Annotated in this window: 51 protein-coding genes and 1 pseudogene (1 of these 52 only partly in view); 24 read left to right on the top strand and 28 right to left on the bottom strand. The window is 71.7% G+C overall.

The window, feature by feature from the left end; translation table 11 throughout:
* From ACWER9_RS18415 to ACWER9_RS18385, 7 genes are all read right to left on the bottom strand, one after another.
* Positions 1-391 carry the 5' portion of an MBL fold metallo-hydrolase gene (locus tag ACWER9_RS18415; protein WP_452302972.1) on the bottom strand. 749 nt of this gene lie to the left of the window's left edge, so only the first 391 of its 1,140 coding nucleotides appear in the window; it begins with the start codon at positions 389-391; its stop codon lies beyond the left edge, outside the window.
* A gap of 124 nt (positions 392-515) precedes the next feature.
* On the bottom strand, positions 516-1,520 hold the full coding sequence (locus tag ACWER9_RS18410; RefSeq protein ID WP_452302971.1) for a serine hydrolase: 1,005 nt from the start codon (positions 1,518-1,520) through the stop codon (positions 516-518).
* Between the two features lie 112 nt (positions 1,521-1,632).
* Positions 1,633-2,562, bottom strand: coding sequence for an SDR family NAD(P)-dependent oxidoreductase (locus tag ACWER9_RS18405; protein ID WP_452302970.1), 930 nt, complete (start codon positions 2,560-2,562; stop codon positions 1,633-1,635).
* A 13-nt stretch (positions 2,563-2,575) separates the two neighbouring features.
* On the bottom strand, positions 2,576-3,760 hold the full coding sequence (locus tag ACWER9_RS18400; protein WP_452302969.1) for a zinc-dependent alcohol dehydrogenase: 1,185 nt from the start codon (positions 3,758-3,760) through the stop codon (positions 2,576-2,578).
* A 332-nt stretch (positions 3,761-4,092) separates the two neighbouring features.
* Entirely contained in the window at positions 4,093-4,857 is a 765-nt protein-coding gene (locus ACWER9_RS18395; RefSeq protein WP_452302968.1) for a succinate dehydrogenase/fumarate reductase iron-sulfur subunit, read from the bottom strand.
* Entirely contained in the window at positions 4,854-6,791 is a 1,938-nt protein-coding gene (locus ACWER9_RS18390; RefSeq protein WP_452302967.1) for a fumarate reductase/succinate dehydrogenase flavoprotein subunit, read from the bottom strand. The genes ACWER9_RS18395 and ACWER9_RS18390 overlap by 4 nt, the downstream gene beginning before the upstream one ends.
* Position 6,792: 1 nt before the next feature.
* The gene (locus ACWER9_RS18385; RefSeq protein ID WP_452302966.1) at positions 6,793-7,524 is read right to left on the bottom strand and encodes a succinate dehydrogenase cytochrome b subunit; all 732 of its coding nucleotides are present in this window, start codon (positions 7,522-7,524) and stop codon (positions 6,793-6,795) included.
* 35 nt (positions 7,525-7,559) lie between these two features.
* On the opposite strand from ACWER9_RS18385, the gene ACWER9_RS18380 reads away from it, so the two are divergent.
* Positions 7,560-8,492 (top strand): LysR family transcriptional regulator, encoded by a 933-nt coding sequence (locus ACWER9_RS18380; protein WP_452302965.1) that lies wholly within the window; start codon positions 7,560-7,562, stop codon positions 8,490-8,492.
* Positions 8,493-8,539: 47 nt separating this feature from the next.
* Here ACWER9_RS18380 and hrpA read toward each other — a convergent pair whose 3' ends face one another.
* A complete protein-coding gene (hrpA, locus tag ACWER9_RS18375; protein WP_452302964.1) occupies positions 8,540-12,610 on the bottom strand; it encodes an ATP-dependent RNA helicase HrpA in 4,071 nt (1,356 codons plus the stop codon).
* 89 nt (positions 12,611-12,699) lie between these two features.
* Here hrpA and ACWER9_RS18370 point away from each other — a divergent pair, with 89 nt between their 5' ends.
* A complete protein-coding gene (locus tag ACWER9_RS18370) occupies positions 12,700-13,086 on the top strand; it encodes a cytidine deaminase family protein (protein WP_452302963.1) in 387 nt (128 codons plus the stop codon).
* 12 nt (positions 13,087-13,098) lie between these two features.
* On the opposite strand, the gene ACWER9_RS18365 is transcribed toward ACWER9_RS18370, so the two are convergent.
* Positions 13,099-13,458, bottom strand: a complete 360-nt coding sequence (locus ACWER9_RS18365) for a YciI family protein (protein ID WP_452302962.1) — start codon at positions 13,456-13,458, stop codon at positions 13,099-13,101.
* A 1,005-nt stretch (positions 13,459-14,463) separates the two neighbouring features.
* On the opposite strand from ACWER9_RS18365, the gene ACWER9_RS18360 reads away from it, so the two are divergent.
* The 5 genes from ACWER9_RS18360 to ACWER9_RS18340 are packed head-to-tail and all read left to right on the top strand — an operon-like array spanning position 14,464 to position 19,652.
* The gene (locus ACWER9_RS18360; protein WP_452302961.1) at positions 14,464-15,546 is read left to right on the top strand and encodes a multicopper oxidase family protein; all 1,083 of its coding nucleotides are present in this window, start codon (positions 14,464-14,466) and stop codon (positions 15,544-15,546) included.
* 60 nt (positions 15,547-15,606) lie between these two features.
* On the top strand, positions 15,607-16,653 hold the full coding sequence (locus ACWER9_RS18355; protein WP_452302960.1) for a FecCD family ABC transporter permease: 1,047 nt from the start codon (positions 15,607-15,609) through the stop codon (positions 16,651-16,653).
* Entirely contained in the window at positions 16,650-17,777 is a 1,128-nt protein-coding gene (locus tag ACWER9_RS18350; RefSeq protein WP_452302959.1) for a FecCD family ABC transporter permease, read from the top strand. Before ACWER9_RS18355 ends, ACWER9_RS18350 begins: the two co-directional genes overlap by 4 nt.
* Positions 17,778-17,796: 19 nt before the next feature.
* On the top strand, positions 17,797-18,705 hold the full coding sequence (locus ACWER9_RS18345) for an ABC transporter ATP-binding protein (protein ID WP_452302958.1): 909 nt from the start codon (positions 17,797-17,799) through the stop codon (positions 18,703-18,705).
* A complete protein-coding gene (locus tag ACWER9_RS18340; RefSeq protein WP_452302957.1) occupies positions 18,705-19,652 on the top strand; it encodes an ABC transporter substrate-binding protein in 948 nt (315 codons plus the stop codon). The genes ACWER9_RS18345 and ACWER9_RS18340 overlap by 1 nt, the downstream gene beginning before the upstream one ends.
* Positions 19,653-19,826: 174 nt before the next feature.
* Here ACWER9_RS18340 and ACWER9_RS18335 read toward each other — a convergent pair whose 3' ends face one another.
* Both ACWER9_RS18335 and ACWER9_RS18330 read right to left on the bottom strand, forming a co-directional pair.
* Positions 19,827-20,720, bottom strand: a complete 894-nt coding sequence (locus ACWER9_RS18335) for a hypothetical protein (RefSeq protein WP_452302956.1) — start codon at positions 20,718-20,720, stop codon at positions 19,827-19,829.
* 199 nt (positions 20,721-20,919) lie between these two features.
* Positions 20,920-21,570 carry a hypothetical protein gene (locus ACWER9_RS18330; protein WP_452302955.1) on the bottom strand — a complete coding sequence of 217 codons (651 nt, stop codon included), beginning with the start codon at positions 21,568-21,570 and terminating at the stop codon, positions 20,920-20,922.
* Positions 21,571-21,810: 240 nt separating this feature from the next.
* Here ACWER9_RS18330 and ACWER9_RS18325 point away from each other — a divergent pair, with 240 nt between their 5' ends.
* Positions 21,811-22,899, top strand: coding sequence for an acyltransferase family protein (locus ACWER9_RS18325; RefSeq protein ID WP_452302954.1), 1,089 nt, complete (start codon positions 21,811-21,813; stop codon positions 22,897-22,899).
* Here ACWER9_RS18325 and ACWER9_RS18320 read toward each other — a convergent pair.
* Both ACWER9_RS18320 and trmB read right to left on the bottom strand, forming a co-directional pair.
* Positions 22,877-25,390, bottom strand: coding sequence for a DEAD/DEAH box helicase (locus ACWER9_RS18320; RefSeq protein WP_452302953.1), 2,514 nt, complete (start codon positions 25,388-25,390; stop codon positions 22,877-22,879). The two genes, ACWER9_RS18325 and ACWER9_RS18320, sit on opposite strands and share 23 nt — an antisense overlap.
* A gap of 102 nt (positions 25,391-25,492) precedes the next feature.
* Positions 25,493-26,200 carry a tRNA (guanosine(46)-N7)-methyltransferase TrmB gene (trmB, locus tag ACWER9_RS18315; protein WP_452302952.1) on the bottom strand — a complete coding sequence of 236 codons (708 nt, stop codon included), beginning with the start codon at positions 26,198-26,200 and terminating at the stop codon, positions 25,493-25,495.
* A gap of 130 nt (positions 26,201-26,330) precedes the next feature.
* Between trmB and ACWER9_RS18310 the strand changes: the two genes are divergently transcribed.
* Both ACWER9_RS18310 and ACWER9_RS18305 read left to right on the top strand, forming a co-directional pair.
* Positions 26,331-26,975, top strand: a complete 645-nt coding sequence (locus ACWER9_RS18310; protein ID WP_452302986.1) for a hypothetical protein — start codon at positions 26,331-26,333, stop codon at positions 26,973-26,975.
* Between the two features lie 232 nt (positions 26,976-27,207).
* Positions 27,208-27,831: pseudogene (locus ACWER9_RS18305) on the top strand (class F sortase); the annotation flags it as partial.
* Positions 27,832-27,870: 39 nt separating this feature from the next.
* Here ACWER9_RS18305 and ACWER9_RS18300 read toward each other — a convergent pair.
* The 4 genes from ACWER9_RS18300 to ACWER9_RS18285 all read right to left on the bottom strand — a co-directional run bounded on the left by ACWER9_RS18300 (position 27,871) and on the right by ACWER9_RS18285 (position 31,017).
* Positions 27,871-28,746: an alpha/beta fold hydrolase gene (locus ACWER9_RS18300; protein ID WP_452302951.1), complete on the bottom strand. Its 876-nt coding sequence runs from the start codon at positions 28,744-28,746 to the stop codon at positions 27,871-27,873.
* Between the two features lie 180 nt (positions 28,747-28,926).
* A complete protein-coding gene (locus ACWER9_RS18295) occupies positions 28,927-29,244 on the bottom strand; it encodes an antibiotic biosynthesis monooxygenase family protein (protein ID WP_452302950.1) in 318 nt (105 codons plus the stop codon).
* 17 nt (positions 29,245-29,261) lie between these two features.
* Entirely contained in the window at positions 29,262-30,059 is a 798-nt protein-coding gene (locus ACWER9_RS18290) for an exodeoxyribonuclease III (protein ID WP_452302949.1), read from the bottom strand.
* A 37-nt stretch (positions 30,060-30,096) separates the two neighbouring features.
* On the bottom strand, positions 30,097-31,017 hold the full coding sequence (locus tag ACWER9_RS18285) for a proteasome assembly chaperone family protein (RefSeq protein ID WP_452302948.1): 921 nt from the start codon (positions 31,015-31,017) through the stop codon (positions 30,097-30,099).
* A 419-nt stretch (positions 31,018-31,436) separates the two neighbouring features.
* Between ACWER9_RS18285 and ACWER9_RS18280 the strand changes: the two genes are divergently transcribed.
* The 3 genes from ACWER9_RS18280 to ACWER9_RS18270 all read left to right on the top strand — a co-directional run bounded on the left by ACWER9_RS18280 (position 31,437) and on the right by ACWER9_RS18270 (position 33,340).
* Entirely contained in the window at positions 31,437-32,282 is an 846-nt protein-coding gene (locus ACWER9_RS18280; protein WP_452302947.1) for a peptidase M23, read from the top strand.
* 106 nt (positions 32,283-32,388) lie between these two features.
* Entirely contained in the window at positions 32,389-32,535 is a 147-nt protein-coding gene (locus ACWER9_RS18275) for a hypothetical protein (protein WP_165435705.1), read from the top strand.
* Between the two features lie 49 nt (positions 32,536-32,584).
* Positions 32,585-33,340, top strand: a complete 756-nt coding sequence (locus tag ACWER9_RS18270; RefSeq protein ID WP_452302946.1) for an EcsC family protein — start codon at positions 32,585-32,587, stop codon at positions 33,338-33,340.
* 17 nt (positions 33,341-33,357) lie between these two features.
* Here ACWER9_RS18270 and ACWER9_RS18265 read toward each other — a convergent pair whose 3' ends face one another.
* Both ACWER9_RS18265 and ACWER9_RS18260 read right to left on the bottom strand, forming a co-directional pair.
* The gene (locus ACWER9_RS18265; RefSeq protein ID WP_452302945.1) at positions 33,358-34,209 is read right to left on the bottom strand and encodes a GDSL-type esterase/lipase family protein; all 852 of its coding nucleotides are present in this window, start codon (positions 34,207-34,209) and stop codon (positions 33,358-33,360) included.
* A 120-nt stretch (positions 34,210-34,329) separates the two neighbouring features.
* Positions 34,330-34,923, bottom strand: coding sequence for an antibiotic biosynthesis monooxygenase (locus ACWER9_RS18260; RefSeq protein ID WP_452302944.1), 594 nt, complete (start codon positions 34,921-34,923; stop codon positions 34,330-34,332).
* A gap of 123 nt (positions 34,924-35,046) precedes the next feature.
* Between ACWER9_RS18260 and ACWER9_RS18255 the strand changes: the two genes are divergently transcribed.
* The 5 genes from ACWER9_RS18255 to ACWER9_RS18235 are packed head-to-tail and all read left to right on the top strand — an operon-like array spanning position 35,047 to position 39,609.
* A complete protein-coding gene (locus ACWER9_RS18255) occupies positions 35,047-35,310 on the top strand; it encodes a DUF6343 family protein (protein ID WP_210816737.1) in 264 nt (87 codons plus the stop codon).
* Positions 35,311-35,322: 12 nt separating this feature from the next.
* Positions 35,323-36,738: an NADP-dependent succinic semialdehyde dehydrogenase gene (locus ACWER9_RS18250; protein WP_452302943.1), complete on the top strand. Its 1,416-nt coding sequence runs from the start codon at positions 35,323-35,325 to the stop codon at positions 36,736-36,738.
* 42 nt (positions 36,739-36,780) lie between these two features.
* A complete protein-coding gene (locus tag ACWER9_RS18245; protein WP_452302942.1) occupies positions 36,781-37,746 on the top strand; it encodes a TIGR03885 family FMN-dependent LLM class oxidoreductase in 966 nt (321 codons plus the stop codon).
* Positions 37,747-37,783: 37 nt separating this feature from the next.
* Positions 37,784-39,355, top strand: coding sequence for a Na+/H+ antiporter (locus ACWER9_RS18240; RefSeq protein ID WP_452302941.1), 1,572 nt, complete (start codon positions 37,784-37,786; stop codon positions 39,353-39,355).
* A complete protein-coding gene (locus ACWER9_RS18235) occupies positions 39,352-39,609 on the top strand; it encodes a UBP-type zinc finger domain-containing protein (RefSeq protein WP_452302940.1) in 258 nt (85 codons plus the stop codon). The genes ACWER9_RS18240 and ACWER9_RS18235 overlap by 4 nt, the downstream gene beginning before the upstream one ends.
* A 297-nt stretch (positions 39,610-39,906) precedes the next feature.
* Here the strand turns inward: ACWER9_RS18235 and ACWER9_RS18230 are convergent, their stop codons facing one another.
* From ACWER9_RS18230 to ACWER9_RS18215, 4 genes are all read right to left on the bottom strand, one after another.
* Positions 39,907-40,812 carry a JmjC domain-containing protein gene (locus ACWER9_RS18230; protein WP_452302939.1) on the bottom strand — a complete coding sequence of 302 codons (906 nt, stop codon included), beginning with the start codon at positions 40,810-40,812 and terminating at the stop codon, positions 39,907-39,909.
* A 21-nt stretch (positions 40,813-40,833) separates the two neighbouring features.
* Entirely contained in the window at positions 40,834-41,286 is a 453-nt protein-coding gene (locus ACWER9_RS18225) for a hypothetical protein (RefSeq protein ID WP_452302938.1), read from the bottom strand.
* A gap of 54 nt (positions 41,287-41,340) precedes the next feature.
* Entirely contained in the window at positions 41,341-41,586 is a 246-nt protein-coding gene (locus ACWER9_RS18220) for a DUF397 domain-containing protein (RefSeq protein WP_452302937.1), read from the bottom strand.
* 147 nt (positions 41,587-41,733) lie between these two features.
* Positions 41,734-42,087 (bottom strand): hypothetical protein, encoded by a 354-nt coding sequence (locus ACWER9_RS18215; RefSeq protein WP_452302936.1) that lies wholly within the window; start codon positions 42,085-42,087, stop codon positions 41,734-41,736.
* A 510-nt stretch (positions 42,088-42,597) separates the two neighbouring features.
* On the opposite strand from ACWER9_RS18215, the gene ACWER9_RS18210 reads away from it, so the two are divergent.
* On the top strand, positions 42,598-43,410 hold the full coding sequence (locus ACWER9_RS18210; protein ID WP_452302935.1) for a helix-turn-helix domain-containing protein: 813 nt from the start codon (positions 42,598-42,600) through the stop codon (positions 43,408-43,410).
* On the top strand, positions 43,401-43,592 hold the full coding sequence (locus ACWER9_RS18205; protein WP_452302934.1) for a DUF397 domain-containing protein: 192 nt from the start codon (positions 43,401-43,403) through the stop codon (positions 43,590-43,592). Before ACWER9_RS18210 ends, ACWER9_RS18205 begins: the two co-directional genes overlap by 10 nt.
* A gap of 121 nt (positions 43,593-43,713) precedes the next feature.
* Here ACWER9_RS18205 and ACWER9_RS18200 read toward each other — a convergent pair whose 3' ends face one another.
* Entirely contained in the window at positions 43,714-44,628 is a 915-nt protein-coding gene (locus ACWER9_RS18200; protein ID WP_452302933.1) for a hypothetical protein, read from the bottom strand.
* A 161-nt stretch (positions 44,629-44,789) separates the two neighbouring features.
* Here ACWER9_RS18200 and ACWER9_RS18195 point away from each other — a divergent pair, with 161 nt between their 5' ends.
* The gene (locus tag ACWER9_RS18195) at positions 44,790-45,446 is read left to right on the top strand and encodes an HAD family hydrolase (protein ID WP_452302932.1); all 657 of its coding nucleotides are present in this window, start codon (positions 44,790-44,792) and stop codon (positions 45,444-45,446) included.
* A gap of 65 nt (positions 45,447-45,511) precedes the next feature.
* Here the strand turns inward: ACWER9_RS18195 and ACWER9_RS18190 are convergent, their stop codons facing one another.
* Positions 45,512-48,121, bottom strand: a complete 2,610-nt coding sequence (locus ACWER9_RS18190) for a glycoside hydrolase family 9 protein (RefSeq protein WP_452302931.1) — start codon at positions 48,119-48,121, stop codon at positions 45,512-45,514.
* 259 nt (positions 48,122-48,380) lie between these two features.
* Here ACWER9_RS18190 and ACWER9_RS18185 point away from each other — a divergent pair, with 259 nt between their 5' ends.
* The gene (locus ACWER9_RS18185) at positions 48,381-49,106 is read left to right on the top strand and encodes a PP2C family protein-serine/threonine phosphatase (protein WP_452302930.1); all 726 of its coding nucleotides are present in this window, start codon (positions 48,381-48,383) and stop codon (positions 49,104-49,106) included.
* An 8-nt stretch (positions 49,107-49,114) separates the two neighbouring features.
* Here ACWER9_RS18185 and hrpB read toward each other — a convergent pair whose 3' ends face one another.
* Together hrpB and ACWER9_RS18175 are read right to left on the bottom strand one after the other, a co-directional pair.
* On the bottom strand, positions 49,115-51,655 hold the full coding sequence (gene hrpB, locus ACWER9_RS18180) for an ATP-dependent helicase HrpB (protein ID WP_452302985.1): 2,541 nt from the start codon (positions 51,653-51,655) through the stop codon (positions 49,115-49,117).
* A 155-nt stretch (positions 51,656-51,810) separates the two neighbouring features.
* Positions 51,811-52,635, bottom strand: coding sequence for a SigB/SigF/SigG family RNA polymerase sigma factor (locus ACWER9_RS18175; protein ID WP_452302929.1), 825 nt, complete (start codon positions 52,633-52,635; stop codon positions 51,811-51,813).
* A 376-nt stretch (positions 52,636-53,011) separates the two neighbouring features.
* Here ACWER9_RS18175 and ACWER9_RS18170 point away from each other — a divergent pair, with 376 nt between their 5' ends.
* Positions 53,012-53,761 carry a hypothetical protein gene (locus ACWER9_RS18170; protein WP_452302928.1) on the top strand — a complete coding sequence of 250 codons (750 nt, stop codon included), beginning with the start codon at positions 53,012-53,014 and terminating at the stop codon, positions 53,759-53,761.
* On the opposite strand, the gene ACWER9_RS18165 is transcribed toward ACWER9_RS18170, so the two are convergent.
* Positions 53,710-55,299: a phospholipase D family protein gene (locus ACWER9_RS18165; protein ID WP_452302927.1), complete on the bottom strand. Its 1,590-nt coding sequence runs from the start codon at positions 55,297-55,299 to the stop codon at positions 53,710-53,712. The two genes, ACWER9_RS18170 and ACWER9_RS18165, sit on opposite strands and share 52 nt — an antisense overlap.
* Positions 55,300-55,432: 133 nt before the next feature.
* Between ACWER9_RS18165 and ACWER9_RS18160 the strand changes: the two genes are divergently transcribed.
* Positions 55,433-55,561, top strand: a complete 129-nt coding sequence (locus ACWER9_RS18160; protein ID WP_452302926.1) for a hypothetical protein — start codon at positions 55,433-55,435, stop codon at positions 55,559-55,561.
* Positions 55,562-55,713 lie beyond the last annotated feature (152 nt).

Raw genomic sequence — 55,713 nt, 5'->3', positions numbered from 1 at the left:
GCCGGCCCTCGATCTCGATCAGCGTCGAGGCGTGCCCGTACCAGATGATGTTGAGTTCGTCGGCGGCCTGGGGCGCGTCGGCGTCGGGGCGCAGCAGCGGCACTGGCGCGGTGGGACGCCGCTTCTGCTTGCCGAAGATCAGCTCGCGCAGCAGGTTGCGCCCCGGCTCGGCGACCATCGTGCGGGTGCCCGCCCGGTTGTGGAAGGTGCCCGCGCGGAACTGCGGCGAGCGGGCCGCCCGTTCGGCCCGTGCCCCGCTGAGCCGGCCACCCAGCGCCGCCGGCACATCCCGGGCGACCCAGGCCAGGCCGGCAAGCGCGGCCAGCCCGGCCGCACCCCGCATCCGCCGCCCGAGTGACCGTTCGACGTCCGTGCTCTGCGCTCGTGCCATTGCCGTCCCTCCGACGTGTCCGCCCTACACGGTAGTCACCCGGACCGACCCGTGCCTCAGTGGTCGCCACGCCGGGTCGGTCGCCGGCAGCGACGACCGACCCGGGACGAGGTTCAGCGCGTGCTCAGCCGCCGTTGCTCGGGCGTCGGGCGGTGATCCGGAAGGTCTTGCCCACGCCCGCGATCCGGTCCACCGCGGCCAGGAACTTGGGGCCCATGGCCGCCCGGGCCTGCACCGCCGGGTGGGTCGCGCCGAAGTCGTCCGGGTTGGCCTGCCCGTCGGCGAAGAGGGCGTAGGTGAGCACCGCCGCGCCGGAGCGGTCGAAGATCACACCGGCCTCGTGCCGGGCGTCGGCGAACCAACCGGCCTTCGTGGCGATCCGGGCCCGCTCGTCGGAGGACATGGTGCGCCGGATGCCGTCGGTGAACGCCACCGGAGACCGTAGGAGGCCCAACAGGTACGTGGTCGAGGCGGGGGAGAGCAGCGTGCCGGCGACCAGGGCGCGCAGCAGGTCGTGCGTCTCCCGAGGGGTGCTGGTGCCGAGGAAGAAACGGTTCGGGTTGGCGACCGGCTGGACCTGGGTGTTCGGGAAGCCCTTGGCGACCAGGATGGAGTTGATCTCAGCGGCCGGGGCGACCAGCCCGCAGAGCCGCACCGCCGTGTCGTCCGAGACGGTCAGCAGGTTGGCCAGCACGTGCCCGATGGTCACCAGGCTCGGGTACGCGCCGTCCAGGCTGAAGATGCCGTCGCCACCCGGGACGACGATCGTGGAGCTGACCTCGACCTGCTGGTCCAGGGTGAGCAGGCCCCGGTCGACCTTGTCGAGCACCGCCGTGGCGACGGCGATCTTGTTGACGCTGTACGCCTCGATCCGCCGGTCCGCGTCGGCCTCGACCGCGACGACCGGCGCGCCGGCCGGGTCGGCGACGCTGACGTACGCCTGCCAGTTGCCGCCGGCCTCGACGCTGTGCTTGGCGAAGACGGAGGCGACCCGACGGGCGGCCCGCGCGGGGGTGGTCGGCGACACCTCGGTGGTCTCGGCGGCACTCGCCGGGGCGGCAGCGCCCAGCACCGTCCCGGCGGTGGCCACCGTGCCCAACCCGAGCGCGGTTCTGCGGTTCAGTCGCATGGTCAATCGTCTCCCCGATCGTGGTGTGCCAGAGCGCTTGCTGGCCCACCACCCTAGGCGAGTTGATCGACGCACGATGCCCCCGAACATGTCCCGAACAATCTCGAACAGGTCAGCCGAACCGTCGGCGCAGCGCGGCGCCCACCGCGCCGACCGGCCCGAACACGAGGTGCCGCAGGTCGGGCAGGTGGCCGCCGCGTACCGCCTCGCCGGCCGGGTTCGGCGCGAAGACCGAGCCGTCGTGCGCGTCGACCGACCGGCCACTCAGGCCCGCCGCGCGCATCAACGGCCCGACCAACACGTCGTAGACCGCCGGGAGGACGGTGAAGCCGACCCGCATCAGCACGTTGAGCCGGCCCACCGACACCTCCCGGCGCGGCCGGTCCACACAGTCCACGATGGCCCGGGCCACCCGTTGCGGGCCGGCGACCGGCGGCGGAGGACGTCCCACCCGGCCCAGATAGTTGGCCGCCTGCTGGTACACCGGAGTGTCCACGCTGCCCGGGTTGACCAGGCACAGCCGGATCTCCGGGCTGTCGCGCAACTCCTGCTGCACCGTCCGGACCAGACCCTGCAAGCCCCACTTGCTCGCCACGTACGCGCTCATGTACGGGGCGGTGATGTGGGCGAGCACCGAGCCGGTGAGGATCACCGTGCCGGCGCCGGCGGCCCGGAAGTGCCGCAGCGCCACCCGCACCGAGCCGGCCGCACCCAGCAGGTCGGTCCGTACCACCTGGTCGAAGACCCGTTCCGGCAGCTCGTCGAAGCGACCGTAGGCCATCACCGCCGCCGTGTGCACCCACACGTCGATGCGACCGAAGTGGTCGACGGCCGCGCCCGCGAGCGCGTCGAGCGCGTCCGGCTCGGTCACGTCGGTCGGCACGGTCAGCACGTCGACGTGGGCGCACTCCGCGCGTACCTCGGCCAGGGTCGTGCCGGCGCGGGCGGCGAGGACCAGGCGGTCACCGCGCTCGGCGAACGCCCGGGCCGTCGCCCGGCCGATCCCGCTGCTCGCGCCGACGATCACGACGACCCGGCTCACGGCACTCTCACCATCATGGTTCGAGCACGACCTTGATGCAGCCGTCCTCCTTCTTCTGGAACATCTCGTACGCCTGCGGCGCCCGGGCCAGCGGCACCCGGTGGGTACGCAGGTCCTCCACGCCCAGCGGGTCGTCGTCACCGGCGAGCAGCGGCAGGATCTCGTCGGTCCACCGACGTACGTGACACTGCCCCATCCGCAGCTGGACACCCCGGTCGAACATCTCCATCAGCGGCATCGGGTCCGCCTCGCCGCCGTACACCCCGGAGACCGACACGGTGCCGCCACGGCGAACCCCCTTGACCGCGGCGTGCAGCACGGACAAGCGGTCCATGCCGGCGCGGTCGGTCATCGTCTGGGCCAGCTTGTCCGGCAGCAGGCCGACGGCGGCGTGGGCGAGCTTGCCCACCGGCGAGCCGTGCGCCTCCATCCCGACCGCGTCGATCACCGCGTCCGGGCCGCGACCGTCGACCAGGTCGATCAACGCGCCCGGTACGTCCGTCAGCTGGCTCACGTCGAGCACCTCGATGCCCTGCCGGCGGGCCAACTCCAGCCGCTCCGGCACCAGGTCCAGCCCGATCACACGGCCCGCGCCGAGATGACGGCCGATCCGCGCGCAGAACTGCCCGACCGGGCCCAACCCGAAGACGGCAAGGGTGCCGCCGGGCGGGGTGTCCGCGTACGTCACCGCCTGCCAGGCGGTCGGCAGAATGTCGGACAGGTACAGGTAGCGCTCGTCGGCGCCGGTCTGGGGGATCTTGATCGGCCCGAAGTGGGCCTGCGGGACACGCAGGTACTCGGCCTGCCCGCCCGGCACCGAACCGTAGAGCGAGGTGTAGCCGAACAGGGCCGCGCCCTTGCCCTCGCTGGTGACCTGGGTCGTCTCGCACTGGGCGTAGAGCTGGCGCTCGCACATCCAGCAACTGCCACAGGAGATGTTGAACGGCACCACCACCCGGTCACCCGGGCTGAGGTCGGTCACCCCCGACCCGACCTCCTCGACGATCCCCATCGGCTCGTGACCCAGCACGTCACCCGGCTTCAGGTACGGCCCGAGCACCTCGTACAGGTGCAGGTCGGAACCGCAGATCGCGGTTGAGGTGATCTTCACGATCGCGTCGGTCGGCTCCTCGATCCGGGGGTCCGGGACCTCCTCGACGCGTACGTCTCGCTTGCCCTGCCAGGTGAGCGCCTTCATGTCCCTCGTCCCCTCTCACTGCCGTCTTCGTGGAGTGCTACCCGGGCTCGGGCACTTGAACCGGCCACCCGCCTCGGGCTTGCCTCGGGCTCATAGGCGGGTGGCGGTGGAGGGCTGGGGTGAGCGTCCCGGTGGGTCCGGGCGGTCAGGCTCGATGCCTCCGCCGGACGAGGTCGCCCCTCAGTCCTGTCGACGGGGTCCGCCCTCAGCCTTGTCCATCGGGATTGCCTCCAGCCTTGTCGGTGGGGATTGCCCTCAGCCCTACGGGCCGGGAGCTCAGACGGCAGACCGCCGTACCCGAGAGATGCGGGGGTACGGCGGTCTGGTGGATGTCAGGAACCGGGGGTGTTGTTGGCTCCCTTGGCGGTGGCCGCGAGGTAGTCGCGGTTGAGGCGGCCGATGGTGTTCAGCGGGATGCCCTTCGGGCAGGCCGGGGTGCACTCGCCGGCGTTGGTGCAGCCGCCGAAGCCGGCCTCGTCGTGTGCGTCGACCATGCCGATGACCCGGGTGTAGCGCTCGGGCTGGCCCTGCGGCAGGAGCGAGAGCTGGGTGAGCTTGGCGGCGGTGAAGAGCATGCCGGAGCCGTTCGGGCAGGCCGCCACGCAGGCGCCGCAGCCGATGCAGGCGGCCGACTCGAAGGCGGCGTCGGCGTTGGCCTTGGCCACCGGGGTGGAGTGGGCCTCGGGCGCGCTGCCGGTCGGCGCGGTGACGTACCCGCCAGCCGCGATGATCTTGTCGAAGGCGCTCCGGTTGACGACGAGGTCCTTGACGACCGGGAAGGCGCTGGCCCGCCACGGCTCGATGTCGATGGTCTCGCCGTCCTTGAACTGCCGCATGTGCAGTTGGCAGGCGGTGGTGCCGCGCTGCGGCCCGTGCGCGTCGCCGTTGATCATCAGGCCGCACATGCCGCAGATGCCTTCGCGGCAGTCGTGGTCGAACGCCACCGGGTCCTCGCCGGAGAGGATCAGCCGCTCGTTGAGCACGTCGAGCATCTCCAGGAACGACATGTCCGGGGACACGTCGTCGACCGGGTAGGTCACCATCCGGCCCTTGTCCTCGGGGCCCTTCTGGCGCCAGATGCGCAGGGTCAGGTTCACTTGTAGCTCCGCTGCGTGGGGTGGACGTACTCGAATGTCAGGTCTTCCTTGTGCAGCACCGAGGGTTCGCCGTCGGCGGTGAACTCCCAGGCCGCCACGTACGCGAACCGGTCGTCGTCGCGCTGCGCCTCACCGTCGGGGGTCTGGTGCTCGGCCCGGAAGTGGCCGCCGCAGGACTCCTCGCGGTGCAGGGCGTCGATGCACATCAGCTCGGCCAGTTCGAAGAAGTCGGCCACCCGGCCGGCCTTCTCCAGCGACTGGTTGAGTTCCTCGCCGGTGCCGGACACCTTGACCCGCTGCCAGAACGCCTCGCGCAGGTCGCGGATCTCGCCGATCGCCTTGCGCAGCCCGGCCTCGCTGCGCTCCATGCCGCAGTGTTCCCACATGATCTGGCCCAGTTCGCGGTGGAACGAGTCCACGGTCCGGTCGCCGTCGACCGCGAGGAGCCGCTGGACGCGGTCCTCCACGTCGGTGCGCGCCTCGACGGCCGCCGGGTGGCTGGCGTCGACCTTCTCCATGGGGCCGGAGGCCAGGTAGTTGGCGATGGTGGTGGGCAGCACGAAGTACCCGTCGGCGAGGCCCTGCATCAGCGCCGAGGCGCCGAGCCGGTTGGCGCCGTGGTCGGAGAAGTTCGCCTCACCGATCACGAACAGGCCGGGGATGTTCGACTGGAGGTCGTAGTCGACCCACAGGCCGCCCATCGTGTAGTGCACGGCGGGGTAGATCCGCATCGGCACCTCGTACGGGTCCTCGCCGGTGATCCGCTCGTACATCTCGAAGAGGTTGCCGTACTTGGCCTCGATGGCCTTGCGGCCCAGCCGGTTGATCGCGTCGGCGAAGTCGAGGTAGACGCCCAGCTTGGTCGGGCCGACGCCCCGGCCCTCGTCGCACACGTTCTTGGCGGCGCGGGAGGCGATGTCGCGGGGGACCAGGTTGCCGAAGGAGGGGTAGATCCGCTCCAGGTAGTAGTCCCGCTCGTCCTCGGGGATATCGCGAGGGCTGCGGTCGTCGCCCTTGGCCTTCGGCACCCAGACCCGGCCGTCGTTGCGCAGCGACTCGCTCATCAGGGTGAGCTTCGACTGGTGGTCACCGGAGACGGGGATGCAGGTCGGGTGGATCTGCGTGTAGCACGGATTGGCGAAGTACGCGCCCTTGCGGTGCGCGCGCCAGGTGGCGGTGACGTTGCAGCCCTTGGCGTTCGTGGAGAGGTAGAAGACGTTGCCGTAGCCGCCGGAGGCGAGCACCACGGCGTCGGCCATCTCGGTGCTGATCTCGCCCGTGACCATGTCCCGGACGACGATGCCGCGGGCCTTGCCGTCGACGAGGACCAGCTCCAGCATCTCGTGCCGGGTGTTCATCTCGACGTTGCCGAGGCCGATCTGCCGCTCCAGAGCCTGGTACGCGCCGAGCAGCAGCTGCTGGCCCGTCTGGCCCCGGGCGTAGAAGGTGCGCTGCACCTGGGCGCCACCGAAGGAGCGGGTGTCAAGCAGGCCGCCGTACTCGCGGGCGAACGGCACGCCCTGGGCCACACACTGGTCGATGATGTTGACGGACACCTCGGCGAGCCGGTGCACGTTCGACTCCCGGGAGCGGAAGTCGCCGCCCTTGACGGTGTCGTAGAAGAGCCGGTGTACGGAGTCGCCGTCGTTGCGGTAGTTCTTCGCCGCGTTGATGCCGCCCTGGGCCGCGATGGAGTGCGCGCGGCGCGGGCTGTCCTGGTAGCAGTAGGACTTGACGTGGTAGCCCTGCTCGGCGAGGGTCGCGGCGGCGGAGCCACCGGCCAGGCCGGTGCCGACGACGATCACCGTCATCTTGCGGCGGTTGGCGGGGTTGACCAGCTTGGCCTCGAAGCGCCGCGTCTCCCAGCGCTTCTCGACCGGGCCGGCGGGTGCCTTGGTGTCGGCGATCGGGTCGCCCTCGGTGAAGAGATCCATGTCAGGACACCAATCCGGTGAGTACGGCGAACGGGACCACCAGGTATCCGGCGCTGAGCAGCACGGCGAAGACCAGAGCCGCCGTCCGCGCCCGGCGCTCGCCGCGTGGCGTCTGCTGGCCGAGGCTGCGGAACGCGCTGAACGCGCCGTGGCGCAGGTGGAAGCCCACCGTGACGATGGCGAGCGTGTAGAAGAGCGTGACGTACCAGCGCTCCGGGGCGAAGTCGGCGACGACGTTGCCGTACGGCTTGCTCTCGTCGCCGACCGGGTTCAGCGTGCCGGTGGTCAGGTCCAGCAGGTGGTAGATCACGAAGAGCAGGATGATCACTCCACCCCAGCGCATCGTGCGGGCCGCGTAGCTGCCGTTGACCTTCTTGCGGTGGGCGTACTTGACCGGGCGGGCGGCGCGGGCACGCCGGGCCAGCACGGTGGCGGCCACGATGTGGGCGACGACGGCCACCACCAGCACGGTGCGCAGGATCCACAGGAACCAGACGCCGGGCAGCAGTGGCTTGCCGATGTCGCGCAGCCAGTGCGCGTAGTGGTCGAACGAGGTCTCCCCCGTGAACACCTTCAGGTTTCCGAGCATGTGCGCGATCAGGAACAGCACCAGCACAATGCCCGTCACCGCCATGACGGCCTTGAGGCCGACGTTCGAGCGGATGGGCGACCGAGTTTTCGTGATTACCACACGACCGACGCTAGGAGCACTTCGATCAGTCGTCCAATGCATCGAAGTCGCAGTGTTGATAGCCGTAAGCTATGTAGATGCAGCTCCATCAGCTCCGGTACTTCGTCGCGGTGGCCGAAGTACGACATTTCACCCAAGCCGCCGACATCGTGGGCATCACTCAGCCTTCTCTCAGTAAGCAAATTCACGCTCTGGAGGCCGACCTCGGGGCACCGCTGTTCGAGCGGGTAAGGGGCAACATCGCGCTCACCGCGGCGGGTGAGGTGCTGCTGCCGTTGGCCACCCGGATCCTCGCCGACGTGGAGACCGCGACCCGCGAGGTCCAGGAGTTGGTGGGGCTGCGCCGGGGCCGCGTCCGCCTCGGTGCCACCCCCAGTCTGGCCACCTCGCTCGCCCCGCCGGTGCTGCGCCGGTTCCGCGACGCGCACCCCACCATCGATCTGCGCGTCGAGGAGGGCGGCTCCCAGGACCTGGTCCGTGACCTGCTCCGCGGCGACCTCGACCTGGCCCTGATCATCATGCCGGCGCAGGGAGCCGACCCGGGGCTGCGGGTCGACCCGATCCTGCGGGAGAGCCTGGTGGTGGCGTCGGTGGGGGAGGTGCCGACCGCGTCCGCGACCGGCGAGCTGCACATCACCGACCTGCGGGACCAGCCGATGGTGATGTTCCGGGAGGGGTACGACCTGCGTGACGCGACCATCCAGGCGTGTCGGGAGGCGGGCTTCGAACCCACCTTCGCGGTGGACGGCGGCGAGATGGACGCGGTGCTCAGCTTCGTCGAGGCGGGGCTCGGCATCGCGCTGCTGCCGGGCATCGTGCTGGCCCGCCGGCCGGGCGTACGGATCACCCCGCTCGCCCCGCCCGGGGTGCGGCGGACCATCGCGGTGGCCCGCCGCCGCGACGTCGTACCCACCCATGCCGGTCGGGAGTTGCGGCGCATCCTGCTCGACTACGTCCAGTCGGCGATCGACCTCGGCGAACTGCCCCCCGGCGTCGAGCCACTGACCTGACCCCGGCCCGTCCGTCGGGCGGCAGCGACCGGGCCCGGCGGGTCGGGTCAGCGGCCCTCGGCGTCGTCCATCGCGCGGTAGATCCGCTGTTCGGAGACGGGGTACGGGGTGCCCAACGCCTGGGCGAAGACGTTCACCCGCAGCTCCTCGATCATCCAGCGGATCTGTCGGACCGCGGTCTCCTGCCGGCGTGCCGGCGGCAGGTTGGCGAGCAGGTCGGCGTACTCCTTCTGCACCACCGCGATCCGGTCCTGCTGCTGGCGGTCGCGCTGCGGGTTGCCGCCGAGGCGGTCCAGGCGGCGCTCGATGGCGGTGAGGTAGCGCAGCAGGTCGGGCAGGCGGGCGTACCCGGTCTCGGTGATGAAACCGGCGTGCACCAGCCCGGCGAGCTGGCTGCGGATGTCGGCGAGCGCCGCCACCACGGCGAGGTTGCGGGTCGCGCCGAGCCGCTGCTCGACCGCGTACGCGGCGGCGAGGACCTTGCGGACCCGGTCCATCACCTCGACCACGGTGTCGACCAGATCGGCGCGGACCTTCTCGCGTAGCGCCGCGAAGCCGTCGGCGTCCCACGCCGGCCCGCCGGCCGTGCCGATCAACCGGTCGATGGCGGCGCCCGCCGCGTCCTCGATCAGGTCCTGTACGCCGCCGTGCGGGTTACGGCTCAGCGCCAGCTTCGCCTCGTTGTCGAGCCGCCCCTGGAGGAAACGGGCCGGGGACGGCACGGTGAGCCGCAGCAGCCGGCGGGTGCCGGCCCAGTGCGCGACCTCGGCCTCGGCGGGGGAGTCGAACACCTTCACCCCGACCGTGGCGCCCTCGTCGACGAGCGCCGGGTACGCGGTGACCGCGTAGCCGGCGCGGACCTGCTCGATGGTCCGGGGCAGCGTGCCGATGCTCCACTCGCGCAGCCCGGTGCGGGTGACCTCCGGTGCGGCGGCCGCCACCACCTGGCGTACCTCCTGGCGGAGTTGACGTTGCAGGGCCGGCAGGTCCTTGCCCTCGGCGACCGGCTTCTCGTCGTCGCCGAGGACCCGGAACGTCACCCGCAGGTGCGCCGGGAGCTTGCCCGGCTCCCAGGCGTCGCGGGGCACCGTCACCCCGGTCATCCGACGCAGCTGCCGGGTGAGCGCGTCGAGCAGCGACTCCTCGCCCGGGGTGATCGCCGCCAGGGCCGCCCGCGCGAAGTCCGGCACCGGGACGAAGTTGCGGCGGATCGCCTTCGGCAGCGAGCGCATCAGCGCGATCACCGTCTCCTCGCGCAGCCCCGGCACCTGCCAGTCGAAGCTCTCCGCCGGCACCTGGTTGAGCAGCGGCAACGGGATGTCCACGGTGACGCCGTCGTCGGGAGTGCCCGGCTCGAAGCGGTAGGTCAGCGGGAGGCTCACCCCGTGGGCCTGCCACTCGTCCGGGTAGTCGTGCTCGTCCACCCCCGGTCGGCCGTCGTTGACAAGCAGGTCGCGGGTGAAGGTGAGCAGGTCGGGTTGCTCGCGGCGGGTCTTCTTCCACCAGCTGTCGAAGTGCCGGCCGGAGGAGACGTCGGCCGGGATCCGCTGGTCGTAGAAACCGAAGATGGTCTCGTCGTCGACCAGGATGTCCCGGCGGCGGGCCCGGCTCTCCAACTCCTCGATGTCGGCGAGCAGCCGCTTGTTGTCCGCCCAGAACTGGTGGTGGGTCTGCCAGTCGCCCTCGACGAGAGCGTGCCGGATGAACAGCTCGCGGCTCAGCGTCGGGTCGATCCGCCCGAAGTTGACCTTGCGGGAGCTGACCAGCGGGACGCCGTACAGGGTGACCTTCTCGTAGGCCATCACCGCGGCCTGCTTCTTCTCCCAGTGCGGTTCGCTGTAGCTGCGCTTGGCCAGGTGCTGGGCCAGCGGCTCGACCCACTCCGGCTCGACCCGGCCGGCGATGCGCCCCCACAGCCGGGAGGTCTCCACCAGCTCGGCGGCCATCACCCAGCGCGGCGGCTTCTTGAACAGCGCCGACCCGGGGAAGACCGCGAACTTCGCGCCCCGCGCGCCTAGGTACTCGTGTTTCTGGGCGTCCTTCAGGCCGATGTGCGACAGGAGGCCGGGCAGCAGCGACTGGTGTACCTTCGGGGTGTCGATCTCCTCCGGCAGGTCCGCGCCGCCGCGCCGGCCCGCACCCCGGCCGGCGTCCGCGTCGTCCGGGGTGTCGCGCGCCGGCCGCCCACCACGCCGGTCGCCCTCGGCCGGGGTACGCAGCACCTGCCGCAGTTGGCTGACGATGTCCTGCCACTCGCGGATCCGTAGGTAGTTCAGGTACTCCGCCTTGCACATCCGGCGGAACGCGCTTGAGGACAGCTCGCGCTGCTGCTCGCGCAGGTAGCGCCACAGGTTGAGGTAGGCGACGAAGTCGGACTCCTTGTCGGCGAACCGGGCGTGCGCCTGGTCGGCCTGGGCCTGCTTCTCCGCCGGCCGCTCCCGGGGGTCCTGGATGGAGAGCGCGGCGGCGACCACCAGCACCTCGGTGGCGCAGCCGTTGCGTTCGCCCTCGACCACCATGCGGGCCAGCCGCGGGTCGACAGGCAGTTGGGCCAGCCGTCGGCCGAGCGCGGTGAGCCGCTTCGACGGGTCGGCTTCGGCCGGGTCCAGCGCGCCCAACTCGTGCAGCAGGTTGACGCCGTCGGTGATGTTGCGCTTGTCCGGTGGGTCGATGAACGGGAACGCGGCGAGGTCGCCCAGCCCGATCGCGGTCATCTGGAGGATGACCGACGCCAGGTTGGTCCGCAGGATCTCCGGGTCGGTGAACTCGGGCCGGGAGGCGAAGTCCTGCTCGTCGTAGAGGCGGATGCAGATGCCGTCCGAGGTACGGCCACAGCGACCCTTACGCTGGTTGGCCGATGCCTGCGAGACCGGCTCGATCGGCAGCCGCTGCACCTTGAGCCGGCTGGAGTAGCGGGAGATGCGGGCGGTGCCCGGGTCCACCACGTACTTGATGCCGGGCACGGTCAGCGAGGTCTCCGCGACGTTCGTGGCGAGCACCACCCGACGGGACGAGTGCGCGGCGAAGGCGCGGTGCTGCTCGGCGCTGGACAGCCGTGCGTACAGCGGCAGGATCTCGGTGCCGAGCAGCGAGCGCTTCTTCTGCACCAGCTTGCCCAGCGCGTCGGCGGTGTCCCGGATCTCCCGTTCGCCGCTGAGGAAGACCAGGATGTCGCCGGGCCCTTCGGCGGCCAACTCCTCGACCGCGTCGCCGATCGCCTGGATCTGGTCGCGGACGTTCTCCTCGTCGCCGTCGCCGTCCTCCTCGCCCTCGGCCAGCTCGACGAGGGGCCGGTACCGCACCTCCACCGGGTAGGTGCGCCCCGACACCTCGACCACCGGTGCGGGTACGCCCTCCGGCTCGTCGGCGGTGGGCGGGCCGGCGAAGTGCCGGGCGAACCTGTCGGTCTCGATCGTCGCCGAGGTGATGACCACCTTGAGGTCGGGTCGTCGGGGCAGCAGCTCCCGCAGGTAGCCGAGGATGAAGTCGATGTTGAGGCTGCGCTCGTGCGCCTCGTCGATGATCAGCGTGTCGTACTGGCGCAGCATCCGGTCGGTCTGCAACTCGGCGAGCAGGATGCCGTCGGTCATCAGCTTCACCAGGCTGCGCTCGCTGACCTGGTCGGTGAAGCGCACCTTGTAGCCGACCACGTCACCCAACTCGGTGCCCAGCTCGTCGGCGATCCGGTCGGCCACCGTCCGGGCGGCCAACCGCCGGGGCTGGGTGTGCCCGATCAGGCCGTGCACCCCGCGCCCCAACTCCAGACAGATCTTGGGGATCTGGGTGGTCTTGCCGGAGCCGGTCTCGCCCGCCACGATCACCACCTGGTGATCGCGGATGGCGGCGGCGATGTCGTCCTTGCGCTCACTGACCGGCAGACCCACCGGGTACGTGATCACGGGCACCGCCGCCTGACGGGCGGCGAGCCGCTGCTCGGCCCGGACCAGATCGGCGGTGATCTCGGTGAGCGCCGCCTCCCGACGCTGCGGGTCGCGCAGCTTGCGGGCACCGTCGAGTCGCCGCTGGAGCCGGCGCTGGTCGCGGAACATCAGAGGTGTGAGGCGGCGGTGCAACTCGCGAACGGGGTCGGACGCGACGGAGGCGGTTGGATTCTGCATGTCGTGCCCAAGGATAGGCAGCCCGGCGGCGCACCGCTCCTGGGTTACCGTGGCGGCCGACGACGAGCGCTGGGGGAGCCGTGCTGGAGATGCGTGACACCGACCGGGCCCTGGTGCAGGCTGCCACGGCGGTCTCCAAGCTGCGCTGCCGCAGCCAGCACCACACCGTCGCGTCGGCGGCCCGGACGGCGGACGGGCGGGTCTTCACCGGCGTGAACGTCACGCACGCCACCGGCGGGGTCTGCGCCGAACTGGTGGTGGTCGGCACGGCCGCCACGCAGGGTGTCACCGCGCTGGAGACGATCGTCACGGTTGCCGACCGGGGTCGCGAGGTCGTCGCGCCCTGCGCCGGGTGCCGGCAGGTGCTGCGCGACCTCTTTCCGCTGCTGCGGGTGATCGTCGGCCCGATGGACGCGCTGCGGGTGGTCCCGCTCGGGGAGTTGTCGGCGGAGGCCGGGAACGGCTCGGCCGGCTGACCGGGAGCGGCGTCAGTCCCCGGCGGCGGCCTCCAACATCGACTGCGGCACCGGGACGCTCCCGAACCGCAGGTTGCCCTCCGGCAGCAGCCACGTCGTGACCCGCGCGACCAGTCGACCGGCCCGTACGGCGGGGTCGTTGGCGAAGAGCGTGCGTGCCTCGTCCGGGGCGATGGACAGCACCACGAAGCCCCGCAGGTGCTCGTCGTCCGCGTGCAGGAACGGTCCGGCCGCGAGGACCAGGCCCTGCTGCACGAGGCCCGCCTGGTGGGCCAGGTGCGCGTCCTGCAACCGGTCGATCGCGTCCTGCGGCAGCTCCGGTGGGGCCGGCGCTCGGGTGAACAGGACGACCGTGTGCTGGTCGAATCGCATGTCCACACCCTATGACCCGAATGTCCCCCTTCTGGGTGTCATCGGCCAGCTGTCCACCGTGTGACCGTCCGCGAATCCCATTCTCAAACGAGGTCCGGAGGGATTGGGGGTGCGGCATGGTCACCAGACGTCGGCTGCTCGCGGCGGGTGCCACCGGCGGCGCGGTGGCGCTGATCCCGGCGGGTTGGGCGGCGTCGGGTCGGGCGCTCGCCACGGCGGCGCTGGAGGCCCGGGACATCCCGAAGTACGTCACCCCGCTGCGGATCCCCCCGGCCATGCCGACGGTGGCCACCGATGCGGAGCGCGACACGTACGAGATCGCGGTACGACAGTTTCGCCAGCAGATCCTGCCGCCGTCGTGGCCGCGCACCACCGTGTGGGGTTACGGCTCCACCGCCCACCCCGGCAGCTTCGGCTACCCCGCGCCCACCATCATGGCCCGGGTGGGCCGCCCGGTGCGGGTGACCTGGGTCAACCAGCTCGTCGACGACCGGGGTGACTACCTGCCGCACCTGCTGCCGGTGGACCCCACCCTGCACTGGGCCAACCCGGCCGGTGGCATCGCGCACCGGGACGGCCACGGGCGGTGGGACGGCAGCCCGCAGGGGTATCGAGGCCCGGTGCCCCAGGTGGTGCATCTGCACGGCGCGCACAGCACCCAGGAGAGCGACGGACACTCCGAGGCGTGGTACCTGCCGGTGGCCCGGGACCTCCCACCCGACGTGGCCGTGGCCGGCAGCGCGTACCGCGAGTTCCGGTCCCGGTTCGCCGAACGGTCCGGGCTGCGCTGGGCGCCGGGCTCGGCCACCTTCGAGTACGCCAACGACCAGCGGTCGTGCACCCTCTGGTACCACGACCACGCGCTCGGTCTCACCCGGGAGAACGTCTACGCCGGCCCTGCCGGGTTCTACCTGCTCGGCGGTGGAGACGAGCTGCCGGAGGGGGTGCTGCCCGGCCCCGACCCGCGACGATCCGCCGAACACCTCGTACCACGACATTCCGCTGATGATCCAGGACCGCAGCTTCACCGCCGACGGCGAGCTGCACTACCCGACGCGCTACTCCGGCGGCGCCGACGGGCCGCCGACCTGGGTGCCCGGGTTCTCCGGCTCCACGATCGTGGTCAACGGCCGCACCTGGCCCACGTTGACGGTTCAGCGCCGGCGCTACCGGTTCCGGCTGCTCAACGCCTGCAACAGCCGGTTCCTGCTGCTCAGCGTGGTCGCGAACGCCACCGCCCGGCCGGCCCGGCCGGTGCTGCCGGTCTGGCAGGTCGGCAGCGACGGCGGTCTCCTGCCCGAGCCGGTGCCGCACGAACGGGTGGCACTCGGCCCCGCCCAGCGGGTCGACGCGATCATCGACTTCACCGACCTCCCGGTCGGCACCGAGCTGTACCTCGTCAACGAAGGTCCGGACGGGATGTACGGCGGCGGCCGGCCCGGGGTGGACTTCGACCCCGCCGACCCGCACACCACCGGACAGGTGCTGCGCTTCGTGGTCACCGACGCGGCCGGCGTCGACCCGAGCGTCCCACCGGAGCAGTTGCGGCTGCCGTCGCACCCGCGGCTCGGGCCGGCTCAGCGGGTCCGCCGGCTGTCGCTCAACGAGCGGCGGTCCGGCAGCTCGACGATCATGCTGCTCGGCGTCCTCGACGAGCGTGGTCGGGGCCTGCCCCTGCGCTGGAGCGACCCGGTGACCGAGCAGCCCACCCTGGGCGACACCGAGGTGTGGGAGGTGCGCAACTTCACCCATCACGTGCACCCGGTCCACCTGCACCAGGTGCAGTTCGAGTTGCTCGGCCGGGGGCGTTCGGGCCGGTCGCTGCCGGGCCCACAGGACCGGGGGTGGATGGACACGGTGCTCGCGTACCCGGGGGAGGTGACCCGGATCAAGGCGCGGTTCGACCTGCCGGGTCGGTACGCCTGGCACTGCCACCTGCTGGAGCACGAGGACAACGAGATGATGCGACCCCTGAACGTGCTGCCGCGCGGTGGTGCGGCGGCCGGGGACGGTGCCGCGGCGGGCCGGCACGGCGGCGCGGCGGGCGGGCCGGCGGAGCCCGGGACGGCATCGACGGACGCCGGTTAGGCCTCTTTCCGCAGCTCGGCTAAGGTTAGGCGAACCTAAGCCAGAACGTGCAGGAGACTCGTGACCACCCTCGCCACCCGGCCGACCCCGGCCCGCAACCGGTCCGGTACGCGCACCGGCCGCCGGGTGGCCGTCACCGTCGGGGCCGCGCTGGTGTTGCTGCTCGCCGTGTTGGCAAGCTTCGCGCTCGGCAGCCGGCCACTCGGCGTCGGCCAGGTGTGGCACGCGCTCGTCGCGCCCGACGGCGGCGACGCCAGCACCATCGTCCGTGAGCTGCGGATGCCACGGACCGCGCTCGGCCTCGCCGTCGGGCTCGCACTGGCGGTGGCGGGGGTGCTGTTCCAGGCACTCACCCGCAACCCCCTCGCCGAGCCGCGCATCCTGGGCATCAGCGCGGGCGCGTCGTTCGGTGTGGTGCTCGCGATCTCCGTCTTCGGCGTCGGCACGCTCGCCGGGTACGTCTGGTTCGGCATCGCCGGAGCACTGATCGCGGGGTTGCTGGTCTTGGCCATCGCCACCCGCGCCCGCGAGGGCGCCAGTCCGGTCACCCTCGCGCTCGTCGGCGCGGCGCTCGACGCCAGTCTCGCCTCCGGGGTGTACGCGCTGCTCAGCATCGACGCCCGCACCTTCGAGGAGTACCGCTTCTGGGTGGTCGGTGGGCTTGCCGGCCGGGACCTGTCGGTCGCCGCGCAGGTGCTCCCCTTCGTCCTCGCCGGCCTGGTGCTCGCCGCCCTGGTGGCCCGTGGTCTGGACGCGCTGGCCCTCGGCGACGACGTGGCCCGTGGTCTCGGTCACCGGATCGGTCTGGTCCGCCTCGGTGGAGGTCTCGCCGCCGTGCTGCTGACCGGCGCCGCGGTGGCCGCCGCCGGACCTGTCGCGTTCGTCGGTCTGGCCGTGCCGCACCTGGCCCGCGCCCTGGTCGGTGCGGACCACCGCTGGACCCTCGCCGTCTCCGCGCTGCTCGGGCCGGCCCTGCTGCTCGCCGCCGACATCGTCGGTCGGCTCGTCGCCCCGCCCGGCGAGATCCCGGCCGGGATCGTCACCGCGCTGATCGGCGCGCCGCTGCTGGCCGTGCTGGTCCGCCGCGCCCGGGTGGTGACCGCGTGACCACCGCCCAGCGCAGCTCCGGACCCGCCGACGCCGCCGCCTCGCCCGGTGCCGGCGGCTTGTCGACTCCCGCCGTGCCGACTGGTGACTCAACCCGGCTGCCCGGGCGGTCGCTGCTGCGGATCGGCCCGGTCAGCCTGCTGATCCGCCGTCGCGCGGTGCTGGTGGCAGCCGTGCTGACCGTGCTGCTCCTGCTGGCCGTCGTGCTCAGCCTCTCGCTCGGCACCCCGTACGTCGCCCCGGCCGATGTGCTGCGCGCCCTCTCCGGCGCCGGCACCCCGTACGACCTCGTGGTCTTTGATCTTCGGCTGCCGCGGGTCGTGCTGGCGGCCGTGGCCGGCGCCGCCTTCGGCGTGGCCGGCACGCTGATCCAGAGCGTGGCCCGCAACCCGCTCGCCAGCCCGGACGTCATCGGCATCACCCAGGGCGCCGGTCTCGCCGCGACCGTGGCCCTGACCAGCGGAATGGCCGCGGTCCTGGTAGCGCCCACCGCGCTTGTCGGAGGGCTGCTCGCGGCGGTGCTGCTGTTCGCCCTCGGGGCCCGGCACGGGCTTGCCGCGCAGCGGTTCGTGCTCGCCGGGGTGGCGGTCGCGTTCGGCTTCCGGGCGCTCACCGAGGGCGTCATGCTCACCGCCGACCCGATCGACGGGCTCCGCGCGCAGATCTGGCTGATCGGCACCCTGGCCGGCAAGGGCTGGACCGAGGCCGCCTGGATCGCCGGCACGCTTGTGGCGCTGCTGCCGGTGCTGGCCTGGGCCGGCTGGGCGCTGAACAGCACCGCCCTGGACGACGACACCGCGCGGGGTGTCGGGCTGCGCCCGGTGGCCCGCCGGATCGGCCTCGCCGGCACCGGCGTCCTCGTCGCCGCGATGGTCACCGCGCAGGTCGGCGCCGTCGACTTCGTGGCCCTGGTCGCACCGCAGGTGGCCCGCCGACTGGTACGCGCCGAACGACCACCGCTGGTCTGCGCGGCGCTGCTCGGCGCACTCCTGCTGGTGCTGGCCGACCTCGCCGGCCGGCGGCTGTTCGCACCCACCCAACTACCCGCCGGTGTGCTGACCGCAGCGATCGGCGGCCCGTACCTGATCTTCCTGCTGCTGCGCGGCCGGCGGAGGTCGTCGTGACGCCTCAAGGAGTGGTGTGATGCTCTCCACCCGCGATCTGGTCGCCGGCTACGACGAGCGGACCGTGCTCGACGGGCTCGAACTCGACCTGCCCAGCGACGCGTTCACCGTGATCGTCGGACCCAACGCCTGCGGCAAGTCCACCCTGCTGCGCACGATGGCCCGGCTGCTCACCCCCCGTCGAGGCACCGTCCTGCTGGACGGCAGCGCCATCCGTGACCTGCCGACCCGGGAGGTGGCCCGCCGCCTCGGCGTCCTGCCGCAGAGCCCGCTGGTGCCCGAGGGCGTCACGGTGGCCGACCTGGTCGGACGCGGCCGGCAGCCCTACCAGCGGTGGTGGCGGCAGTGGTCGACGGAGGACGGCGCTGCGGTCGACCAGGCGATGGCTCTCGCCGACGTCACCGACCTGGCCGACCGACCGGTGGACAGCCTCTCCGGCGGTCAGCGGCAACGGGTGTGGATCGCCATGACGCTCGCCCAGGACACCGACGCCCTGCTGCTTGACGAACCGACCACCTTCCTCGACCTGGCCCACCAGGTGGAGGTGCTGGACCTCCTGCACCGGCTGCGCTCCGAGCGGGGCCGCACCGTTGTCGCCGTGCTGCACGACCTGAACCAGGCCGCCCGCTACGCCGACCACCTGGTCGCCATGCGCGCCGGCGCCGTGGTCGCCGCCGGCCCGCCCCGGGAGATCCTCACCGCCGACCTGGTCCGCGACGTCTTCGGACTGGCCTGCGTGGTCGTGCCCTGCCCGGTGACCGGCGCACCGCTCGTGGTGCCCGCGTACACCGGAGGCAACTCCGCCCCGCCCGCGTCCGCCGGCGCGGGCGACCCCTCTTCGTCGACGGCGTCCGTACCGGACGCGCGACCCGCCACCGGCGACGCGGCCAACCCGCTCGCCGGCTCGCACCCCTCGAAAGGACTCTGATGCGTCGTCTCGTCGCCGCCCTCGCCGCGGCCGTCGCCCTCGGTGCCGGACTCACCGCCTGCGGTGAGAGCGACCCGGTCGCCGGCTCCACCACCGGGGAGACCCGGGAGATCACCCACGCCATGGGCACCACGAAGGTCCCGGCCGAGCCCAAGCGCGTCGTCGTACTCGACACCGACAAGATCGACACGGCGCTGTCGCTGGGCATCACCCCGGTCGGCGCCGCCACCGCCGGCGAGGCGAAGAGCTGGCCCACGTACTTCGGCGCGGACAAGCTCGCCACCATCAAGGAGGTCGGGGTGCTCACCGAGCCCGACCTCGAGGCGATCAACGCGCTGAAGCCGGACCTCATCCTCGGCAGCAAGTTCCGCCAGGAGAAGTTCTACGACGAACTGGCCGCCATCGCGCCGACCGTGTTCACCGACAAGGTGGGCATCACCTGGAAGGAGAACCTCCTCCTCGACGGCAAGGCGCTCGGCCGCGAGCAGCAGGCCAAGGATCTGCTCGCCACGTACGAGAAGCGGGCCAAGGACTTCGGCGCGACGCTCGGTGACGCCGCCGCACGCAAGGTCTCCATCGTGCGGTTCCTGCCCGGCAACATCCGGGTGTACGGCCCGGACTCGTTCTCCGGCATCGTCATCGGCGACACCGGCCTGGGCCGCCCCGAGCGGCAGCTGCTCGCCAACAAGGAGGACAAGCGCTTCGACCTGGTCAGCCCCGAGCGGATCAACGAGGTCGACGGTGACGTCATCTTCGTGACCGCGTACGGCGACAAGGCCGCCGCCGAGCAGACCAAGGTCGCCGGCGGGACGCTGTGGAAGGGCCTCGGCGCGGTCAAGGCCGGTAAGGCGTACCCCGTCTCCGACGAGGTCTGGATGACCGGCATCGGCGTCGGCGCCGCCAACAAGATCCTCGACGACCTGACCAAGTACCTCCCCGCCGCCTGACAAACCCGGCGCGGCGCGCGCCCGGGCACCCCAAGCGCGCCGCGCCGCTTTCCAAGATCCGCGCAAGTTCGGTGAAAGTGCTGCCTCCCACGCCATCCAGGCAGCAGAATCCCTGATATTGCGCGGATCTTGGAGGGTCTGGTTCTGGGTCGGGGTCTGGGTCCGGAGGCTGAGTCAGCGGGAGCGGGAACGGAGGGCTTGGCGAAGCTCGGCGAGGAAGCCGTCGAAGTCCTCCCGGAGACGCTTTGCGGTGACGTGCAGCACGATCCAGTCCGCACCGAGCAGTCGATTGAGGCGGCGCCGGTCTCGGTGGAACTGCTCGGGATCGTCATGCCACATCCCGTCGTACTCGACCGCGACCTTGAGGTGCGGCCACGCCAAATCGAGACGGGCCACGAACATCCCATCTCGCTCAACCACGAACTGCGTCACGGGCTTCGGCGCTCCGGCGAGCACTACCCGCACGCGGAGCCGGGATTCTGGGATTGACTCCGCGCCCGCGTCGGCCAGTTCAGCCACCCTTACCATCCGTTTCCACCCCCGCTTGCCGATCCCCGCTCGAGAGTCGGCGCGCAGTTGGGGGAGCGCCACCAACCGTTGGTGGGCGAGACGATCGACGACGGCCACGGCGTCCTCCGTTGGTAGCCACTGGGCCAGGTCCCAACAGGTGCGCGTCGGCGTGGTCAGCGGGACGCCCTGACGTACCGCAACGTCCTTCGCGGTGACCGTGCCGGTGTGTACAACGAGGCCCGAGACCGGCCCGAACCGCTGCCCTGCGGGCACGAGCAGTTCGACGGGCTCGTTGTCGGCGACCGACGCAGCGCCATAGAGCGCCGCCGCACTGCGACCGGCGACCGCTACACCCGGCGGCAGAACCCACCGTGCTGCGGCGGCACATCGAGTGTGGTGGGTGATCGCCAGCCGGCTATCGGCGTAGACATCGCGGAATAGCGGACGCCATGCCGCACTGCGTAACTCCGCGCGGGTCAGCAGGCCTTCTGCAACGACGTGGGAGCCGCGAAAGACGCGTCCTTGGAGGCTCGTTGGCCGTCGTGGGGAAATAGGCATGACACATACGATGACCAGCGTTCCCATTCGCCCGCAGCCCCTGTGGATAACCCCGGACCAGGGCCGGAACGCCAAGATCCGCGCAACTTCGCTGTTCTTGCTGTCTCCTCGCGCCGCGAGACGGCAGCATCCCCGAAGTTGCGCGGATCTTGGGCTGTTAGAGCACGTCGGTGCGGAGGCGCGTGGAGGGCGGGGTGGGTTAGGCGGCGGTGGACCAGATGGCGCGGAAGGCGGCGGCTTCGCCGGAGAGCCATCGTTCGATCTGGTCGGGCTTGGCGTCGGTGGGCATGTGGTGGGCCTGGCCGCGGCGGACGTCGACCAGGACCGGCTCGGCGTGCGGGAGCACCGCGTCCATGTGTCGGGCCATCAGGTGCAGGGTGGCGAGCACCGACTCCTCACTCGGTGGGGCCTCGTCGAAGTGCAGGCGGACCGCCTCGGCGCGGCCGTCGGCGTGGCGTACCCCGAAGTGGGGGTTGATCTTGACGGGTAGGTCGCCGAGCATGGCCAGGGCGTCGCGGGTCTGGGCGAGATCGAGGGCGGCCGGCTCGCCGAGGGAGTGCAGCCAGGTCGTGGCGCCGGGGACGAGCGCCTGGTAGAGCGGGCGCCAGCGTGGCTTGACGATGTCGGCCACCCCGGCCAGGTGGGTGCCCCCGGTGTGGAAGGCGATGTCGGCCTTGAGCGCCTTGACGAACTGGCCGTGCGGGTTGAAGCCGGACCGGCTGGCGCGTTGCTTGCGCAGCCCCCCGACGAAGGTCGCCTTGGTGGGGCCGGTGCGGTCGACGTAGCGGGTGAAACCGAGCAGTGTGGCGTAGGGGGTGAGGGGCGTGGAGGCGGGCGCGCTCACGGGCATCCTCCCAGGTCAGGATCTTGATTAGTACATACATTCTAATCGACGGGTCTGACATTGCCCAGCGATGTCGAGGGGTTCAGCACGCCCTCGCGAGGGGGCGATTCCGCGCGCTGGGGCGAGTGGAAGAGCGCTGGGGCTCGCGTTCGCAATGCTGCGAACTTTGTCGTAGTTGTCGAGCTATTGTGCCTTGTGGTCATTGACGCGAGGTCCGGGGCGGTCACCCCTGGCAGGGGTACGGCGGTGCGAGCCGCCAGGCCCGCCGTCGTCGCCGCTGGCCGGGACCGCTACCTGGACCTGCTGCGGACGGTCGCGCTGGTCCGCGTCGTGCTCTACCACGTGACCGGCTGGCTCTGGCTGAGCCTGCTGGTGCCGGCCATGGGTCTGATGTTCGGCATCGCCGGTTCGCTGATGGCGGCGTCACTGGACCGGCACGGTCTGTCGGCCGTGCTCCGGCGGATGCGCCGGCTGCTGCTGCCGTTCTGGGCGTTCGGCGCGATCGCGCTGGCGGTGCTCTCCGTCGGGTGGCGTCCACTGCCGAGCGGTGTGGCCCGCTGGGGTGAGCTGCTGTGGTGGGTCCTGCCCCTGCGGGTGCCGCCGGTGGGTGGTCAGTCCTGGGCCTGGGCGTTCCACATCGGCCTCTGGTACGTCGTGACCTACCTGTGGTTGGTGCTGTTCTCACCGGCCCTGCTGTGGCTGTTCCGCCGCTGGCCGTGGCCGAGCCTCGGTGTCGCCACCGCGCTGCCCGTCGGGATGCACCTCGCCGGTGTGCACACCGGCTACTTCGTCGCCGCCTACCTGTCCTGCTGGCTGCTGGGCTTCGCCCACCACGACCGGCTGCTGCACCGCGTCCCGTGGCGCTGGTACGGCCTACTCGTCGCCGCCCTCGCCGGGACGGGCGGGACGTGGGTGGTGGCAGCCATGGTGACCGGCCGGGCCGCCGAGCTGAACCACGTCGCGGGTGGCACCACGCTGTGGTCGATGGCCCTCGTCGCCGTGCTGCTGAGAGCACAGCCGCGGCTCGTCGGCCGGGTGCCGCTGAGCCGCACGCTCCAGGTGGTCAACGCCCGGGCGGTCACCATCTACCTGTGGCACATCCCGGCCAGCCTCGGGATGTTCCTGCTGCTCGCGCCGGTGCTCCCGTACACCTCGATGGCCTCGATCGCGCTGCGGCTGATCGGGGTGTGCCTACTGACCGCCGGAGCGGTGCTGCTGTTCGGCTGGATCGAGGACGTGGCCGCCCGGCGTACCCCGACACCGTTCGGACCGTGGCCGGCCGGCAGCCGGCGGGCGCACCGGGCACGGCACGTCAGAGCTGGCCGACGTCGGTGATCCGCACGACCGCGGCGCCGACCTCGTCGGACGCCGCGAGGTCGACCTCGGCGCTGATGCCCCAGTCGTGGTCGCCGTCCGGGTCGTCGAAGATCTGTCGTACGGTCCACCGCTCGCGGCCCTGCTCGATCATGAGCAGCGCCGGGCCGCGGGCGTCCGGCCCGACCCCGATCGAGTCGTACGCCTCGAAGTACGGCCCCAGGGCGTCGGCCCACGCGTCGTAGTCCCAGCCGTCCTCGGCGTCCAACTCGGCGAGCAGGTCCCAGCGGCGCAGCGCGGCCAGCTCGACGCGGCGGAACAGCGCGTTGCGCACCAGCACCCGGAACGCCCGCACGTTGCGGGTCACCGCCGGTGGCCGGTCCGTCAGGGCGGCGTGCGCCTGGGCCACCTCGGCCACATCGGACGGGTTGCGCAGCCGCTCCCACTCGTCGATGAGGCTGGAGTCGACCTGCCGGACCAGCTCGCCCAACCACTCGATGAGGTCGACCAGTTCCTCGGTCTTGGCGTCCTCGGGCACGGTCTGGCGCAGCGTCTTGTACGCGTCGGCAAGGTAACGCAGGACGAGACCCTCCGAGCGGGTCAGCCCGTAGAACTGCACGTACTCGGTGAAGGTCATGGCCCGCTCGAACATGTCGCGGACGACGGCCTTGGGGGAGAGCTGGTGGTCGGCGACCCAGGGGTGGCCCTGCCGGTACATCTCGTACGCGGCCTCCAGCAGCTCGGCAAGGGGCTTCGGGTGGGTCACCTCGTCGAGCAGTTCCAGGCGGGCCTCGTACTCGATGCCCTCGGCCTTCATCGCGGCGACTGCCTCGCCGCGCGCCTTGAACTGTTGCGCGGAGAGGATCTGCCGCGGGTCGTCGAGGATCGACTCGATCACGCTCAGCACGTCGAGCGCGTACGACGGGGACTCGGCGTCGAGCAGCTCGATGGTGGCCAGGGCGAGGGGGGAGAGTGGCTGGTTGAGGGCGAAGTCGAGCTGGAGGTCGACGGTGAGCCGGATCCGCCGGCCGGTCTCGTCCGGCTCGGGCAGCTCTTCGACGACCCCGCCGGCCCGCAGCGCCCGGTAGATGGCGATCGCCCGGCGGATGTGCCGGCGCTGCGCGGCGGGCTCCTCGTGGTTGTCGGTGAGCAGGTGCCGCATCGCGGTGAACGCGTCCCCGGGCCGGCCGATGACGTTGAGCAGCATCGAGTGGCTGACCTGGAAGCTGGAGGTGAGCGGCTCCGGCTCGGCGTCGACGAGTCGGTCGAAGGTGGGCTGGCCCCAGCCGATGGAACCCTCCGGCGGCTTCTTGCGGACCACCTTGCGGCGCTTCTTCGGGTCGTCGCCGGCCTTGGCGAGGGCCTTCTCGTTGTCGATGACGTGCTCGGGAGCCTGCACGACGACCCGGCCGATGGTGTCGTAGCCGGCCCGGCCGGCCCGCCCGGCGATCTGGTGGAACTCGCGGTTCTTGAGCAGCCTGGTCCGCACCCCGTCGTACTTGGACAGGCCGGTGAAGAGCACGGTGCGGATCGGCACGTTGATGCCGACGCCGAGAGTGTCGGTGCCGCAGATGACCTTGAGTAGGCCAGCCTGGGCCAGGGTCTCGACCAGGCGGCGGTACTTGGGCAGCATGCCGGCGTGGTGCACGCCGATGCCGTGCCGGACCAGCCGGGAGAGCGTCTTGCCGAAGCCGGCGGTGAACCGGAAGCCACCGATCGCCTCGGCGATCATGTCCTTCTCGGCACGGGTGGCGACGTTGACGCTCGTCAGCGCCTGGGCGCGTTCGAGCGCGGCGGCCTGGGTGAAGTGCACCACGTACACCGGGGCCTGCTTGGTCTCCAGCAGTTCCTCGAGTGTCTCGTGCAGCGGCGTCATCGCGTACGAGAAGATCAGCGGGACCGGCCGCTCCGCCGAGCGCACGACGGCGGTCGGCCGCCCGGTGCGCCGGGTCAGGTCGTCGACGAACCGGGTGGTGTCTCCCAGGGTGGCCGACATCAGGATGAACTGGGCCTGCGGCAGCTCGATGATCGGCACCTGCCACGCCCAACCCCGGTCGGGTTCGGCGTAGAAGTGGAACTCGTCCATGATCACCTGGCCGACGTCGGCCCGGTCACCCTCGCGCAGCGCCAGGTTGGCCAGGATCTCCGCGGTGCAGCAGATGATCGGGGCGTCCGCGTTGACGCTGGCGTCGCCGGTGAGCATGCCGACGTTCTCGGCGCCGAAGACCTCGCAGAGCGCGAAGAACTTCTCCGACACCAACGCCTTGATCGGCGCGGTGTAGAAGGTCGTCCGGCTGTCGGCGAGGGCCGCGAAGTGCGCGGCGATCGCCACCAGGCTCTTACCCGAGCCGGTGGGCGTGTTCATGATCAGGTTGGCGCCGGAGACGATCTCGATGACCGCCTCCTCCTGATGGGGGTAGAGGTCGAGGCCGCGCTCCTTCGCCCAACCGGCGAACGCGTCGAAGAGGGTGTCGGGGTCGGCGCTTGTCGGCAGCGCGGCGGTGAGCGTCATAGCCTGTCCATGGTGCCTGGATCATGCCCCGGTACGCCAACCGGGCCCGCACCGGACCCCGTCCGGACGCCCCGCCGCGTCGCGCTCAGGGCGTCTCGTCGGTCACCGTCGGCGGTACAGCAGGTCGGCGACCGGCCGACCGGCGGTGATCGCCCGCCGCTCGAACTTCGTCACCGGCCGGTGCGCCGGACGCGGCGCGAAACCGCCGTACGTGTCCACCAACTCCGGGTCGGCCTCCAGGGTCTCCCGCATCGCCTCGGCGTACTCGGCCCAGTCGGTCGCGCAGTGCAGCACGCCGCCGGGCCGCAGCCGGGACCGCAGCAGCGCCACGTGCGTCGGCTGGATGATCCGCCGCTTGTGGTGCCGGGACTTCGGCCACGGGTCCGGAAAGAAGACGTGTACGGCGTCCAGCGAGCCCTCGGGTAAGCCGCTGACCAGCGACAACGCGTCGCCCTGCGCCACCCGTACGTTGCCCAGGCCGCTGCGGTCCACCAGGTCGAGCAGGTTGGCGATTCCCGGCGTGTGCACCTCGACCGCCAGATAATCTCGATCCGGGTCGGCGGCGGCCATCGCGGCGGTGCTGTCGCCCATGCCCGAGCCGATCTCCAGCACCACCGGCGCCCGGCGACCGAACAGGTTGGCCAGGTCGACGGGCACGACAGGTCCGTCCGGCACGTCCAGGCCGTACGCCGGCCAGAGCCGGCTCAGCGCGTCGGTCTGCCGATCGCTCATCCGACCCCGACGGGGGTGGAACGTGCGAATCGTCCGGCTCGCGGGCGGGACGGCGGGGTCATGGTCGGTGGCGGTCACAGCGACCCGAGCGTACGCGACGCCGCCTGCGGATCGGATGTGATGTGCGACCGGAAATGAGAGGATCCAACTGGTACGGCAGGTCGGGTGAACCGCTGCCCGACCCGGCCGCACGGCGTCGGAAGGGGGCATCGTGACAGTGACCCGCCGCCTGGTGACCCTGTCGCTGGTGACCGTGTTCGCCGGCCCGCTGCTGGCCGCGCCCGCCCTCGCCGCGCCGGAGCGTGCTGTTGCCGGTCTTGCCGCGCCGGAGCGGGCTGTTGCGGGTCTTGCCGCGCCGGAGCGGGCTGTTGCCGGTGCGCCTGGGCCGCAGCCGGAAGGGCCGCCCGGTGGCGCGCCTCAACCGGCGCCGTCGGTGGACATCTTCGTCGAGGTCAGCCCCAGCACCGTGCAGCCCGGCTATCTGGTCGGCATCCGGGCCAGCTGCCGGGACAACTCGGTGGGCGCCACGGTCGTCTCCGACGCCTTCGGGGCGGTCGGTGTGCAGCCGCAGCGTGGGGTGCTCACCGCCGCGCCGATGGTCCGCGAGCGCACCCGCCCGGGCAACTACCGGGTCAAGCTCGAGTGCCGCGACGGCGAGACCGCGTCGACGATGCTCCAGGTGGTCAAGAAGGTGCCCGTCCAGCCCAGCCGGGGTCCGGCGACCGGCTTCGGTGGGAGCAGCGGCGGGATGACCGGCAAGCTGCTGCTGCCCGTCGGCGCGGCGCTGACCATCACCGGGCTTGTCGTCGCCGTGCTGGCGCTGCGCCGCCCCCGAGCCGCCGCGCGTCGCTGAGGCCGCCATGGAGATCTTCCGCCCCACACCTCCGCCAGCAGGTTCACGCCAGCCGTTCGCCGGCCGTCCCGCGTCGCCGCCCGATCAGGTTCGGCTGCCGTTGGACGACGGTTGGCCGGGCGACGACCGCCCACCGCAATCCCAGCGCCCGTCGGACCCGGACCGGCCAGCGGACCCCGACCGCCCGTCGGTTGCCGCTCGCCCGCCGACCGCCGTCGCACCTCGGCGTAGTCGTCCGTCCGGCCGCAGCCCCTGGTCCGTACCGCTGGCCGTGGTGTTGGTGTTGGCCGGCGTCTTCGCCACCGGGGCCGGGCTGGGCCGCTCGATCGGTCCGCTCGACTTCGCCCCGGCCGGCGGCGACCGACCGGCCCGCAGTGAGTCCGTCGGGTTGTCGGCAAGCCGGCCGGTGCGCCTCAGCGTCCCGGCGATCAAGGTGGCCGCGCCGGTGGCGCCCGTCGGGCAGGCGCGGGACGGCTCGATCGCCGTGCCGCCGTTGGACAAGCACAACGAGACCGGCTGGTACGACCGTGGGCCCACACCGGGCGAGCCGGGCCCGGCGGTGATCGTCGGTCATGTGGACACGAAGACCGGCCCATCGGTCTTCTACGACCTGGGCAAGCTCAAACCCGGCGACCTGGTCGAGGTGGCCCGGGCGGACGAGTCGGTGGTGGTGTTCCGGGTCGACACCGTGGAGCACTTCCCGAAGGACCAGTTGCCCGCCGAGCGGATCTACGGCCACGACGGCCCACCGGGGCTGCGGTTGATCACCTGCGGTGGGCAGTTCATCGGGGGTCGCACCGGCTACGCGGACAACGTCATCGCCTTCGCCACCCTCCAGACCTCCCGCACGTCCTGACCGGCGGTTGCGGTGTCCGCAGGGGCGGGCGGGCCGCCGTCAGCCCAGGAAGTCGAGGAGTTGGCGGGTGGTCTCGTCGGGGGCCTCTTCGGGGATGAAGTGCCCGACCGGCACCGGCTCGCCGCGCACGTCGTCGGCCCACTCCCGCCAGATGGCGAGCGGGTCGTCGTAGAGCTTCGCGACCTGGCCGCGCTGGCTCCAGAGGAACAACACCGGGCAGGCGATCTTCCGGTTGCCCCGATCCGCCTCGTCCTGCTGGTAGTCCACCGTCGCGGCGGCGCGGAACTCCTCACAGATCGCGTGCGCCGTGGCCGGGTCGCTGAACTGCTTGACGTACGCCGCCCGCACCTCGGGCGGGAACGCGTCCTTGACCTCGGGCCAGGTGTCGAGCATGAAGTCGACGAGCACAGAGGGTGCCGCCCTGATGAACTGCTCGGGCACCGGCGCCGGTGCCGCCAGGAAGGACCAGACCCAGTAGGAGAGGCTGAACGCCTTGTCCGCGCGGTTGTAGACGTCGCCGATGGGAACCACGTCCATGACGGCCAGTCGGGTGACGGCGTCCGGTTCGTCCAGGGCGAGACGGTACGCGCAGCGGGCTCCACGATCATGGCCGACGAGCCGGAACTGCTCGTAACCCATGCTGCGCATCACCTCGATCTGGTCGCGGGCGATGGCGCGCATGCTGTACGGCTCGTGATCCGACGTGCTGGGCGGTGTGCCGCTGTCGCCCCAGCCGCGCAGGTCGGTGGCGACGACCGTGTACTTCTCGGCGAGCCGTGGCGCGACCTTGTGCCACATGAGGTGCGTCTCGGGGATGCCGTGCAGCAGCAGAACGGGCGGCCCGCTTCCGCCTCGGCGGCCGTGGATCGTCGCGCCGCGCGTCTCGATGTCGAACACGTCGAAGCCGTCGAACATGGCCAGAATCCCCCGATCCTTGGCATGCGCCCCGGGCGAACGGCGTGGTACGGCTGGCAGGGCGCCTGGTGGCCGGCTACCGTACAGGCCGCCTCGACGCTATCAACGCAGACAGCCGGGCCGGCGCGATTCGGCTGCGGTGACCTGCCCTCGGCGGGCTGCCGCTCCGCACCCAGGGGGTCAGGGCTGGGGGACGTGTAGCGCCACCTCGAACTCCAGCAGGCTGGCGCCGGTGGAGACCGGGGGGCGGGGCTTCTCGCCGGGGGCGGTGGCGTGGGCGGCGCGTGACGGGCCGGCGGCCCACGCCTGGAAGGCTTCTTCGCTCTCCCACCTGGTGTAGACGAAGTAGCGGGTCTCGCCGGCCACCGGGCGGAGCAGTTCGAAGCCGAGGAAGCCGGGGGAGTTCTCCACCGCGCCGGCCCGCGCGGCGAACCGCTTCTCCAGCTCCGCGCCGCCACCGGGCGGAACGTCGATTGCGTTGATCTTCACGACTGCCATCTGCCCACCCTAGCCACTCAGAACGTCTCGACCGCGGGCACCAGGTCCGCGTCGACCACGATCGGCGCGTGGTCGGAGGGGCCCTTGCCCTTGCGGGCCTCGCGGTCCACGTACGCGGCGCGGACCGCTCGGGCGAACGGCGCGGACGCGTACACCAGATCGATTCTCATGCCCTTGTTCTGGTGGAACATGCCGGCCCGGTAGTCCCAGTAGGTGAAGGGGTGCGGGCCCTTCATCGGGGTGGGTACGACGTCGCTGAGGCCCAGGTCGCGCAGCGCCGCGAGGGCCGCCCGCTCGGCCGGGGTGACGTGCGTCGAGTGGGTGAAGACCGCGGGGTCCCAGACGTCGGCGTCGGTCGGGGCGACGTTGAAGTCGCCGCAGACCGCGAGCGGCAACCCACCGGACAGTTCGGCGTCGAGCGCGTCGCGCAGGGCCGCGAACCAGGCCAACTTGTACGCGTAGTGCGGGTCGTCCGGCGTCCGGCCGTTGGGCACGTACACCGACCAGACCCGCACCCCGTCGCAGGTGGCGGAGATGGCGCGGGCCTCGGGCTCGGGGAAGCCGGGCTCGTCGGTGAAGCCGACCCGGACGTCGTCCAGCCCGACCCGGGACAGGATGGCGACGCCGTTCCACCGGCCGTCGCTGTGGCTGGCCACCGTGTAGCCCAACTCGCCCACCTCGGTCACCGGGAAGGCGCCGTCCGGGCACTTGGTCTCCTGCAGGCAGACGACGTCCGGCCCGGTGTCGGCCAGCCATTCGAGCAGCCGGGGGAGGCGGGCCTTCACCGAGTTGACGTTCCAGGTCGCCAGGCGCATGCCCCCAGCCTGCCGCATCCGCCCCCGCGACGCCGGGTCAGCTGCCCGGGGTGTCGCCGGGACGGGTCTGTTCGGCCAGGAAGCGTTCCAGTTCGGCACCGAGTTCGTCGGCGGTGGGCAGCGGGCCGGCGTCCGGGGCGAGCAGGCTCTTCTCGCCCCGACCTCGGGCGAACGCGTCGTACTGCTCCTCCAGGGCCTGGACCAGGGCGGCGGCGTCGTCGGTCTGGGCGACCTGTCGGTCGATCTCCACCCGGACCACCTCGGCGGCCGAGCGCAGCCCGTCGCCCGGCAGCAGCAGCCCGGTGCTGCGCGACACCGAGGCGAGGAGCACCTCGGCGGCGGCCGGGTACTCGGTCTGCGCCACGTAGTGCGGCACGTGGGCGGCGAAGCCCAGCGCGTCGCGGCCCTGCTCGCCGAGGCGGAACTCCAACAGGTGACCGACGCTGCCGGGCACCTGGACGCGTTGCAGCCAGGGCTCGTAACCGCTGATCAGCTCGGGGCGGGTGGCGTGCGCGGTCACCCCGGTCGGCCGGGTGTGCGGGACCGCCATCGGGATCGAGTTGAGCCCCACGGTGAGCCGTACGTCCAACCGGGCCGCGAGCCCGGCGATGGCGGCCACGAAGCGCTCCCACTGCAGGTCCGGTTCGGGGCCGGTGAGCAGCAGGAACGGGGTCTCGTCGTCGTCGTGCAGCAGGTGCAGCTCCAGCTTGGGCGCGTCGACGCTCTCCCAGTGGTCCTCGACGAAGGTCATCACCGGTCGTCGGGAGCGGTAGTCGAAGAGCTGGTCGACGTCGAAGGTGGCGATCTGCCGACCCTCCAGCGAGGTGAGTAGCTGCTCACGCGCCAGCCGGCTGGCGTTTCCGGCGTCCACGAACCCGGTGAGGGCCTGGATCAGGACCGGCTGCCCGAGGTCGGGCAGATCGTCGGTGAGCTGGTAGAGCTCGTGTGGGTCGAGCACCGGTGCGGACCTCCCTGGAATGTGCCTGCGGGGTGCCGTCGCGACGGAGGGCACCCGTTCGGGCAACGTACCCGCCATCCTGGCGCATTCCTGCGTCGGGCGATCCGTTGGCCGGGTGGTGGGCGTGGCCGGACTAATCGTCTCTTTACGCCACCGGGCTGAGTCGTCTGGCTGATCGGTCGAGGGCGGTTCGGCCCAAAGGCCGAGTTTGTCGATCATGTCAGGCTCGGCGGTCGGATGTCCGGCTCTGCTGCGGTCCGTTACGGTCCGCGTGCGACGCCAGCTTCATCCGGTACGCGAGGTACGTTCCCCGGGCAAGTCGACCGGCCCGGGTCGTCCACCAGTACCGGCCCGATCTGTGTCGATCACCACGTGATCACCGTGTGTGATCGGGGTTTCCACCTGCCTAGCCTCGGTTGATGCGTGACGACGGCACCCTCGACGACCCGTACGCCCCGAGCAGCCCCACTACCGATACGGAGGATGGCACCTCAGCCGAACGGACAACCGCCGCGAGCCGGCTCCGGGCGTACGCCCGGGACCTGACCGGTCGACGCCGGGCGCAGGCGGCCCTCGCTGCTGGTGTGGTGTGCTGCCTCGCTGTGACCGCCGTCGCCCAGGTGCGGAACGAGGACGCCGACGCGGCGACCCGGGCTGCTTCGCCCTCCACCTCCGAGCTGGCGCAGCGCGCCGAGCAGCAGACCGCCTCGCGTGGCCTCGACCGGACGGCTGCCCCGAGCGCGTCCGCCACGGCGACCCCGGCCGACCCGGACACCACCGCCCCGGCCCGCAAGGCCAAGCCGGCTCGCCCGACCCGCCCGGCTCCCGTCGCCGGCCTGGACCGGGCACAGATGGAGAACGCCGAGGCGATCGTCCGTACCGGCCGCGAGATGGGGGTGCCCCGCCGCGGGCTGGTGATCGCGGTGGCCACCGCCATGCAGGAGAGCAATCTCTACAACGTCGCCAGCGGCGTGCTGCCCGAGTCGCAGGACTATCCGCACCAGGGCGTCGGCTGGGACCATGACTCGGTCGGGTTGTTCCAGCAGCGCTCCAGCAGCGGCTGGGGCCCGGTGGGCCGGCTGATGGACCCGGAGTTCGCCACCCGGCAGTTCCTCGGCGCGCTGGAGCAGGTGCCCGGCTGGCAGATGATGCGGCTCACCGACGCCGCTCAGGCGGTGCAGGTCTCCGCGTACCCCGAGCACTACCAGCAGCACGAGTGGCGGGCCACCCGGGTCGTCGACGCGATCGTGCCGGCGGGGCGGTAACCTACCGACCACTGTGGACGGTCAGGGTTGAGGCTGTCGCATCCCGGGTACATGTGTTGCGGGTTCGGGGTACACATGACTCTGGGATCACCGACAGGAGGACGCCATGTCACTGATGCAGCGGATCACCACGTTCCTGAGATCGCCGAAGGGGCAGCAGTTGGTCGAGCGAGGTCGTCGCGAGATGGCCAAGCCGGCCAACCAGCAGAAGCTGAAGGGGTTGGCGGCCAGGCTGTCCAACCGCCGCCGCTGACCGCTCCATCGGCCGCCCTGTCCACCGTTTCCACCCCTGGGGAGACCTGGTGACCGACACTCCACCCGTCGGCGGTCAGCCCGCCGCGCCGACTCCACAGCCGCCCGTCGACCTGCCGGCCGGGCCGGTGGACGCCCCGGAGGGCCCGCCGGCCCGTCTCTGGGACCGGATGCGTGACGACCCGCAGTACGCGCCGGAGCACCTCTCCCTGGAGGCGGTGCGCCGCCTCGGGCCCGAAGCCGTGCAGTGGGTCGCTCGCGCCCGGGCCGAGCAACCCGGGGTCTCCGCCGACGCCCTGGCCGACCAGGCAGCCCGTAAGTTCGTCAACCTGGCCCGGCTCTCCGGGGCGGTCTCCGGCGCGGCCGGGCTGCCCGGGGCCGTGATCGACGTGGGCGTGCTGGCCTGGACCCAGGCGCGGATGGTGCTGCACATCGCCGCCGCGTACGACGTCGACCCCCTGCACAGCGATCGGGCCACCGACCTGCTGGTGCTCCAGCGGGTGCACAAGGTCGCCGAGAGTGCCCGGTTGGCGCTCGGCGTGGCCGCCGGCCGGGAACGCGCCGATGCGCTCTTCGGTCTGGGCGGCCAGCGTCCGCTCGGTCGGGTCATGCTGCAACTCGGTGTCCGGCTGGCCCAGATGGCCGGCGTCCGCGCCGCGAAGCGGATGGTCGCCAAGATCGTCCCCGGTGCGGCCATCGTGCTCGGCACCTGGGCCAACTCGTCGGCCACGAAGGACCTCGCCCAGCGGTCCCGGGCCCTCTACCAGTCTTGCGGCAACGTGGTCCCGGAGCCGCGCCAGCCCTGACCGCCCGCCCGGCGTCGTCAGCTGGCCAGACCGGAGGGGCGCCAGGTCACCTCGGCGATCCGACCCTGGCCGGTGGCGTTGGGGTGGAACCAGTCCAACGGGTTGAGCAGGTCCAGGGTGAACCGGACCTTGTGCAACGCGCCGCCGTCGTGCCGGCACCGTGACCCGTACGCCCGGCAGGCCGCCCTCAGTTCGGCGTTGTACGCGTCGATCCGGGCCCGAACGGCGGCCCGGCGTGCCTGGTCGGCGGGCGCGGTCGAGGTCGCCTCGGCCAGCAGGGCCGGACAGATGCCCCGCCGCCACGCGCGGGTCGCCCGCGGGTCGTCGTGCCCGACCTCCCAGAGCCGGTACAGGTCGGGGATGCTCACCACAAGCACCCGGGCCTTCGGCCGGCCGGTCCGCAGGACCCGCAGCCCCCGGTCGACGTCGGCCCGGAACCGCGCCACCGGCGTCATCGCGTCCACCCCGCCCCGACAGACGTCGTTGGCCCCGATCAGCACGGTGACGTAGTCGGCGCGGTCGCGTACCGCCGCCTCGGCCTGACCAGCGAGAGCGTCCGCGCGGGCGCCGGGACGGGCATGGTTGTACGTCCGGTCCCGGATCGCCGAACTCTGTTCGAGCAGTCGCCGGTAGTGGCTCTGCACCCGCAGCCCGTCCCCGGTCGACCAGGAGTTGCGCTCGCACGAGGTGAGCACCAGGCAGGACGCGAAGCCGGTGCTGATCGAGTCACCGAGGGCGGCGATGCCGCCGGGCCCGCTCGACGGCGGGGCGCTCGTGGTGGGGCGGGGGTCAGCGGAGTTGCCGCCCTCGCAGGCCAGCGCCACCAGCGCCGCGAGACAGGCCAGGGCGGCGACCCAGCGTCGAGGCATGACGTCTCCCGTTCCCGCAGCACAGAGCGACAGCGCGGTAACTCTATGCGCAGGACGGGGTTTGTCGGGAAGTTGCTGTCGGGTATGCGGCAGAGCGCCCGCGCGGAAGCTGTCGGAGTGCTATAACCCCCGCCACGGTGCGCGCTGACCGTGCAGCCACCAGTGCAGCGCCCGGGTGATCCGGGGCAGCACCAGATAGGTCATCAGCGGGGTCAGGCAGAGCGTCATCAGCAGCACCCGGGCCGCCAGCGGCACCGCGTCGAGGAAGCGGCTCGTCAGCAGGGTGGCGGTCAGGCTCAGGGGGAAGAACGCCAACCAGATGGTCACCGCCTGCTTCCAGCGGGGCGGAGACGCGGGCGGGGCCGGCTCCACCGGGTCCACCGAGTGCTCCAGCGGCGGGTCGAACCACCCCTCGATCCCGGTACGCCGCTCGACCCGGGTGTGCTCGACGATGCCCTGCGCCGAGCTGAGCCACCAGTGCCGCTGCGGCGACTCCTCCCACCGGCGCAGCGTCTCGGCATCGGCGAAGCGGTAGAGCATGTGCCACTCCGGCGAACCGGGGCCGCTCTGCACCCAGCCGGCGCCGAGGAACCCGGGGAACGCCTCGGCCAGCGCGGTGCCGGCCCGCATCCAGGCCACCATCTCGCTGGCCCGGCCGGGGTCCACCCGACGGGCGATGGAGACGGTCACCGGCACGGCGAGGGTCATCGACATGCGCCCATCCTGCGGTCCACGGGGGTCCCGGCGCGAACGGATGTGCCGGAGCACACCGGCGCGTGCGGGTGTGCGGGCGGGCGGTACTGCTTAATCCGGCCGATCGGGGGTAGGTCGGTGGGTATGACGAGATCGCAGCCCCGGCGTGCCCGTGGCACGGTCGGCCACGCGAACAGCGCGCTGAACCTTCGGCTCACCCTCGCCGGGTTCGGGTTGGTGATCATGGTGCTCTTCGCGGTGCTGGCGTTCTGGGCCGGCATCGCCTGGCTCGGCGTGCTCTGCGCGATCTTCGCCGTGGTCGCCGTGGTCGACCTGGTCGTGATCCAGCGCCGCCGCGCCGCCCGCCGCCGCGAGGAGCCGGGCGTACGACACTCGTTGTTCGAGTGACAGGAGGACGAGATGCCCCACATCGCCACCACCAACCCCGCCACCGGACAGGTGCTCAAGACGTATGAGGCGATGTCCACCGAGCAGCTCGACGATGCCATCGAACGCGCCGACCTCGCCTTCCAGCAGCTCCGGGAGACGACGATCGACACGCGCGCCCGGTGGATGAACGCCGCGGCCGACCTGCTGGACGCCGAACGCGACGAGATCGCCCGGATCATGACCACGGAGATGGGCAAGACGTACGTGGCGGCGCAGGCCGAGGTGACCAAGTGCGCCACCGCCGCCCGTTTCTACGCCGACAAGGCCCCCACCTTCCTCGCCGACGAGCCGGCCGACGCGCCCGCCGTGAAGGCGACCCGGGCGTTCGTGCGCTACCAGCCGATCGGCGTGGTGCTCGCGGTGATGCCGTGGAACTTCCCGCTCTGGCAGGTGATGCGCTTCGCCGCACCGGCGCTGATGGCCGGCAACACCGGCCTGCTCAAGCACGCCTCGAACGTGCCGCAGACCGCGCTGCTGCTGGAGGACGTGTTCCGGCGGGCCGGCTTCCCCGAGGGGGCCTTCACCACGGTGCTCGTCGACTCCGAGGCCGTCGACCACATCCTCAGCGACCCCCGGGTACGCGCCGCGACGCTCACCGGCAGCGAGCCCGCCGGCCGGTCCATCGCACAGATCGCCGGGCGGGAGCTGAAGAAGACGGTCCTCGAACTCGGCGGCAGCGACCCGTTCGTGGTGATGCCCTCGGCCGACGTGGACCGTGCCGCCGAGGTGGCCACCACCGCCCGCTGCCAGAACAACGGTCAGTCCTGCATCGCCGCGAAGCGGTTCCTCGTGCACACCGACGTGTTCGACGCCTTCGCGGAGAAGTTCGCCGCGAACATGGCCGCGCTGCGCGTCGGCGACCCGATGGACCCGAACACCGACGTCGGGCCACTTGCCAGCGAGCGGGGCCGCGACGAGGTGCACGCCCAGGTCCGCGACGCGGTGGACAACGGCGCGACGGTGCTCTGCGGCGGCGAGCCGCCGGCCGGCGACGGCTGGTTCTACCCGCCGACGGTGGTCACCGACCTCACCCCGCAGATGCGGATGTGGTCCGAGGAGGTCTTCGGCCCGGTCGCCGGCCTGTTCCGGGTGTCGTCCTACGAGGAGGCGATCGAGGTCGCCAACGGCACGAGCTTCGGGCTCGGCTCGAACGCCTGGACCCGGGACCCGGCCGAGCAGGAGCGCTTCGCCACCGACCTGGACGCCGGCAACGTCTTCATCAACGGGATGACCACCTCCTACCCGGAGTTGCCGTTCGGCGGTGTGAAGAACTCCGGTTACGGGCGGGAGTTGTCGGCGCTGGGCATGCGGGAGTTCTGCAACACCAAGACGGTCTGGGTGGGCGAGGGCGCCGCCTCGGCCGGTGCGGGGGCGCACGCGGAATAGGGCACGCATCAGGCGACGCGGACGTGGGTAGGAAGTGTGCCCATGACGTCGTTCGGCTTCCACGCCTCGCATGAGCAGATCGGTCCGCGCGCCCTGTTGGAGGCGGTGATGCACGCCGAGCGGGCCGGCTTCGACGCCGCCATGTGCTCCGACCACTTCTCCCCGTGGAGCGCCCGGCAGGGCGAGTCCGGTTTCGCCTGGTCCTGGCTGGGCTCGGCGTTGCAGGCCACCGGCATGCCGTTCGGCGTGGTCAACGCGCCCGGCCAGCGGTACCACCCGGCGATCATCGCGCAGGCGATCGGCACCCTCGGCGCGATGTACCCGGGCCGCTTCTGGGCGGCCCTGGGCACCGGCGAGGCCAGCAACGAGCACATCACCGGCGACCCGTGGCCGCGCAAGGACATCCGCACCGCCCGGCTGCGCGAGTGCGTGGACGTGATCCGGGCCCTGCTGGCCGGCGAGGAGGTCAGCCACGACGGCCTGGTCCGGGTGGACCGCGCCACGTTGTGGACCCGTCCCGAGCAGCCGCCCGCGCTCGTCGGCGCCGCCGTCAGCGTGGCCACCGCCAGGTGGTGCGCCGAGTGGGCGGACGGGTTGATCACCGTGAACGCCCCGGTGGCCCACCTGCGCGAGATGATCGACGCCTACCGGGACGCGGGCGGGCGTGGGCCGCTGCACCTCCAGGTGCACGTCTCCTGGGCGCCGGAGCAGGCAGAGGCCGAGGCCCTCGCGTACGACCAGTGGCGCAGCAACGTCTTCGCCCCGCCGGTCTGCTGGGACCTGGAGACCGTCGACCACTTCGACGTGGTCTCTGCCGATGTGCCGGCCCAGCGGGTCGCCGAGGTGGTGAACGTGTCGGCGGACCTGGGCCGGCACGTCGGCTGGCTGGAGGAGTACGCGCAGCTTGGCTTCGACCAGATCGCCCTGCACCACGTCGGGCAGGAGCAGCGCGGCTTCATCGACGCGTTCGGCGCGGAAGTGCTGCCGAAGCTGCGCCCGGGCAGCTGATCGGGGCCGAACACTCCTACCCCTAGGCTCGTACCCCATGGAAAGCCTGTTTCCGGTCGTCGTCTTCCTGGCGATCGCCACCCTGGGCGCCGCGCTGGCCCGCCGGCTCGGTCTGCTCGCGCCGATCGTGCTTGTCATCTTCGGCCTGGCGCTCTCGTACGTGCCGGGCTTCCCGCAGGTGCACCTCGAACCGGAGTTGGTGCTTGTCGGCATCCTGCCGCCGCTGCTCTACGTGGCCGCGCTGGAGACCTCGGTGCCGGCGTTCAAGACCAACATCCGGCCGATCCTGCTGCTCGCTGTCGGCCTGGTGCTGTTCACCGCGTTCGTGGTCGGGTTGGTGCTGCACCTGCTGCTGCCGCAGCTGCCGTTCGCGATCTGCCTGGCCCTCGGCGCGGTGGTCGCCCCGCCGGACGCGGTGGCCGCCACGGCCGTCGCCCGCCGGGTCGGGCTGCCCCGCCGGGTCGTCACCATCCTTGAGGGCGAGAGCCTGGTCAACGACGCCACCGCGCTGGTGCTGCTGCGGGTCGCGACGCTGGCCACCGTCGGCTCGGCGGTCGGCACGGCCGACGTCGCCATCGAGGTGCTGCGCTCCACCGGCGGTGGCATCCTGATCGGGGCGCTCGGGGCTGTGGTGTTCGGCTTCCTGCACCGGCGGATCAGCGACCCGCTGCTCGACAACGCGCTGTCGTTGATCATCCCGTTCGCGGTGGTCTTCACCGCCGAACACCTGCACGCCTCCGGGGTGGTCGCGGTGGTGGTCACCGGCCTGGTGCTCGGGCACAAGCTGCCGCAGCTGCTGTCCGCGGCGTCCCGGTTGCAGATCGGCGCTTTCTGGCGGCTGGTCCGCTTCCTCCTGGAGGGCCTGGTCTTCCTGCTGGTCGGGCTGCAACTACGCGAGGTGCTGCACGACCTCGACGAGCCGATCGGCTCGCTCATCCTGATCACCTTCGCGGTGCTCGCCACCGTCTTCCTGACCCGGTTCGTCTGGCTCTTCCCCGCCACCTACCTGGCCCGGTTGGTCCCCCGGGTCCGCCGCCGCGACGACCGCCCGTCACCGAAGTTCCCGATCATCATCGGCTGGGCCGGCATGCGGGGCGTGGTGACCCTGGCCGCCGCGCTGGCCCTGCCGCTGACCCTGGCCGACGACGAGCCGTACCCCCGGGCGTTGTTCATCTGGCTGGCCTTCGCCGTGATCGTCTTCACCCTGGTCGGCCAGGGCGCCACCCTGCCGCTCGTCGCCCGGCGGCTGAAGCTGCCGGCGGACGACCCGGTACAGGACGCGCTCTCCGCGGCCGCCGTGCAGCAGCAGGCCAGCAAGGCCGCCCAGGACCGCCTCGACGAGTTGGCCGACAGCGCCCCGGACGCGGTGGTGGACCGGCTGCGCCGGGCGGTGGACGACCGCACCAACATGGCGTGGGAACGCCTCGGCGGCGACGAGCGGGAGACCCCCTCGCAGGCGTACGGTCGGCTGCGACAGGAGATGATCGACGCCGAGCGTGACGTGTTCCGGGCGGCCCGGGACTCCGGTCGGATCCCCGAGGAAGTACTGGTGCAGGCCTACCGTGACCTGGACCTGGAAGAGTCGTTGCTGCGAGAGGTTGAGACGTGAGCTGTCAGCACCTGACCGAGGCCGGCACCGCCGAGCCGCGTACCCCCGACCAGTGCGCGGACTGCGTCGCCATCGGCGACACCTACTGGGTGCACCTGCGCACCTGCCTGAGCTGCGGGCAGGTCGGCTGCTGTGACTCGTCGCCGAACCAGCACGCGAGCAAGCACTTCGCGTCCACCGGCCACCCGGTGATCCGCTCGGCGCAGCCGGGCGAGGCCTGGCGCTGGTGCTTCGTCGACGAGGAGATCGGCTGACCGCTGGCCGGAAGCGGCTCGGCGCGGTGCGCCAGGGCCCATCGGGTCAGCGGTGGAACGGCCAGACCGGGGGCCGACGAGCCGCCAGCGAACGTGAGCACCGTGGGCGGGTCGGCGTCGTCGAGAACGGCGGCGAGCCGGTCGACCTCGATCAACGGCTCCTGGGGACCGGACATGGCGACCACAGGGCGGCCAAGGCCGCCGCCAGGCTGCATAGAGACCAGCCCGCGCCCGAATGCGCCCTTGCCTGACGCAGCCCCGGCATCTCACCAGAGGTGACCGGGGCCGCGCGTTAGGTCACAGTGCGGCGTGACTAGTTTCCTGCTGAGCAGCGCGCCGAAGTGCTCCCGACATCTCCGCAACGTCGAGCCCGGAGAGGTAGTCGATTAGAAGCGACCGCGCGTCCTCGACTGTTCTTGGCATGGTCGCGAGGTCGAGCCCTGAGGGCGGGATGACGGCACGGAAGCGGGGGTCGTTGATCGCACTACCAACCAACCGCTCGGCGAACCACAGCGGTACGCGCTCCTTCAGCACGAAGGTCAGATGCACGCTGGTCTCAGCGGAGTTGCGCGAATGCGGGTTGTGCACCCACCCTCGCGGCAGCATGAGGATGTCGCCGGGGGTCAGCTCGACCGTCTGGTACGGGCCTTCCTCCTGCCACTGCTTGACCCAGTCGTCCTGCCACAGGTTCGTCGACATGGAGTGGTCGCGGTAGGGAGTGTCGGCCTTGGGCTTGAACAGCTCCCACGTCTTCGTCCCCTGGAGCTGCACCACGATCCCGAGGTACTGGTCCCAGTGGTAGTCAAGCCCCTGCTTGCTGGGCGGCGTGATGAAAGCGGTGACGTACCCCGGATAGCCGGTCTCTGCCTGGATGCTCGTACAGATCGCGCTCAAGGGCGGGAACCACCGATTCAGCTCGCGGAGCTGGATGGTGCAGCCCTGGTCAAGCAGGAGCTGGACCGATGCTGGTGCTACCCGGTCGTCGGCGGTGAAGCGGGCCGGGTGCAGCCCTTCGCCCTTGTGGAACACGTTCACGTAGCTGCTTGGCGCGCAGCCGGCGTCGAGGAAGCCTCGGATCGTCTGCGCCTTGACCAGCCGTCCGAGCGGGCTGCCGCTCGGCAGCTTCAGTGTGTACGGATGCTCGGGCCACTCGCTGAGAATGGCGTTGGCGGCCTCGGGGCCGAGGATCAGTTCGAGGGACATGGGTCCTCCCAGTGTCGAAGGTCAGTTCGGTGGGAGGGGGCACGGCACGGTGGTGGCGAAGCGATGCGGACAGCAGATCACCGAGAACACGACGACCCTGTTGCCGTTCAGGCTCGCGGTGTAGTGCCAGATCGTGTCGCTTCCATGCCTCAGCGAATCACTGGTGTGCTCAAGTCGCGCAGCCACATCGATGTAGCTCAGTTGCGGGTCGGGCGGTTGCTCGGCATACGTGTCGGCCAGCCATGCCAGCGGCCCCTGAATGTCGGCCCATGTCCGCTCCCGTGCCGTCTGGTCACGGCGCAGAAGGTAGTGGCCGTTATACAGGGGCGGTGTCGACGCCCGGACGAACGCGACCGTAGCGGCGTCGCCGGGGGTGTCGCCGGGCCGTCGCGCGTGGTCGTTCTTGGTCTCGAAGGTCTGGTGCGGACCCGCCCACGGGCCGTAACCGTGCCAGTGATGCGTCACCAGCGTCATTGTTCCCCCTGGGTGCGGGCTGGCCGCGCAGCGCACACGGCCAGCCCTGGTCGATCAGTTGATCTCGCCGGCCTGGTAGGCGGCGAAGAAGTTGTCCAGCTCGCCGCGCGTGAACCGCAGGGTCGGCGAGTCGGCGCCCAGCTTCGAGTCGCCCAGGATGATGGCGTCCTCACTGCCCGGCAGGATCGCTGCGGCGACGCAGCTCTCCATCGTGTTGGTGATGCCGCCTCCGCAGAGCTTCCGCAGGTTCACGCCGGAGGTGTCGACCTCGTACAGGTCGAGCGGGTCTTTGATCGTCATGAGACGATCTCCTTTCGGTGTACTGCCTTGCGAGGATTCGGTCCCCGCGCCGGTGGCGCACCTTCACCCCGGTCTGGTCGTCTGCTTTCCACGGGAGGCGGCCAGGCCGGGCGTCTCGGGGTCGACGGAACTACGCGCTGCCGGCCGTCATCGGGGTTCGACGATGGGCCGGCGGTGATGGCCCCAGCCGACGAAGCGCCTGAACAGGTCGGTCGGGTTCGGTCCATCGTGCGGGTTCAGGTGATACAGGTCCTTGGCCGCCATGTAGTACATCCCCGCCAGGTAGATCGTCAGGCCAACCCCGTTGTCCTCGAACTCGGCCTTCAGCCGTAGCCGAGCTTCACCGCAGGGCCAGTGCTGCCCGTCCGCCCGACAGAACCACATCGGGCGCAGTGGAGTGTGCGGCGTCGCCCCGGCGTGCGATCTGGGGAGGTCGGCTGCCGGGAGGGAGCGTGGTGGGGCGGTCAGCTCGCTGAGCTTGTTCACAAGGTCTCCTGCCATCGGGTCCTGGTCTCGGCGGCCAGCGTCCAGTTGATCTCCGTAGGTGCGTTCCAGTGAGTCCAGGTGGGGTTGTATTGCGGGATTAGTCCGCTGGGGGGTGCGTCGAAGCGGGCGATCGGCTGCTCGGCTGCGCTGGCCGCACGCTTCGGCTTGCGGGGGGTGCGGCAGGAGGGGCACGCGCACCGCCGCCCACTCAAACGGAAGCGCTTCGATCGGTGCGGCCTGTGCCTTGGTTGGGCCAGGTCGGCATCGTCGTCGTCCAACGCACCCCTCCTGCCTGTTGCACGGAGTCCAGGCCGCGACCAACACTTCCCTCCACGACCCGGACCCCGGATTCTCGGGCGCGGTGCCGAGGTACCACGGGGGAAGCAACTCGGCACCGCACGTACACAGTCTCGTGAGGACAGCGCTACTGACGGAAGCTGATCGGTGCGGTTACGGTGACATCCTGGAGTCCCGTGGCCGGGTCTGGCGATCACCTGGCGATCTTGGCAGTCCCCTGGAGGAGACATGGAACGTGAGCGGCCGACCGACCTCCACGCGCTGATCCGCACCCAGCTACGGCGGATCAGGACGGAGAAAGGGATGAGCCAGGAGGAGTTCGGCCGGCGTGCTGTGTATTCGGCGTCGACCGTCTCGGCCGTGGAGACAGGCACCCGGGCGCTGGACGTGCCGTACCTGAAGCGGGCCGATGAGGTGCTGGAGACCGCCGGCATGTTCGAGGAACTGCTGAAGACCGCTGAGAAGGTGGGCCAGCCGACTTGGCTGCTGCGCTACCTGGATGCCGAGCGGGCGGCCAAGCAGCTCCGCTGCTACGAGCCAACCCTGGTACCCGGCCTACTCCAGACGGAGGGCTACGCCCGAGCCGTCATCCGCGCCCACTCCACCCTGACCGAAGCCGAGGTGGAGCGCCGGCTCGCTAATCGCCTCGCCCGTCAATCGCTCCTTGATCAGGACGAACCACCCCAGCTCGTCGCCGTGATCGATGAGATCGTGCTGCGCCGCTGCGACGAAGAGTTTCGCCACGTCATGATCGAGCAGGTCACCCACCTGATTGACATGGCCGAGCGGCCGAACATCACGGTGCACGTCATTCCGTCGGACATCGCCATGCATGTCGGGCTCAGCGGGCCGTTCATCCTTGCCCGGGATGCGGACGGCACCTGGGTTGGCAACATGGAGAATCAACTCGGTGGCACACTCGCAGACAAGGGGTCAGACTTAGATACGCTGCTGGCGAAGTGGGAAGCGGTGCGGAACGAGGGTCTGTCCCGCCGCCAGTCGATCGAGCTGATGAAGGAAGTCGTGAAGTCATGGACCTGAACGGTGCAACCTGGCGCAAGTCCACTCGCAGCGGCTCCGGCGACGGGGGCAACTGCGTTGAGGTGGCCGACAACCTGGTCGGCGTGGTTGGCGTGCGGGACAGCAAGGACCCGTCCGGCCCGGCGCTCACGTTCGACCCGCAGACCTGGAAGGCGTTCGTCGGGTTCGCCAAGCAGAACTGACCCGGAAACGCACGAAGGCCCGGCCCCCCGCCGAGACGGGGGCCGGGCCTTCGTATTTCGCGTCTCTAGCGGAACAATCAGAGGCCCAAATGGAGTACGGGGAGCATCGCGCGATCTCGCCTCAGTGGGCCACGTGGTCGGCGAGGCGTTCGGTGGCGAGGCAGGAGATGAGGCAGCGTTCCTTGGCGTCGCCGCTCAGTCGGGCGGTCCAGTCGGTGAGGCCGCCGTCGCCGATCTCCAGGTCGCCGTCAAAGAGGCTGATCCGTAGGGCGCAACCGGTGTAGTAACCGCGACCGCGGGTGTGCTCCGGCTCGTCCACCAGCGGCACCGCACCCTCGTCGAGAGCCGGTCGGACGGTGTCGGCCAGCCGTTCCCGGACGACGTCGTCGTCGTGGGTCGTGACGTGCAGCTGAGGTGCGGCGGCCGGTGCCAACTCGGCGAGGACGGTCTGCCAGTAGGTGAGGTGCCGGATCAGCAGCCGGGCCTGTGTGTCGCCCGAGCCGGTGTCCCGGGCGCTGGAGACCAGGGCGAAGAGCCGGAAGTGCGCCGACGCGTCGCCGCCGAAATCCTGCGCCCGCAGCACCCGATGAGTGGCGGCCAGGTGCACCTCGTCCTGTCGACGGCGACGTACGGCCGCCTCGATGGCGAGGGCGTTTGTGGGATCGCTCAGCACCTCGCTGGCGCGCATCGTGGTGACGATCCTGTTCTGGCTGACCGGTGCGACCGCCGCACAGGTGCCGACCGGTACGACCGGCGACAGCTCCACTCCGGCGACGTCGGCGGGCAGCAGTTGCCACATCCGGCCCTCCACCCGTGCCAGCGCGCGTGGATCGGCACGGGCCGGGCGGACGAAACGGTCCTCGCGCCAGCGGCGCACCACCTCAGGTGGACGCACGGTCGTCGTACGGTCCCGGGCCACGGTCAGCAGGAGGGTGCGCAGGTCCGCGGGGGATAGCCCGGCCAGCGCAGCGCGCGTCCCCGCCGGCATCGAAGTCCACACTCGACGTTCCGCGCCGGCCAGATCATTGCCATCCATGGCCCTCACCATGGCTCACGTGGCGTTCCCGATCCACCGATTTGATGCCTGCGCGGTGAATCGTTCACGGCATCAGCTCCACAGCGCGACCGGGAGGCAGGCCGACGCCCGGCAACCCCGTCTATGCTCCACCGGCAGCGCGACCGTGACGGGGGACGAACATGATCAGCGCGGTCTTCTTCGATGTCGGCGGGACCATTCTCGACGAGTCCCATGAATTTGCTGCCTGGGCGGACTGGCTCGGCGTGCCCCGGCACACGTTCTCGGCGGTCTTCGGCGCGGTGATCTCGCGGGGTCTGGACTATCAGGAGACGTTTCGGGCCTTCCGGCCCGATTTCGATCTCACCACCGAGCTGGAGCGTCGGGCGGCTGCCGGCCGGCCCGAGTCGTTCGCCGAGGCGGATCTCTACCCGGACGCGCGGGGATGCCTGAAGTCCTTGAAGGACCAGGGCCTGTTGGTGGGCCTGGCCGGCAACCAGCCAGCTCACGCGGAGACGACCCTGCGCGACCTCGACCTTCCGGTGGACGTGATCGGCACCTCGCACGGGTGGGGCGTGGCGAAGCCGTCACCGGGGTTCTTCGAGCGGGTTGTCCGTGAAGGTGGCGGCGATGCGTCGTCGATCCTGTACGTCGGCGACCGGCCCGACAACGACGCCCGCCCGGCCCAGGAGGTCGGGATGAGGACGTGCTTGATCCGGCGCTCTCCGTGGGGGCACATCCTCGACATCCCGACCGTTTCCGAGCGGTGCCTGTTCCGGATCGACTCGCTTGACGAACTCCCGAGCCTGGTGGCGAAGCACAACGCGGCCGGCGGCTGACCCGCCGGCCGCGCGATCGTGCGGTCCCGGTGGCCGCCTTCCCCAAGCGGCCACCGGGACGCCGCTCAGGTCAGCGAGCAGGCCGCTCCATTGACCGTGACCAGGCCGGGGTTCGGGTTGGCGCCGCCGGCCGTCGTCGCGTTGAAGCCGAACGTCACAGTGCCGCCGGGTGCGATCTTGGCGTTGTGCGACTCGTTACGCGCGGTCACCGTCGCGCCGGACTGGGTGACCTTCGCCAGCCACGCCTCGCGTACCCGCTGGTCACCGGTGAACGCGAAGCGCACGCTCCAGCCGTTGACTGCCGTCGTGCCGGTGTTGCGGACGGTCAGCTGGGCGGTGAACCCGGTGCCGCCCTGCCAGGCGCCGTAGTTGGCGTACTGCACCGAGCAGGTGGTGGCCGGCACCGCGCCGGAGTCACCCTGGTCGGCCAGGAACGAGGCGATCCAGGCCAGCGCCGAGTTCCAGTTGATCGCGACCTCGTTCGTCGAGTACGAGTTGATGTCGTCGACGTAGCAGAACATCGGCTCGCAGCCGGCCAGCAGCTGCGCCACGAACGGGTCCTGGAGGGCCGCGTTCGGGCCACCGGCGATCGAGCCGGCCGGCGGCCGGGGCATGCTCGGGTCGAGCTGGTGACCGAAGATGCGGCTGTGCTGGTTCTGCGCGGCGTGCTCACCCCACCCGGTGACGTAGGAGATGTTCAGGGCGTTGCGGCCGAGGATGTAGTCCATCGCCTGCACCGCACCGTCACGGTAGACCCGGTTGCGGGTCAGGTCGAAGGCGGTGGCCAGCACCACGGCGTTGTTGATGACGTTGCTGTTGCCGCCCCAGAAGTAGCTGTTGGCGTCACCGGGCATCGGCAGCCCGTACGCCTGCCGGCGCAGCTCGGCGAGGTACGTGTCGGCGGCCGTGGTGACCGAGGCGCGAACCCGGGCCAGGTCGGCGGCGGGCAGACCGTTCGGCACGGTGGCCAGGTCGAGACGGCCCAACGCGGCGACGCTCTGCCAGCCGAAGCCCCGTGCGTCGAACACGTTGCCGGTGTGGTGCGGTGAGGCGGTGAGGTCGGCCAGGTAGTTCTGCGCCCCGGTGGTGAGGTACAGCTCGGCCGCCGCCCAGTAGAACTCGTCGGTGACGTTGCTGTCGTCGTACGCGCCGCCGCCGGTGCCGTCGGTCGGGCTGGCGTACACCGCCGGGTGCGCCTTGGCCGCGGCGTAGGCCGTCTTCGCGGCAGTGCCGCAGCGGGTCGCGAACGCCGCGTCGTACGGGGCGAAGAGCCGGGCGCACTGGGCCGCGGTGGCGGCCATGTTGAGGGTGGCCGCGGTCGACGGCGGGTGCAGCTCGCGAAGCTGCGGGTCGTCCTGCGGGGCGAGCGGCAGGCCGGTCCAGTTCTGATCGTGGATCTTGTGGTGGACCATGCCGGCGAGCGGCTTGCCGGCCGGCACCTGCATACGCAGCAGGAACTCCAGCTCCCAGCGGGCCTCGTCGAGGATGTCCGGTACGGCGTTGCCGCGCTCGGGCACCCGCAGCGTGCTGTCGGCGAGCGCGGCACCGCCGGCCGCGGTGGCCGCCGTCTTGGTCCGCTCGAAGGTGTTCAGTAGCTGGTAGGTGGCGATGCCGCCGTTGACGACGTACTTGCCGTGGTCGCCGGCGTCGTACCAGCCGCCGCGCACGTCGAGGGAGTAGTCGCAGACACCCGGCTGGCAGGGGACGCTGGTGTCGCCCTTGTTGGGCGCGACGCCGAGGTGACCGGCGGGGCGGGCGTACTCGTCGCCGATCAGGTCACCGTCGATGGCGATGCCGCTGCGCTGGGCGTAGAAGAACTGCAGCGAGTCCGAGCGCAGTTGGTTGTAGAGGGTGCCCGAGATGTCGAACGGGTGGCTGGTCTCGCCGTCCACGGTGAGCGTGAGCCCGGTGCCGGGGGTGCGGTAGCTGGAGAAGTCGACGGTGTGCACGTTCTGCCCGGAGGCCGCGTCGACACCGCGAGCCGTGGTGGTGCCACGTGCCACGACGGCGCCGCCGCCGCTGCGCAGTTGCCAGGGCAGCGCCGTGGTGGCCTCGGTGACGACGGTCGCGTTCTTCGGGCCGCCCGGGAGGTAGCCGACCTGGTTGACGCGCACCCGCGGGCCGGTGTCCGGCACGTACGGCTCGGGTGGCTCGCCGCCGCGCAGCGAGACGTCGTCGAGGCAGATGGTCTGCGCCTGGGCGGAACCGCCGACCTGGAAGATCAGTTGGGCGTTGGGGTTGTCGTCCGGGACGGTGAAGGTCTGCTCGACCCGTTGCAGGGTGCTGGTCGCGGCCGCGTCCACGGCCGCGTACGTGGTGTACGGGGCGCTGCCGAGCTGCAACACGGCCTTCACCGCGGCGCCGGGGGTGGCGGAGACGTCGAAGCCGAGGGTGTATTCGGCGCCGGCGATCAGCGGCACGCCGTCCTGGCCGATGCCGGCGTCCCACGGGTTGGCCAACCCGCCGGCGACGGTGGTGCAGAGCTGGCCGTCGGTGACCGTCAGCGCGCCGGTGCCGAAGGAGAACCAGGGGCTCACTCCGGCGCTGAAGTCGCCGTTGTCGATCTGCTCGGGGGCGTCCGGCGGTGGGTCGGCGTGGGCCGCGCCGGCGCCCCCGACGGTGAGGGCCAGAGTGGTCGCCGCAGCCAACAGGAGGCGGCGTCGGGATGACGTCACGGGGAGTCCTTCCGGGACGGAGACGGGACGGTGGTGGCGACAAGAAGCTGGGAGCGCTCCCAATATCGGCTCGATGTTTCCAGCGTCGGTAGACGATGTCAATTGATCCGGTTGGATGGGTTGTGGCGTTCGACGAGGGCGGTCGACGCGACGGGCGTACGACAGGCGGCGTCACCAAGACGTGAGATTGGCCGCGCCACGCGCCGTCGTCCTGATCTCCTAGAGACAACTGCGCCCCTCGCCTGGCAGGCTGCCTCCCATGACCCTGAAGCTGCGTTCCGTGGGAACGAGCGACCGTGGGCTGATCCGCAGCGGAAACCAGGACGCCCTGCACGCCGGCACCTGGCTCGTCGCCGTCGCCGACGGCATGGGCGGGATGGCCGCCGGTGACCTGGCCAGCGCCCTCACCATCGACGCGGTCGCCCCACTGGACGTGGAGACACCCGAGGACGCCCTGGTCGCCGCGCTCGAGGGTGGCATCGCGCTGGCCACCTCCCGGATCCGACAGGCGGTCGCCGAGGATCCCGAGCGCCAGGGCATGGGCACCACGCTCACCGCCCTGCTCTTCGCGCGTACCGGCAGCTGCCTGGCTCTCGCCCACGTCGGCGACTCCCGGGCCTACCTGTTCCGCGAGGGCGTGCTCAAGCAGGTCACCCGGGACGACACGTTCGTCCAGATGCTCGTGGACCAGGGCGTGATCACCGCGGACCAGGCCAGCAGCCATCCGCGCCGCGCCGTGGTCACCCAGGCGTTGCAGGGCGACGAGGTCTCCCCGTCGTACGCGACGATGGTGCCCCGGGCCGGCGACCGCTGGCTGCTGTGCAGCGACGGCCTCTCCAACGTGGTCCGCCCGGACACCCTCACCGAGGTGCTCGGCGGCCACCCGGCCCGGGACGCCTGCGCCGGCAAGCTGATCGACCTGGCCCTGCACGCCGGCGCGCCGGACAACGTCACAGTCGTGGTGGCCGACGTCGTCGAGGAGTAGGCCGGCGCTCAGCGCCGACGGGGCGTGACGCGCCGGGTGGGTGTGGCCGCTGTCGGGTCCTCCGGCCAGGGGTGGCGGGGGTAGCGCCCGCGCAACTCGGAGCGGACCTGCGGATAGCCGGTTCGCCAGAACGACGTCAGGTCGGCGGTGACCGCCACCGGCCGGCCGGCGGGGGAGAGCAGGTGCAGCAGCACCGGCACCCGGCCGTCGGCGATGCGCGGGGCCGCCGGCCAGCCGAACGTCTCCTGGAGCTTCACGGCGAGCACCGGCGCGCCCGGATCGCTGTAGTCCAGCCGGACCCGGGAGCCGCTCGGCACCTCGATCCGCTCCGGGGCCAGCTCGTCGAGGCGGGCGGCCTGCGCCCAGGGCAGCAGCCGGCGCAGCGCCGACGGCACGTCCACCCGCGCCAGGTCGGCCCGGCGTCTCGCGGCGGCCAGCTCCGGGCCCAGCCAGGTCGGCGCGGCGTCGAGCAACGAGTCGTCGTCGACAGGCGGCCACGGGTCGCCCAGGTGGTGCCGGAGGAACGCGAGCCGCTCGCGCAGCGCCCGCGCCGCAGGTGTCCAGGGCAGCAGGCCCAGCCCGTCGTGCCGCAGGCCGGTCAGCAGTGCGGCGGTCAGCTCCGCCGGGTCCGGTCGCTCCAGCCGCCGCTGGACCAGCTCGATCGCGCCCAGCCGGGTCACCTCCCGGGCCACCACGTCCCCGTCGGACCAACCGACCTCACGGCCCGTGCGCAGCAACGGGCCGGCCGCCTCCCGCGCGGTCGCCTCGTCCACCGGGGAGGCCCGGCGGATGCGGGCCGACGGCGCGCCGGGGGTGCGGTCCGCGACCGCCACCGCCAGCCAGTCGGACCCGGCCAGCCCCGAGCCGGCCGTCAGCTCCGCGGCGGTCCCGCCGGTCATCAGGTACGCCGAACCGCCCGGCCGCCGCACCCGGGCCAACCGTTCCGGGTACGCCAGACCGACGAGCAGCCCGGCGGCGAGGTCGTCGCTCAAGCCACCCGAGCCGGTGCGGCCGGTGGCCTCGGCGCGGCCCGTCGGCGGGTCGCCGGTGGGCAGCGCGGCGCGCAGACGGCGTACCTCGGTGCGCCAGCGGGCGGTCGCGCCCGCGTCCACGCCGGTGCGCAGTCGACGCCAGCCGACGACCAGGTCGTCGCCGGGGCCGGCCGCGCTCCCCTCGGCGAGCAGGGCGACCACCTCGGCGGCCCGGTCGGCGCCGACCCGACCGGCGCCGTCGAGCAGCGCCCGGGCCAGCCGGGGGTGCGCCCCGGCGGCGGCGATCGACCGCCCCCGCGCGGTGATCCGACCGTCGGCGTCGACCGCGCCCAGGGTCTCCAGGGTGTCCCGGGCCACCGTCATCGCGGCGGCCGGCGGCGCGTCGGGCAGCGCGAGCCCGACGCCGTCCGGCCGGCCCCAGGCGGCCAGCTCCAGCGCGAAGCCGGTCAGGTCGGCGGTGGCGATCTCCGGCTCGGCGCGCGCGGGCAGCCGCTCGTGGGTGGCCTCGGACCAGCAGCGGTAGACGTACCCGGGGCCCTCCCGGCCGGCCCGGCCGGCGCGCTGGGTGGCGGCGGCGCGGGAGACCGGCACGGTGACGAGCGCGCCGAGCCCTCGGGCCAGGTCGATCCGGGGCACCCGGGAGAGGCCGGCGTCCACCACGATCCGCACGCCCGGGACGGTCAGACTGGTCTCGGCCAGCGCGGTGGCGAGCACCACCCGCCGTCGGTCCGCGCGACGCAGCGCGGCGTCCTGCTCGGTGCCGCGTTGCCGGCCGTGCAGCGGCAGCAGCGCCACCGCGTCCCGTAGGTCGGTCAGTCGGTTGGTGACCGCCGCGATCTCGCCGGCCCCGGGGAGGAAGACGAGCACGTCGCCGTCGTGCTCGCGCAGCGCCCGCCGGACGGTGGCGGCCACGTGGTCGAGCAGGGCCCGGTCCACCGGCCCGGCGCCGGGTGGGGCGATCGGACGGACCGGGGGCACCCAGGTCCGTTGTACCGGGTGCAACGCCGAGTCGGCGCGAACCACCGGCGCCGGGCGGGGCCCGCCCAGCAGCGCGGCGAACCGGTCGGTGTCCGGGGTGGCGGACATCGCCAGCAGCCACAGGTCCGGCCGGAGCGTGGCGCGCGCCTCCACGGTGAAGGCCAGCGCGAGGTCGGCGTCGAGTTGGCGTTCGTGGCACTCGTCGAGCAGCACGGCGCCGGTGCCGGGCAGCTCCGGGTCGTGGTGCAGTCGGCGGACCAGCAGGCCGGTGGTGACCACCTCGATCCGGGTGGCCGGGCCGACCCGGCGCTCGCCGCGGACCGCGTAGCCGACCCGCTCGCCGACCCGCTCGCCGAGCACCTCGGCCATCCGCCTCGCGGCGGCACGAGCCGCCACCCGGCGGGGTTGGGCGATCACCACCCGACCGGTCACCCGGTCGGCCACGGCCAGCGGCGCGAGGGTGGTCTTGCCGGTGCCCGGCGGGGCCACCAGCACGCCGGTGCCGGCCTCGTCGAGCGCCGCGACCAGCGCCGGCAGCACCGGACGGACCGGCAGGTCGAGGGTCACGTCGGAGAGCACGGCCAAGTCTCGCACCGGGGCGCGGGCGTCAGGAACGACGGACGGACCTCGCCCTGCGCCACTACGCAGCGCGATCGCGTTGTCACGTGAACGTGACAACGCGGACATGGCAGGAGGGCCGGGTCCACGGACCCGGCCCTCCTGTCGTGAACTGCTCAGTACGTGCCGTCGAGCTGACCGCGCAGCTTGGTCAGCGCCCGGGTCAGCAGCCGCGAGACGTGCATCTGCGAGACGCCGATCTGGTCGGCGATCTGCGACTGGGTCAGGTTGCCGTAGAAGCGCAGCGTGAGGATCTTCTGCTCGCGCTCGTCGAGGGTGGCAAGCGCCGGGCCGAGGGCGACCCGCAGCTCCGCCAGCTCGAACTCGTTGTCCTCGCCGCCGAGCATGTCGCCGAGCTCGGTGGCGCGCTCGCCGTCGCCGGTCGGGGTGGACAGCGACACGGCGTTGTACGCCCGGGCGCCCTCCAGGCCCTCCAGGACCTCTTCCTCGGTGAGCTTGAGGTGCGCGGCGATGTCGGCGACCGTCGGCGAGCGGCCGAGGGTCTGCAGGAGCGAGCTGTTGGCGTCGGAGATGGCCAGCCGCAGCTCCTGGAGCCGGCGGGGCACCCGGATGTCCCAGGTGCGGTCCCGGAAGTGCCGCTTGAGCTCACCGATGATGGTGGGGATCGCGTAGCCGGCGAAGTCGACGCCGCGCGACGGGTCGAACTTGTCGATGGCCTTGATCAGACCGATCGCGGCGGTCTGCGCCAGGTCGTCGTTCGGCTCGCCGCGCCCGCTGTAGCGGTGCGCCAGGTGGTTGGCGAGCGGCAGCCAGGCCTCGATCGCCCGGTCCCGCAGCGCGGCGCGCGACGGGTGGTTGGCGGGCAGCGCCGCCATCGCGTTGAGCAGGTCGGCGGCGCTGTCGGTGAGAGCGCGCGGGTCGAGCTTGGTGGTGGCCTTGACGGGGGCGCTCGGCTGCTCGGTGATCGTTGGCGCGGTCATGGGTGGTCCTCCCTGCACCTCGTCCGCGGACAAAAAGGCGTGTCTCTTTGGTTTAGCTTTCAGTGGGCCGTTCGGGAGTCACCTTAACCTGATCGTCTCCCCGAAATCTAGCCGAAAGGTTGATGTACTTAAGGCGTGTTGAACCACAAAAGGGGCAAAGGCCGCGTGAGTGAGGGTGGCTGTGAGGATCCTTACCCCGGTTTTCCGGCCGCACCCGCTGTCCGGTCGGCCGGTCGGCCCGACCGATCGGTCCCCCGGTCGCATCGACTGGTCAACACGAAATCCGACAACTCGGTGGCAGTGTCGACTATCCGTCGTTGTCCCGCTGGCGGGACCGGCCGTAGCGTCGCGTGTACACACCCGGTTCGGAGGCACCGTGCTCGATCCAGCCGCTCCCCAGCTCGTCGTGAACAGCCGCACCCTCTACTTCAGCTGGCTGCCGGCGGACCCCGACGCGGTCGCCGCACTTGTCCCCCCGGGGCTCAGCCCCCGCCCCGACCGGCAGGTGTTCCTCAACCAGTACATCGTCGACGACGAGACCCAGACCTCCGGCTTCGGCGCGTACTCGCTGACCTACCTCGGCGTCTCCCTCCTCGGCGTCGACGCGCCCGGCGGCCTCAACCCGGGCGGCTGGTGGACGCACTACGTGGCCTCAAGCCGTCGGGTGCGTGAGTACGCGGTGGCCCGCGGCGCCCCGGTGCTCGCCGGCCGCACCCGGATCGAGGTGACCGGCGAGGACCTGCTCTCCGAGACGGAGATCGACGGCACGCCGTTGATCCGGGCACGGTGTCGGGTGGGGGAGACGGGGCACGTGATCAGCAGTGGGCACCACCGCTACTTCACCCGGCGCGACGGCCAGCTGCTCAGCTCGGCCTACCCGTTCGTCGCCGAGCCGGTCGCCCCGTTCGAGATCGAGTCGGTGGAGTTCCTCCAGCCCGGTCACCCGATGTACGCGCTGCGCCCGGCGAACCCGTTGACCATCGGCTTCGGCTACTACTCACCGCGCTCGTCGTTCGCCTACCCGGGTGGGCTGAGCGTGCACACCGTCGCCACCCCGGAGCCGGCCCGGCCGCTTCACCAGGTGCCGGCAAGCCTCGCCCGCAGCGGCCTGCCGTCCGGGTCGTAGACCAGCCGGTACACCGGCAGCGCCCAGGCGCGGGTGTACCACGGCAGCCGCTCGGGGCGGTGCGGGCGCAGCCGTCCGGGCGGCCGTTCCCCGACCTGACCGTCGTCGTACCACTGCTGTAGCGCGTCGGCGGCGGCCGTGACGGCCGCGACGGCGTCCGCCGGCTCCAGCAGGTCCGCGTCGTCCGCGCCGTCCGGGTCACGGTCCAGGTGTTCGCGCCACAGCCGCAGTCGCAGGTCCCGGGCGAAGCTCCGCGCGCCGTCGCCGCGCCCGGCGGGATCGGTGGGCGCCCGCTGGTCCGGGGTCTCGTCGAGCACCGCGCAGGACAACTCGCTGTCGTGCGTCCAGGACCGCCGGTTGAAGTTGTCGCTGCCCACGCTGGCCCAGACGTCGTCGACCACGCACACCTTCGCGTGCACGTAGACCGGGTCGCCGGCGTGGTTCTCCACGTCGAACACGTGCACCCGGTCCGGTGCGGCCCGCTCGCAGAGCGACAGCGCCTGCTCGCGCCCGACCATGTTCGGCGGCAACGCCAGCGCGCCGTCCACGTCCGGGTGGCGGGGGACGACGGCGATCAGGTGCAGGTCCGGATTGTCCCGCAACGCGTGCGCGAACAGGTCCGCGACCTCGGCCGACCAGAGGTACTGATCCTCCAGGTAGATGAGCCGACGGGCACGGCGTACCGCCTTGGTGTAGCCACGGGCCACGGTCCGCTCCCCGTCCGGTGCGAACGAGTAGCGGGGGCGGACGGCCGGGTAGGTGCGCAGCACCTGGATCTGGTGCGGGCCGCAGGCCGGCGGATCCGCCGGTTGGTCGGGCAGCGGGTCGGGGCGCAGGTCCGAGCCGCGCAACCGGTCCCGCAGGTAGGCCATCGGGTTCTCCGAGTCCAGGGGCATCGGGTCGGTCCAGCGTTCCCGGAAGAGGGTGTCCAACGCGCCGACCACCGGCCCGCGCACCGCGAGCTGCACGTCGTGCCAGGGCGGACGGGGTCCGTACCGGGGGGACATCTGCACCGGCTGCGGGTCGCCGTGGTGGGCGCCGTCGTCGCGGCGGCTGTGGCACAGGTCGATGCCGCCGGCGAAGGCGATGTCCCGTTCGGGGGCGTCCAGGTGCCGGAGCACCACGAGCTTCTGGTGGTGCGAGCCGCCGCGCCGGACCCGTTGGTCCAGCAGCACCTCCCCACCGGCCGCCGAGATCGTCTCGCTGAGGTCGCGGTTCTCCGCCTCGCTGTACGCCAGCACGTCGAGGTGCGAGCGCCAGATCAGCCCCTTGACCACCACGCCGCGCTGGGCGGCCTGCGCGAAGAGTTGGGCCACCGTCGGACCGTCCGGGCGCAGCAGCTGGTCCGGGTCACCCCGCCAGTCGGTGAAGAACAGGTGGTCGCCGTGGCCCAGGGCCTCGACCTCGTCGACCAGCCGGTCGAAGTACGCGGCACCGTGAATCAACGGCTCGGCGAGGTTTCCCGTGGTCCAGACGGGTATCCCAGAGACCGGGTTGGCGCGTTCCTCAGCGGTGAGAAACCAGTCCTGCAACGGCACCGTCCAGCCCCCCTGGAGGTCGGCAACGTCCTCACGGTAGGACCCCCGACGCGGGTCCGCACGCCAGGCCGCGGACCAGTGACCTGGCCAACGCCATCGACAGTGACGCGACAACAGCCGAGGAGGCCACACCATGCCCCGCGACACGACGACTCCCGTGACCGAGAACCGCGAGCCGGCGGTGGAGAGCGAACGGGGGGCGCTGGTAGCGGTGTTGCTGATGGTGATCCTGGGGGTCGCCGGGATCTTTGCGGTCTCCTGAGGCGGCGCCGACGCCCCCGGGTGGGTGAGCCGGGGAACCAGGTTGGCCATGTCGACGACCTGGTCATCGTCCGCTGACGCCGAACGTCGCGCGGCACCGGGTTCGATGGTGTTATCGCTCACATCGATGAACTACGATGGCAAGGGTCCCAC

This window comes from Micromonospora sp. NPDC003944 (genome assembly GCF_053605225.1).
The sequence above is the reverse complement of the archived record's forward strand: the minus strand, read 5'-3'. Positions and strand labels throughout refer to the sequence as shown.

What these genes read in the sequence shown, in the direction of transcription:
- ACWER9_RS18410 (WP_452302971.1), bottom strand. Translation starts at nt 1,520, where the DNA reads ATGCGACTGAACCGCAGAACCGCGCTCGGGTTGGGCACGGTGGCCACC.
- ACWER9_RS18400 (WP_452302969.1), bottom strand. Translation starts at nt 3,760, where the DNA reads ATGAAGGCGCTCACCTGGCAGGGCAAGCGAGACGTACGCGTCGAGGAG.
- ACWER9_RS18390 (WP_452302967.1), bottom strand. Translation starts at nt 6,791, where the DNA reads ATGGATCTCTTCACCGAGGGCGACCCGATCGCCGACACCAAGGCACCC.
- ACWER9_RS18385 (WP_452302966.1), bottom strand. Translation starts at nt 7,524, where the DNA reads ATGCATTGGACGACTGATCGAAGTGCTCCTAGCGTCGGTCGTGTGGTA.
- ACWER9_RS18380 (WP_452302965.1), top strand. Translation starts at nt 7,560, where the DNA reads ATGCAGCTCCATCAGCTCCGGTACTTCGTCGCGGTGGCCGAAGTACGA.
- hrpA (WP_452302964.1), bottom strand. Translation starts at nt 12,610, where the DNA reads ATGCAGAATCCAACCGCCTCCGTCGCGTCCGACCCCGTTCGCGAGTTG.
- ACWER9_RS18370 (WP_452302963.1), top strand. Translation starts at nt 12,700, where the DNA reads ATGCGTGACACCGACCGGGCCCTGGTGCAGGCTGCCACGGCGGTCTCC.
- ACWER9_RS18365 (WP_452302962.1), bottom strand. Translation starts at nt 13,458, where the DNA reads ATGCGATTCGACCAGCACACGGTCGTCCTGTTCACCCGAGCGCCGGCC.
- ACWER9_RS18360 (WP_452302961.1), top strand. Translation starts at nt 14,464, where the DNA reads ATGATCCAGGACCGCAGCTTCACCGCCGACGGCGAGCTGCACTACCCG.
- ACWER9_RS18345 (WP_452302958.1), top strand. Translation starts at nt 17,797, where the DNA reads ATGCTCTCCACCCGCGATCTGGTCGCCGGCTACGACGAGCGGACCGTG.
- ACWER9_RS18340 (WP_452302957.1), top strand. Translation starts at nt 18,705, where the DNA reads ATGCGTCGTCTCGTCGCCGCCCTCGCCGCGGCCGTCGCCCTCGGTGCC.
- ACWER9_RS18335 (WP_452302956.1), bottom strand. Translation starts at nt 20,720, where the DNA reads ATGCCTATTTCCCCACGACGGCCAACGAGCCTCCAAGGACGCGTCTTT.
- ACWER9_RS18330 (WP_452302955.1), bottom strand. Translation starts at nt 21,570, where the DNA reads ATGCCCGTGAGCGCGCCCGCCTCCACGCCCCTCACCCCCTACGCCACA.
- ACWER9_RS18320 (WP_452302953.1), bottom strand. Translation starts at nt 25,390, where the DNA reads ATGACGCTCACCGCCGCGCTGCCGACAAGCGCCGACCCCGACACCCTC.
- ACWER9_RS18300 (WP_452302951.1), bottom strand. Translation starts at nt 28,746, where the DNA reads ATGTTCGACGGCTTCGACGTGTTCGACATCGAGACGCGCGGCGCGACG.
- ACWER9_RS18295 (WP_452302950.1), bottom strand. Translation starts at nt 29,244, where the DNA reads ATGGCAGTCGTGAAGATCAACGCAATCGACGTTCCGCCCGGTGGCGGC.
- ACWER9_RS18290 (WP_452302949.1), bottom strand. Translation starts at nt 30,059, where the DNA reads ATGCGCCTGGCGACCTGGAACGTCAACTCGGTGAAGGCCCGCCTCCCC.
- ACWER9_RS18280 (WP_452302947.1), top strand. Translation starts at nt 31,437, where the DNA reads ATGCGTGACGACGGCACCCTCGACGACCCGTACGCCCCGAGCAGCCCC.
- ACWER9_RS18275 (WP_165435705.1), top strand. Translation starts at nt 32,389, where the DNA reads ATGTCACTGATGCAGCGGATCACCACGTTCCTGAGATCGCCGAAGGGG.
- ACWER9_RS18265 (WP_452302945.1), bottom strand. Translation starts at nt 34,209, where the DNA reads ATGCCTCGACGCTGGGTCGCCGCCCTGGCCTGTCTCGCGGCGCTGGTG.
- ACWER9_RS18260 (WP_452302944.1), bottom strand. Translation starts at nt 34,923, where the DNA reads ATGTCGATGACCCTCGCCGTGCCGGTGACCGTCTCCATCGCCCGTCGG.
- ACWER9_RS18255 (WP_210816737.1), top strand. Translation starts at nt 35,047, where the DNA reads ATGACGAGATCGCAGCCCCGGCGTGCCCGTGGCACGGTCGGCCACGCG.
- ACWER9_RS18250 (WP_452302943.1), top strand. Translation starts at nt 35,323, where the DNA reads ATGCCCCACATCGCCACCACCAACCCCGCCACCGGACAGGTGCTCAAG.
- ACWER9_RS18245 (WP_452302942.1), top strand. Translation starts at nt 36,781, where the DNA reads ATGACGTCGTTCGGCTTCCACGCCTCGCATGAGCAGATCGGTCCGCGC.
- ACWER9_RS18240 (WP_452302941.1), top strand. Translation starts at nt 37,784, where the DNA reads ATGGAAAGCCTGTTTCCGGTCGTCGTCTTCCTGGCGATCGCCACCCTG.
- ACWER9_RS18230 (WP_452302939.1), bottom strand. Translation starts at nt 40,812, where the DNA reads ATGTCCCTCGAACTGATCCTCGGCCCCGAGGCCGCCAACGCCATTCTC.
- ACWER9_RS18225 (WP_452302938.1), bottom strand. Translation starts at nt 41,286, where the DNA reads ATGACGCTGGTGACGCATCACTGGCACGGTTACGGCCCGTGGGCGGGT.
- ACWER9_RS18220 (WP_452302937.1), bottom strand. Translation starts at nt 41,586, where the DNA reads ATGACGATCAAAGACCCGCTCGACCTGTACGAGGTCGACACCTCCGGC.
- ACWER9_RS18215 (WP_452302936.1), bottom strand. Translation starts at nt 42,087, where the DNA reads ATGGCAGGAGACCTTGTGAACAAGCTCAGCGAGCTGACCGCCCCACCA.
- ACWER9_RS18210 (WP_452302935.1), top strand. Translation starts at nt 42,598, where the DNA reads ATGGAACGTGAGCGGCCGACCGACCTCCACGCGCTGATCCGCACCCAG.
- ACWER9_RS18205 (WP_452302934.1), top strand. Translation starts at nt 43,401, where the DNA reads ATGGACCTGAACGGTGCAACCTGGCGCAAGTCCACTCGCAGCGGCTCC.
- ACWER9_RS18200 (WP_452302933.1), bottom strand. Translation starts at nt 44,628, where the DNA reads ATGGATGGCAATGATCTGGCCGGCGCGGAACGTCGAGTGTGGACTTCG.
- ACWER9_RS18195 (WP_452302932.1), top strand. Translation starts at nt 44,790, where the DNA reads ATGATCAGCGCGGTCTTCTTCGATGTCGGCGGGACCATTCTCGACGAG.
- ACWER9_RS18185 (WP_452302930.1), top strand. Translation starts at nt 48,381, where the DNA reads ATGACCCTGAAGCTGCGTTCCGTGGGAACGAGCGACCGTGGGCTGATC.
- ACWER9_RS18175 (WP_452302929.1), bottom strand. Translation starts at nt 52,635, where the DNA reads ATGACCGCGCCAACGATCACCGAGCAGCCGAGCGCCCCCGTCAAGGCC.
- ACWER9_RS18160 (WP_452302926.1), top strand. Translation starts at nt 55,433, where the DNA reads ATGCCCCGCGACACGACGACTCCCGTGACCGAGAACCGCGAGCCGGCG.